Annotated in this window: 44 protein-coding genes and 2 pseudogenes (2 of these 46 running past the window's edge); 37 read left to right on the top strand and 9 right to left on the bottom strand. The window is 72.4% G+C overall.

Annotation, left to right across the window (positions count from 1 at the left end):
* From ACFYTE_RS16440 to ACFYTE_RS16430, 3 genes are all read left to right on the top strand, one after another.
* Positions 1 to 375 carry the 3' portion of a cytochrome P450 gene (locus ACFYTE_RS16440; RefSeq protein WP_388710089.1) on the top strand. 768 nt of this gene lie to the left of the window's left edge, so only the last 375 of its 1143 coding nucleotides appear in the window; its start codon lies beyond the left edge, outside the window; its stop codon occupies positions 373 to 375.
* Positions 376 to 496: 121 nt separating this feature from the next.
* A complete protein-coding gene (locus ACFYTE_RS16435; protein WP_388710087.1) occupies positions 497 to 1096 on the top strand; it encodes a cysteine hydrolase family protein in 600 nt (199 codons plus the stop codon).
* A gap of 10 nt (positions 1097 to 1106) precedes the next feature.
* Positions 1107 to 2015 carry a GlxA family transcriptional regulator gene (locus ACFYTE_RS16430; protein ID WP_388710085.1) on the top strand — a complete coding sequence of 303 codons (909 nt, stop codon included), beginning with the start codon at positions 1107 to 1109 and terminating at the stop codon, positions 2013 to 2015.
* Between the two features lie 128 nt (positions 2016 to 2143).
* On the opposite strand, the pseudogene ACFYTE_RS16425 reads toward ACFYTE_RS16430, so the two are convergent.
* Positions 2144 to 2717, bottom strand: a pseudogene (locus ACFYTE_RS16425) (malic enzyme-like NAD(P)-binding protein).
* An 11-nt stretch (positions 2718 to 2728) separates the two neighbouring features.
* Positions 2729 to 2848, bottom strand: a pseudogene (locus tag ACFYTE_RS16420) (SAM-dependent methyltransferase); the annotation flags it as partial.
* Between the two features lie 161 nt (positions 2849 to 3009).
* Here ACFYTE_RS16420 and ACFYTE_RS16415 point away from each other — a divergent pair.
* Both ACFYTE_RS16415 and ACFYTE_RS16410 read left to right on the top strand, forming a co-directional pair.
* Positions 3010 to 3333: a hypothetical protein gene (locus ACFYTE_RS16415; protein ID WP_388710083.1), complete on the top strand. Its 324-nt coding sequence runs from the start codon at positions 3010 to 3012 to the stop codon at positions 3331 to 3333.
* A gap of 116 nt (positions 3334 to 3449) precedes the next feature.
* The gene (locus ACFYTE_RS16410) at positions 3450 to 4400 is read left to right on the top strand and encodes an NAD-dependent epimerase/dehydratase family protein (RefSeq protein WP_388710081.1); all 951 of its coding nucleotides are present in this window, start codon (positions 3450 to 3452) and stop codon (positions 4398 to 4400) included.
* A gap of 175 nt (positions 4401 to 4575) precedes the next feature.
* On the opposite strand, the gene ACFYTE_RS16405 is transcribed toward ACFYTE_RS16410, so the two are convergent.
* The 3 genes from ACFYTE_RS16405 to ACFYTE_RS16395 are packed head-to-tail and all read right to left on the bottom strand — an operon-like array spanning position 4576 to position 8554.
* Positions 4576 to 5910, bottom strand: a complete 1335-nt coding sequence (locus ACFYTE_RS16405; RefSeq protein WP_388710079.1) for an NAD-dependent succinate-semialdehyde dehydrogenase — start codon at positions 5908 to 5910, stop codon at positions 4576 to 4578.
* A gap of 53 nt (positions 5911 to 5963) precedes the next feature.
* A complete protein-coding gene (locus tag ACFYTE_RS16400) occupies positions 5964 to 7064 on the bottom strand; it encodes an alcohol dehydrogenase catalytic domain-containing protein (RefSeq protein ID WP_388710078.1) in 1101 nt (366 codons plus the stop codon).
* Entirely contained in the window at positions 7064 to 8554 is a 1491-nt protein-coding gene (locus ACFYTE_RS16395; RefSeq protein WP_388710076.1) for an APC family permease, read from the bottom strand. The genes ACFYTE_RS16400 and ACFYTE_RS16395 overlap by 1 nt, the downstream gene beginning before the upstream one ends.
* Positions 8555 to 8756: 202 nt before the next feature.
* Here ACFYTE_RS16395 and ACFYTE_RS16390 point away from each other — a divergent pair, with 202 nt between their 5' ends.
* The 7 genes from ACFYTE_RS16390 to ACFYTE_RS16360 all read left to right on the top strand — a co-directional run bounded on the left by ACFYTE_RS16390 (position 8757) and on the right by ACFYTE_RS16360 (position 15817).
* A complete protein-coding gene (locus ACFYTE_RS16390; protein ID WP_388710074.1) occupies positions 8757 to 9395 on the top strand; it encodes a TetR/AcrR family transcriptional regulator in 639 nt (212 codons plus the stop codon).
* Between the two features lie 427 nt (positions 9396 to 9822).
* Positions 9823 to 10521: a TMEM175 family protein gene (locus tag ACFYTE_RS16385; RefSeq protein ID WP_388710073.1), complete on the top strand. Its 699-nt coding sequence runs from the start codon at positions 9823 to 9825 to the stop codon at positions 10519 to 10521.
* A gap of 344 nt (positions 10522 to 10865) precedes the next feature.
* Positions 10866 to 11585, top strand: a complete 720-nt coding sequence (locus tag ACFYTE_RS16380; protein ID WP_388710071.1) for a GntR family transcriptional regulator — start codon at positions 10866 to 10868, stop codon at positions 11583 to 11585.
* Complete coding sequence (locus ACFYTE_RS16375) at positions 11582 to 12574, top strand: ADP-ribosylglycohydrolase family protein (RefSeq protein ID WP_388710069.1); 993 nt, start codon at positions 11582 to 11584, stop codon at positions 12572 to 12574. The genes ACFYTE_RS16380 and ACFYTE_RS16375 overlap by 4 nt, the downstream gene beginning before the upstream one ends.
* A 128-nt stretch (positions 12575 to 12702) precedes the next feature.
* Positions 12703 to 14181, top strand: coding sequence for a purine-cytosine permease family protein (locus tag ACFYTE_RS16370; protein ID WP_388710067.1), 1479 nt, complete (start codon positions 12703 to 12705; stop codon positions 14179 to 14181).
* Positions 14178 to 15146 carry a PfkB family carbohydrate kinase gene (locus ACFYTE_RS16365; RefSeq protein WP_388710065.1) on the top strand — a complete coding sequence of 323 codons (969 nt, stop codon included), beginning with the start codon at positions 14178 to 14180 and terminating at the stop codon, positions 15144 to 15146. The genes ACFYTE_RS16370 and ACFYTE_RS16365 overlap by 4 nt, the downstream gene beginning before the upstream one ends.
* A 365-nt stretch (positions 15147 to 15511) precedes the next feature.
* Positions 15512 to 15817 carry a PadR family transcriptional regulator gene (locus tag ACFYTE_RS16360; protein WP_388710063.1) on the top strand — a complete coding sequence of 102 codons (306 nt, stop codon included), beginning with the start codon at positions 15512 to 15514 and terminating at the stop codon, positions 15815 to 15817.
* Between the two features lie 14 nt (positions 15818 to 15831).
* On the opposite strand, the gene ACFYTE_RS16355 is transcribed toward ACFYTE_RS16360, so the two are convergent.
* Positions 15832 to 17109 carry an APC family permease gene (locus tag ACFYTE_RS16355; RefSeq protein WP_388710061.1) on the bottom strand — a complete coding sequence of 426 codons (1278 nt, stop codon included), beginning with the start codon at positions 17107 to 17109 and terminating at the stop codon, positions 15832 to 15834.
* Positions 17110 to 17332: 223 nt separating this feature from the next.
* Here ACFYTE_RS16355 and ACFYTE_RS16350 point away from each other — a divergent pair, with 223 nt between their 5' ends.
* The 6 genes from ACFYTE_RS16350 (at position 17333) to ACFYTE_RS16325 (ending at position 24159) form a co-directional block, all read left to right on the top strand.
* Entirely contained in the window at positions 17333 to 18403 is a 1071-nt protein-coding gene (locus ACFYTE_RS16350; RefSeq protein WP_388710059.1) for a glycoside hydrolase family 43 protein, read from the top strand.
* Between the two features lie 27 nt (positions 18404 to 18430).
* The gene (locus ACFYTE_RS16345) at positions 18431 to 19480 is read left to right on the top strand and encodes an aldo/keto reductase (RefSeq protein WP_388710057.1); all 1050 of its coding nucleotides are present in this window, start codon (positions 18431 to 18433) and stop codon (positions 19478 to 19480) included.
* Positions 19477 to 20076 carry a DinB family protein gene (locus tag ACFYTE_RS16340; protein WP_388710056.1) on the top strand — a complete coding sequence of 200 codons (600 nt, stop codon included), beginning with the start codon at positions 19477 to 19479 and terminating at the stop codon, positions 20074 to 20076. The genes ACFYTE_RS16345 and ACFYTE_RS16340 overlap by 4 nt, the downstream gene beginning before the upstream one ends.
* A gap of 622 nt (positions 20077 to 20698) precedes the next feature.
* Entirely contained in the window at positions 20699 to 21889 is a 1191-nt protein-coding gene (locus tag ACFYTE_RS16335) for a hypothetical protein (protein WP_388710054.1), read from the top strand.
* A 91-nt stretch (positions 21890 to 21980) separates the two neighbouring features.
* Positions 21981 to 23501, top strand: a complete 1521-nt coding sequence (locus tag ACFYTE_RS16330; protein ID WP_388710053.1) for a sensor histidine kinase — start codon at positions 21981 to 21983, stop codon at positions 23499 to 23501.
* A 4-nt stretch (positions 23502 to 23505) separates the two neighbouring features.
* Positions 23506 to 24159 carry a response regulator gene (locus ACFYTE_RS16325; RefSeq protein WP_388710051.1) on the top strand — a complete coding sequence of 218 codons (654 nt, stop codon included), beginning with the start codon at positions 23506 to 23508 and terminating at the stop codon, positions 24157 to 24159.
* A gap of 101 nt (positions 24160 to 24260) precedes the next feature.
* Here the strand turns inward: ACFYTE_RS16325 and ACFYTE_RS16320 are convergent, their stop codons facing one another.
* The gene (locus tag ACFYTE_RS16320; protein ID WP_388710049.1) at positions 24261 to 24788 is read right to left on the bottom strand and encodes a GNAT family N-acetyltransferase; all 528 of its coding nucleotides are present in this window, start codon (positions 24786 to 24788) and stop codon (positions 24261 to 24263) included.
* A 143-nt stretch (positions 24789 to 24931) separates the two neighbouring features.
* On the opposite strand from ACFYTE_RS16320, the gene ACFYTE_RS16315 reads away from it, so the two are divergent.
* Positions 24932 to 25444, top strand: coding sequence for a DinB family protein (locus tag ACFYTE_RS16315; RefSeq protein ID WP_388710170.1), 513 nt, complete (start codon positions 24932 to 24934; stop codon positions 25442 to 25444).
* 23 nt (positions 25445 to 25467) lie between these two features.
* Here ACFYTE_RS16315 and ACFYTE_RS16310 read toward each other — a convergent pair whose 3' ends face one another.
* Positions 25468 to 26337 carry an SDR family NAD(P)-dependent oxidoreductase gene (locus tag ACFYTE_RS16310; RefSeq protein WP_388710047.1) on the bottom strand — a complete coding sequence of 290 codons (870 nt, stop codon included), beginning with the start codon at positions 26335 to 26337 and terminating at the stop codon, positions 25468 to 25470.
* Positions 26338 to 26398: 61 nt separating this feature from the next.
* On the opposite strand from ACFYTE_RS16310, the gene ACFYTE_RS16305 reads away from it, so the two are divergent.
* Positions 26399 to 26854: a MarR family winged helix-turn-helix transcriptional regulator gene (locus ACFYTE_RS16305; RefSeq protein WP_388710045.1), complete on the top strand. Its 456-nt coding sequence runs from the start codon at positions 26399 to 26401 to the stop codon at positions 26852 to 26854.
* A 165-nt stretch (positions 26855 to 27019) separates the two neighbouring features.
* On the opposite strand, the gene ACFYTE_RS16300 is transcribed toward ACFYTE_RS16305, so the two are convergent.
* Positions 27020 to 27211 (bottom strand): MbtH family protein, encoded by a 192-nt coding sequence (locus ACFYTE_RS16300; RefSeq protein ID WP_388710044.1) that lies wholly within the window; start codon positions 27209 to 27211, stop codon positions 27020 to 27022.
* A gap of 182 nt (positions 27212 to 27393) precedes the next feature.
* Here ACFYTE_RS16300 and ACFYTE_RS16295 point away from each other — a divergent pair, with 182 nt between their 5' ends.
* The 17 genes from ACFYTE_RS16295 to ACFYTE_RS16215 form a co-directional block, all read left to right on the top strand.
* Positions 27394 to 28170: a thioesterase II family protein gene (locus tag ACFYTE_RS16295; RefSeq protein WP_388710042.1), complete on the top strand. Its 777-nt coding sequence runs from the start codon at positions 27394 to 27396 to the stop codon at positions 28168 to 28170.
* A gap of 234 nt (positions 28171 to 28404) precedes the next feature.
* Entirely contained in the window at positions 28405 to 30102 is a 1698-nt protein-coding gene (locus ACFYTE_RS16290) for a condensation domain-containing protein (protein WP_388710041.1), read from the top strand.
* Entirely contained in the window at positions 30092 to 31933 is a 1842-nt protein-coding gene (locus ACFYTE_RS16285; RefSeq protein WP_388710039.1) for an amino acid adenylation domain-containing protein, read from the top strand. Before ACFYTE_RS16290 ends, ACFYTE_RS16285 begins: the two co-directional genes overlap by 11 nt.
* Positions 31930 to 36537: a beta-ketoacyl synthase N-terminal-like domain-containing protein gene (locus ACFYTE_RS16280; protein WP_388710037.1), complete on the top strand. Its 4608-nt coding sequence runs from the start codon at positions 31930 to 31932 to the stop codon at positions 36535 to 36537. The genes ACFYTE_RS16285 and ACFYTE_RS16280 overlap by 4 nt, the downstream gene beginning before the upstream one ends.
* Positions 36530 to 37783: a MupA/Atu3671 family FMN-dependent luciferase-like monooxygenase gene (locus tag ACFYTE_RS16275; RefSeq protein ID WP_388710036.1), complete on the top strand. Its 1254-nt coding sequence runs from the start codon at positions 36530 to 36532 to the stop codon at positions 37781 to 37783. The genes ACFYTE_RS16280 and ACFYTE_RS16275 overlap by 8 nt, the downstream gene beginning before the upstream one ends.
* Complete coding sequence (locus ACFYTE_RS16270; protein ID WP_388710034.1) at positions 37780 to 42207, top strand: amino acid adenylation domain-containing protein; 4428 nt, start codon at positions 37780 to 37782, stop codon at positions 42205 to 42207. The genes ACFYTE_RS16275 and ACFYTE_RS16270 overlap by 4 nt, the downstream gene beginning before the upstream one ends.
* Complete coding sequence (locus ACFYTE_RS16265) at positions 42200 to 43453, top strand: MFS transporter (protein WP_388710032.1); 1254 nt, start codon at positions 42200 to 42202, stop codon at positions 43451 to 43453. The genes ACFYTE_RS16270 and ACFYTE_RS16265 overlap by 8 nt, the downstream gene beginning before the upstream one ends.
* Positions 43450 to 46638, top strand: a complete 3189-nt coding sequence (locus tag ACFYTE_RS16260; RefSeq protein ID WP_388710030.1) for a condensation domain-containing protein — start codon at positions 43450 to 43452, stop codon at positions 46636 to 46638. Before ACFYTE_RS16265 ends, ACFYTE_RS16260 begins: the two co-directional genes overlap by 4 nt.
* 74 nt (positions 46639 to 46712) lie before the next feature.
* Complete coding sequence (locus ACFYTE_RS16255; protein ID WP_388710028.1) at positions 46713 to 48053, top strand: enoyl-CoA hydratase/isomerase family protein; 1341 nt, start codon at positions 46713 to 46715, stop codon at positions 48051 to 48053.
* Positions 48032 to 49636, top strand: a complete 1605-nt coding sequence (locus ACFYTE_RS16250; RefSeq protein WP_388710026.1) for an AMP-binding protein — start codon at positions 48032 to 48034, stop codon at positions 49634 to 49636. Before ACFYTE_RS16255 ends, ACFYTE_RS16250 begins: the two co-directional genes overlap by 22 nt.
* Positions 49633 to 52116, top strand: a complete 2484-nt coding sequence (locus ACFYTE_RS16245) for an amino acid adenylation domain-containing protein (protein ID WP_388710024.1) — start codon at positions 49633 to 49635, stop codon at positions 52114 to 52116. Before ACFYTE_RS16250 ends, ACFYTE_RS16245 begins: the two co-directional genes overlap by 4 nt.
* 144 nt (positions 52117 to 52260) lie before the next feature.
* Complete coding sequence (locus tag ACFYTE_RS16240) at positions 52261 to 53520, top strand: acetyl-CoA carboxylase biotin carboxylase subunit family protein (RefSeq protein ID WP_388710022.1); 1260 nt, start codon at positions 52261 to 52263, stop codon at positions 53518 to 53520.
* Entirely contained in the window at positions 53510 to 54295 is a 786-nt protein-coding gene (locus ACFYTE_RS16235) for an HAD family hydrolase (RefSeq protein ID WP_388710020.1), read from the top strand. Before ACFYTE_RS16240 ends, ACFYTE_RS16235 begins: the two co-directional genes overlap by 11 nt.
* Positions 54292 to 55428, top strand: coding sequence for a hypothetical protein (locus ACFYTE_RS16230; RefSeq protein WP_388710018.1), 1137 nt, complete (start codon positions 54292 to 54294; stop codon positions 55426 to 55428). Before ACFYTE_RS16235 ends, ACFYTE_RS16230 begins: the two co-directional genes overlap by 4 nt.
* Positions 55425 to 56540 carry a pyruvate dehydrogenase (acetyl-transferring) E1 component subunit alpha gene (gene pdhA, locus ACFYTE_RS16225; protein WP_388710016.1) on the top strand — a complete coding sequence of 372 codons (1116 nt, stop codon included), beginning with the start codon at positions 55425 to 55427 and terminating at the stop codon, positions 56538 to 56540. The genes ACFYTE_RS16230 and pdhA overlap by 4 nt, the downstream gene beginning before the upstream one ends.
* 50 nt (positions 56541 to 56590) lie before the next feature.
* Positions 56591 to 57574, top strand: coding sequence for an alpha-ketoacid dehydrogenase subunit beta (locus ACFYTE_RS16220; RefSeq protein ID WP_388710168.1), 984 nt, complete (start codon positions 56591 to 56593; stop codon positions 57572 to 57574).
* A protein-coding gene (locus tag ACFYTE_RS16215) for a dihydrolipoamide acetyltransferase family protein (RefSeq protein WP_388710014.1) crosses the window boundary here: on the top strand, positions 57571 to 57671 show its 5' portion. Its footprint extends 1117 nt past the window's final position; 101 of the gene's 1218 nt are visible here — the first part of the coding sequence; its start codon is at positions 57571 to 57573; its stop codon lies beyond the right edge, outside the window. The genes ACFYTE_RS16220 and ACFYTE_RS16215 overlap by 4 nt, the downstream gene beginning before the upstream one ends.

The following is a 57671-nucleotide window of genomic DNA, read 5'->3' as shown; positions in this document are numbered from 1 at the left end:
CTGCGGCTGGAACCGGCCGCCGCCGTGGTCGACCGGTACGCCACCCGGGACGTGCGGCTGGCCGGCGCGGACATTCACCGGGGCGACCTGGTCACCGTGTCGCTGGCGGCCGCCAACCGGGACCCGGACGTGTTTCCCGACCCCGACCGCTTCGATCTTCGCCGCCCCAACTCCCGGCAGCACCTCGCCTTCGCGCACGGTCCGCACTACTGCCTGGGCGCCCATCTGGCCCGTCTGGAGACCCGGACGGCCCTGCGCGCCTGCCTCGACCGCCTCGACGGCCTGCGCCCCGACCCCGACCGCCCGTCCACCGTCCGCGGCCTGGTCTTCCGTAAACCGCCCGCCCTGTGGGTTCGTTGGGACCGCCGGCACTGAGGGGCCCGCCCCGGCCCGCCGGCCCGCCGTACCGCAGCGCAGCCACGGGTGACCGGATCGGTCCGCTGCCGGACCTGATGCGGTCTGTCGCCGGCCTCCTCGGACACCGGACGCTTGAGGCATGACCCGAGCACTGATCGTCATCGACGTCCAGGAGTCCTTCCGCGCCCGCCCGCTGTGGGAGACCATCTCCGACCCTAAGATCGCCGACAAGGTGAACCGTCTGGTCCGGCTGTCCCGGCAACAAGGGGACCTGGTCGTGTGGGTCCTGCACGCCGAGCCCGGCAGCGGCGATGTCTTCGACCCGGCACTCGGCCACGTCCGGCTCATGGAAGGACTCGAACGAGCCGACGGCGAGCCGCTGATCCACAAGACCTCGCACAACGCCTTCACCACCACCAACCTGCAGCAACTCCTCACCGAGCACGGCATCCGCGACCTGACCGTGTGCGGCATCCGCACCGAGCAGTGCGTGGAGACCACCACCCGCGTGGCGAGCGACCTCGGCTACCGGGTCACCTTCGTCACCGACGCGACCGCGACCAACCCCATCGCACACCCCGATGCCCCCGCCGACCGGAGCGTCGCCGAACTGCTCGCCGACCCACGGACCCTGCCCGCCGAAGAGGTCGTACGACGCACGGAATACGCCCTCGCCGGACGCTTCGCCACCCTCGCCACGATCGACCGACTGGAAGCGGCGGCAGCACGTCGGGCATGATGACCGGATCGTGACCCATGTCGTCTTCTTCCTGGTGCCCGAAGTCCATGTGCTCGACCTGGCCGGCCCGGCGCAGGTGTTCTCCACGGCCGCCGACCTCGGGCACCCCTACACACTTGCCTACGTCGCCGAACAGCCCCAGATCCCGACCGCGCAGGGCCTGCCGCTAGTGGCCCGGCTCGACTGGCCCGACCTGGGGCCGGACGACCTGATCGTGGTGCCCGGCTGGCGGGCGACGACCCTGGCCCGAAGCCCCGCCATCGCCGACGCCTCCCTGCGGGTGCTGCGCGACCATCATGCCGGGGGCGGGACGGTGGCCAGCGTCTGCGCCGGAGCCGAGGCTCTGGGCCGGGCCGGTCTGCTCGACGGCCGACGCTGCACCACCCACCACGACGTGCAGGACGAACTGGCCCTGCGCCACCCCCGGGCGACCGTCGTCCGCGACGTCCTGTTCACCGCCGACGACCGGGTGATCACCTCGGCGGGCATCGCCAGCGGCATCGATCTGGCCCTGCACCTGGTGGCGACCCGGCACGGCCCGGCCGCCGCGGCCCGGGTGGCCCGGGACATGGTCGTCTACGCCCGCCGCAACGGGCACGAGCAGCAGTCCAGCGCGATGTTCCGGCACCGCTCCCATCTCGACGACACCGTGCACCGCGCCCAGGACATCATCGACGCCGGCTTCGACCGACCGCTTCCGCTGCACGCCCTGGCCGCGGCCGTCGGCGTGAGCGAGCGCACCCTCACCCGGCTCTTCGGCCGCGCCACCGGCCTCACCCCACTGCGCTACCAGCAGACCCTCCGCCTCGAACGCGCCGAACACCTCATCGGCCAGGGCACGACGGTCGATGCCGCGGCCCGCACCGTCGGCTTCCAGGACGCCCGCATGCTGCGCCGCCTGCGCTCCCGCACCGTCTGAACGCCCCCGTGACCGGCCGCCGTTGCCCGGCCCGGTTCATCCGTGCCACCGGACCGAACCGACGGGGAGGTCGAGGACCTTCGGGGCCTGGTCCTCCTCGGTCCGGTCCGGGCCGGAGCGCCGCGCGGTCACGATGTCACCCCGTCGCCGTAGACCGGCTCCCACATGGCCTCCCGGACGGCCCGGCCCGGGTCGGCGGGCTTGGCGGTCGCCCCGCCCCCGTCGATCGCGGCCTGGACCACGGCGGTCGCGGTGATCGCCGACGACCGCCGGAGGTCTTCCACCGGCGGCAGCAGGCAGCCGCCCGCTCCGGTCGGATCGACCTGGTCCGCGACCGCCTGCGCGGCGGCGAGCAGCATGCCCGCGGTCACATGGGAGGCACCGGAGACGATGGTGCCGAGGCCCACCCCCGGCGGGCATGGCCTCGATGCGGGAGGTGGGGTTGGAGATCGGGAAGACGATCGGCCGCTCGGTGACCGCCGTCATGGTCTCGACGACCTCGCGGGTGAACGCCCCGTGCACGGTGGAGGTGCCCAGCAGGATGGTCGGCCGGGCCCGCCGGACGGTTTCCAGCAGCGAGATACCGCGGTCGTCCCTCGTCCAGTCCGCGATGTCCGCGGGGTCGCGTGCGTAGGGCCGCTGGAAGTCGCGCAGCTCGGTCATGTCACGGGTGAGCAGCCCCTGTTTGTCGATCAGCCACACCTGTGCGGTGCGTCGACGGGGTAGTTGTCCTTGCCGCCGAGCCAGTAGTTCCAGATCCGGGCGGAGTGCGGCACGGACGTGTCGATCGTGGAGCGCGCCGCCGGGCCGGGTGTCGTCGCGGGGTCGGTCATGAGTCGTGTCCGTCTTTCAGCCGGGGCGTGGACCGTTCCCGCCCAACCTACGTCCGAACGCTCCCGCCCCACCAGCCAGTTCGGGATGATCGCCGGACGACGGCACCGACTCGTGCCCGCCCGCGGGAACTTGATCGCGGCCCGGCGCGTCCCAGACGACTGTGAAGGAACAAGGCAAGGGATGCGTCGGCCTGCTGGTGGCGGCTTTCGGTGCCGCTGTGGCGGTGGTCAGCTGGGCACCGATGGCTCGGGTCAACATAGAGGGCGGATTCGAGCAGGCGCGGCGTGACCTGAGAGTCCTCTACATCGACCTCCCTCTCATCGCGGTGGGCGGCGCCGTCGTACCGCTGGCCGCCTGGCTCCTGACGCTGCGCTGGTGCCGGCGACCGTGGCCGGCGGCGGTCGCAGCGGCCGGCGCGCTGGCCCTCGGGATATGGGGGCTGACCAGCTGGTGGGAGCCTTACGGGCGCCCCGAGTCCTGGTAGCAGGACGCGGGGGTCAAAAGACCGTTGTGCCGTCGTTGACAAAGCGGAACGACGCTCCGTATCATTTTTTCCGGAACAAGGATCCGCTTAGAGTCGGACGTCAGGAGAGTACAGAGATGATCTTGGTCACCGGAGGTCTCGGTTTCATCGGCTCCCACACCGTGCGGGCGCTCCTGGACAGGGGCGAGGACTGCGTGCTGCTCCAGCGCCGGAAGGCCGAGGTGCCGGCCTTCCTCGACGCCGCACACGTGACGGTGGAGCAAGGCGACATCACCGACCTGCCGGCGCTGCTCGACATCGGCGCACGTCACAAGATCACGGGCATCGTGCACCTCGCGACGGGTTCCATGCCCTGGCCCCCCAGCTCCGATCAGCCCGTCGAAGCGGCACGCAAGGCGCTGGGCGGCCTGTTCAACGTGCTGCAAGCCGCCCGGGACTGGGAGGTACGGCGCGTGGGCGTCGCGAGCACGATCGGCGTGTACGGCGGCGTATCCGACGAGGGCCCTCTCGCTGAGGACCTGCCCCTGCCGATGAGTTCCTTCCATGTGATTCCCACGTTCAAGAAGATCGGCGAGCTTCTCAACGCCCATCTGGCCGACGCCACCGGCATCGATGTCGTCAACTACCGCATCTCCGGCGTCTGGGGACCACGAGACCCCCACGGCGCGTTGTTCTTCGCCGCCCCCGAACTCGTCCATGCCGCGGCCCGCGGAACCGAGCCGGACCTCTCCGCCCTTCCCGGGCCCGCGTACGCGGAGGACGCGATCGACCTGTGCTACGCCAAGGACACGGGCCGGGCGATCGCGCTCCTCCAGCTCTCCGAACACCTCAACCACCGCACCTACAACGTCGGGTCAGGCCGCGCGACGACCAACGCCGAGGTCATCGCCGCGATCAAGAAGGTCGTCCCCGACGCCCGGGTCGAGCTGCCGACCGGCGGATCCGGCCGCAGGAGCTACCTCGACATCACCCGTATCCGGCAGGACACCGGGTACCAGCCCGACTACGACGCCGAACGCGCCGTGGCCGAGTACATCGACTGGCTGCGCGCGGGCCACACATACTGAGCACCCGACGCGCACCGCGGTCACCCACCCCGGCTCGCACGCCGAGGTACCGGCGTCGGCCGATGTGTGGGTCCGGGCGGCCGTCGGCCCTTTGGACCCACGAACCCGCAGGCGGCAGCCCTTCATGCGAGCCGCCCGCCCTGCACACCCCGGCGGTGCGGGCGCGCGGCGTTTTTCAGCCCACCGTGCGGATGAGCTTCCTGTTGACGAACTCCTCGATGCCGAGGCGGCCGAGTTCGCGGCCGAAACCGGACCGCTTGACACCGCCGAAGGGCAGTTCGGCACCCTCCGCGCCCACCCCGTTCACAAAGACCATGCCGGCCTCGATACGGTCGGCGACGCGCGCGGCCTGCGCGGGATCGGTGGTGAAGACGTAGGAGCCGAGGCCGTACGGGGTGTCGTTGGCGATGCGGACGGCGTCGTCCTCGTCGGTGGCGGAGAAGACCATCGCGACCGGCCCGAAGAGTTCCTGGCGGGCCGCGGCGTCGCGGGTGGTGAGTCCGGTGAGGACGCCCGCGGGGAAGTAGGCCCCGTGCCGCTCGCCGGCACTGTGCAGCGTGGCGCCCTCCGCGACGGCGCCGTCGACCTGCCGGGCCAGGGTCTCGGCCGCGGCGACCGAGGCGAGCGGGGCCCCCGTGGCGCAGGCCGACAGCCGGAGGGTGAACTTCTCCACGAACGCGTCGTACAGGTCCTCGACCACCACGAACCGCTTGGCGGCGTTGCACGCCTGGCCGGTGTTGTCGAGGCGGGCGGCCACCGCGGCCTCGACGACGGCGTCCAGGTCGTCGGTGGACAGCACGACGAACGGGTCGGAACCGCCGAGTTCGAGGACGACCTTCTTCAGGTGCCGTCCGGCGATCTCGGCGACGGCGGCCCCGGCCCGTTCGGAGCCCGTGAGGGACACACCCTGGACCCTCGGGTCGGCGATGACGTCGGCGATCTGCTCGTTGCCGGCGTACACGTTGACGTACGCCCCGGGCGGGAAGCCGGCCTCGGCGAACAGGCGCTCCAGCAGCGCGGCCGTGGCGGGGCACTGCGGGGCGTGCTTGAGGACGAGGGTGTTGCCGACGGCGAGGTTCGGGGCGGCGAAGCGGGCCACCTGGTAGGCGGGGAAGTTCCACGGCATGATGCCGAGCAGGACCCCCACCGGGCCACGCCGGACGACGGCGGTGCCGGGTCCCGAGGTGACGTCGACCGGCTCGTCGGCGAGGAACTCCTCGGCGTGGTCGGCGTAGTAGTGGTAGATCTCGGTGCAGAAACCTATCTCGCTCTCCGCCTCCGCGAGGGGCTTGCCCATCTCGCGCACGATGCTCGCGGCGAGGGCGTCGCGGTGCTGTGTGTGCAGGTCGCCGACGCGCCGAAGGAGCGCGGCACGTTCGGCCACGGTGCCGGCACGGCCCCAGGCGGTGGCGGCGTGGGCGGCGTCGACGGCCGCCGCGACCTCGGCGTCGGTGGCGGTCGGGTAGGTCTCGACGACTTTCCCGGTGGTCGGGTCGGTGACGGCGTACATGGAGTTCTCCAGGAAGGGAATGCGGGGGCAGCGGGGCAGGCGCCGGGCGGCGGTCAGGGTTCGAGGACCGTCCTGACACCGGTGGTGGACCTGAGGTCGTCGAAGGCGGCCGCCGCCTCGCTCAACGGGCGTCTCGCGCCGATCAGTTCGTCCAGCGGCAGCAGGCCGGCGAGATGGAGCCGGGCCAGCTTCGGGATGTCGATCTCCCCGACGCTGGAACCGTAGTTGCAGCCGAGGATGCGCTTGCCCTGGTCGGCGAGGTCGAAGAGGTTGAACGAGCCGGTGGCGTCGGTGGCGGCCATACCGACCAGGACGGCGGCGCCGCCGGAGGCGAGCATCCCGGGAAGCGTCTCCACGACCTTGGGGCTGCCGATGGCCTCGAACGCGTAGTCCACCCCGCCGAGTTCCCGCCGGCACCAGGCGGCGACGTCGTCGTGCGCCCCGTCGAGGGTGTGGGTGGCGCCGAACCGCTCGGCGACGGCGAGGCGTTCGGGGGAGAGGTCCACGGCGACGACGGGGTCGGCGCCGACCAGACGCAGGCCCATCACCACGGACAGGCCGACTCCGCCGGTGCCGATGACGACCGCGGACTCGCCGGGGCGTACGCCGGCGGTGTTGACGACCGCGCCGACACCGGTGGTGACGGAACAGCCGAGCAGCGCGCCGACGTCGAACGGCAGTTCCCGGGGAACCTTCACGGCGGCCGACTCGGGGACGACCAGACGGTCCGTGAACGCGCCGAGACCGAGGTAGGGCCAGATCTCCTCGCCGTCGGCGCCGGAGAACGGGGTGCTCCCGTCGGGGAGGGTGTTGCCCACGGCCTTGGTGCCGGTGCACAGCCAGGCCTGGCCCGCCGCGCACCGGCGGCAGCGGCGGCACGGTGCGAACCAGGACAGCACGACGTGGTCGCCGGGCCGTACGGATGTGACGCCGGTGCCGGTGCCGGTGACCACGCCCGCCGCCTCGTGCCCGAGGACGAGCGGACGGTCCGTCGGCCAGTCACCGGCGACGACATGCAGGTCGGAGTGGCAGACACCCGCGGCACGGACCTCGATCTCGGCCTCGCCGGGTCCGGCGGGCCGCCGGGAGACCTCGCGGATGTGCAGGCCACGCTCGGGGTCGAAGACGACGGCGGGGGAGAGTGGGGACGGCATCAGGACGTTTTCACCTCTTCGGAGTTCGGGCTCGGCACGGCTTCGGCGAGCTTGGTGTGGGGTCGGGCGGCCAGGACATAACCGAGGCCGAGGAGAAAGAGGACCGAGAAGACCAGGACCACGGCCCAGACCTGGATCCAGCTGCCGCCGACGGGGGCGAGTTCGGTGCGCGGCCAGGCGATGTTGACCGCCTCGAACAGCAGCCACACCACCGCGAGGACGTTGACGACGAGACCGGTGCGGCCGAGCCTGACCTGTCCGGCGCCCGGGTTCCAGCGGCCGGTCAGCCGTGCGACGAGCGCCACGACGGCGACGGCGAGAAAGATGAAGTAGAAACCGCCGGAGCCGAACGCGATCAGGGTGGCCGCCGCGTTGCCGTTCAGGCCGAGCAGCAGACCAAGACCGGCGAGGACGGCGGTGGCGATGAGCGAGACATACGGGATCTGCCGGTCGCCGACGGTCGCCAGCGTCGCCGAGAACGGCAGTTGGCGGTCGCGGGCGAAGGCGTACACGGCGCGGCCGATGTAGGTCTGGATGGAGATGGCGCACGCGAAGAACGCGATCAGTACGACGACGATGAACGGTTTCTCGCTCCAGCCGCCGAGCCCCGCGGTGACGGCCTCGAAGACGGGGTCGGTGACGGAGCCGGACACGGCGTCCTCGGGAGTGTTCAGCGCGAGCGTCACGGCGAGCCCGGTCAGCAGGACGGTGAAGGCGACGAAGAGGTAGGCACGCAGGAGGGCGCGTGGCACGCTGCGGCGCGGCTGTTCGGTCTCCTCGGCGACCTGCGTGGTGGCGTCGAAGCCGAGGAACGCCCAGCCGGCCACGGCGAGGCAGGTCAGGAAGCCGGCCGTCACGGAACCGCCCGAGGCGCCCTGCGCGCCGAGCGTGTCGAACAGCATGCCGAAGCCGTTGTGGCGGGCGAACACCAGGAGGATCAGGCTGACCGCGATCGAGGCGACACCCTCGGCGATGATGCCCGCGTTGAGGAAGTGCTTGACCGGGTCGACCCCGAGGAGGTTGATGCCCAGCGCCACGACGACGAAGACCACACCGAGCAGCACATGGACGGTGGCCGACGGAGTGCCGCCCGCGAACAGCAGGTACAGCCAACTGGCCCCCAGATAGGCCACCGTGGTGAGCGAGGCGACCGCCGAGGCTAGGTAGATCCAGCCGACCAGCCAGCCCAGTCGCGGCCCGGCCAGCCGGCGCACCCACTGGTAGACACCGCCGGTGATCGGGAACTGGGACGACAGTTCCGCGTAGACCACGGCGACGAGCAGTTGGCCGAGGAAGGCGACGACGACCGCCCAGATCCAGGCCGGGCCTGCGAAGACGAAGCCCAGCTGGACGACGGCGTAGATGCCGACCACGGGCGAGATGGTCGCGAACCCGATCGCGAAGACGGCCCACGCCGACAGGGTTCGTCTCAGTTCCTGCTGATATCCGTACTCGGCCAGCTCGCCGGCATCGGTGCGAGTGTCGTCCACCTTGGTCTCCTGACAGTGATGCGCGTCGGTCCGCCGCGCACTGCGACCCTGCCGGGTGTGGTGCCGGTGCCCTGGGCGCGGCCGGTGCGGAGGTTCGCGAGCCGTCCGGGGCACGCCCGTGAGCGGCGGTTTTCGGCCGATCCCGCTTATTGGGCGCACGACCAATTGCTTTATTGGTCACGTACTCAATAGCATTCACCGCATGACGTCAAGAGGTCCGGGCAAGCGCGTTCGCAAGGCACCCGCCGAGCGCCGCAACGAGATCGTCGCCACGGCGGCACGGATCGGGCTCACCGAGGGCCTGGAGTGCATCACCCTGCGCCGGGTGGCCGACGAACTGGGCGTGCAGCCCGGACTGGTCGGCCACTACTTCCCGGCCGCCGACCACCTGGTGGCCGAGGCCTTCACCAGCGCCACCATGGCCGAACTGGACGGGCTGCTCCCCGAGGAGGCCGCCGGGCCCGGACCCGACGGCCCGCTGCACACCTTCCGGGCCTTCTTCGGACTGACCGCCAGCGCCGAGTTCGACAACGTCAGCAGGCTCTGGCTGAACGCGCGGCACCTGTCGCGCTACCGCCCCGTGCTGCGCGACCACGTCGTGGCACAGGAACTGCTGTGGTGCGAGCGCATCGAGCGGATCGTCATCGCGGGAACGCAGGCCGGCGCCTTCTCCTGCGCGGATCCCTGGGCGGCCGCCACCCGCATCCTCGTGGCGATCGACGGTGCCAGCGCGTACATCAACACCAGCGCCGAGCACCGCCGGGCACCGACGGCCGACATGGCGCGCACCGTCGCGGAGGGCGAACTCGGACTGCCGCCGGGCACACTCGCACCCCCCTGACCGACGCGACTCACCCCGGCCGCACACGTGTCCGCCCGACCACCCACTGCCGACCCGGGCGCGCCGCCCTGCGGTGGTGGCCGACACATCGGCGCGTCGGGAGGTGGACAGTGATCACTGGGTGCGTCGGCGGAGAGAGTCTGCGACCGGGTGCCGTGCTGGAGCTGACGGGACTGCGAGTGTGCCGGGTCACGCGCATGGATGTCGCGGGTTCGGCACGCGGAAGCCGGCCTCCGGTGTGGACGGTCCTGGGAGTTCGGGAGCGACGCCGCCGGTGCCGACGACCCCCGCCGTGCGGTGGCGGTGGCCCATGGGTTCGGCGGCGCCGGTCGGGCATGCTGGGCGTGACCTACGCAGTGTGCCGTGCGGTCCCGTCGAAGGCCATGACGGTCGAAGGCCATGAACGTAGGAGGAAAGGAGCCCTCCCTTGCCCGCCCACCCCTCTGTGTCCCCTGCGCGGTTCTACCGTTCGGAGACGGCACGCGCCGAGGCCTTCAGCGACGGCGTCTTCGCGATCGCGGCCACCATCCTGGTACTCGGCCTGGCCAGCCCCCCGCACCGGCCCGGGGGCCTGGGGCATGCGCTCCTACGGCAGTGGCCCGCCTATCTGGGCTACGTGGCGTCCTTCAGCTACATCGCGGTGATCTGGCTCAACCACCATCAGGCCTTCGTACGGATCCGCATGATGGACCGGGGCCTGCACGCCGCGAACCTGTTCGTCCTGTTCATGACGGCGGCGCTCGCGTTTCCCACCGAGGTGGTCGCCGACGCGGTGCAGAGCGACGTCTCGGGCGCGGACGCGAGGGTGGCCGTCGCGATCTACGCAGGCGTGGCCGCGGCGTTGTGCCTGAGCTGGGTGGCCTTGTACTGCCGATTGCGCCACACTCCCGTACTCCTGGAGAGCACGGTCGAGCCCGCCTACGTGCGCCACGGCATCATCCGATCGGCGACGGGAGCGCTGGTCTACGGCGTGGTCGGCGTCCTGGGTGTGCTGATCACACCGCTGATCGCCCTCGTCGCGTTCGCCCTGCTGCCCGCGTTCTACTTCCTCACCAGCGAGGGGCTGCCGGGCGGCGGCCGTGACGCCTACGGCCCGCCCTCCGGCGGACAGCGGTCCGGGGGATGACGGGCTTTGTGGGCGAGGGGCAGCGTGGTGTCGACGTCGGCGCGCAGCGCGCCTGATCGGGCCATGGCGGCGATCGCCGCATACCGGCCCGGTCAAAGTGCACCTGGATGGTGAGGTAGCGCAGCTCCCGCTCCGCGGCGACGCGTGGTGCCTCCCGTGCGGTCGGCTTCGGTGCGCAGCAGGGTGACGAAGGTGCCACGGCCAGATGTCCCGCGCCGCCCTGGATCAGCACGCGCTGCCCCGCATCAAGCAGTCGTGCGCATTCGGAGCCGGTCCTGTCGCCGAGGAACTTGTTTTTTCTGTCGGCTATGGACCGGAACGACTTGTTCATTTACTGTCTAGACATGCCTGGACAGGTACACAAGCATCATCGCATCGCCCGCGTCCTCGCCGACGAGATCCGCGCAGGGGTCCATACCGACGGCAGCAGACTCCCGGGGGAGCACGCGCTCACCCAGCGCTTCGGCGTCAGCCGCACCACCCTGCGGCAGGCGCTTCAGGTCCTCGGGGAGGAAGGGCTCATCTCCACCCACGCCGGGATCGGCTCCTTCGTCACCTTCGAGGGAACGCCGCTCGACAACCGCCTCGGCTGGACCCGGGCCCTGGCCGAGCAGGGCACCGAACTGACCACCGAGACCCTGCGCTTCGAGGAGGTCACCGACCCCGGACTGGCCGCCGAGCTGGGCCTCGCATCGAGCGCGTTCATCGCCCTCGACCGGGTCAGACGGCTCTTCGACGGACGGGGCGTATCCCTCGAACACAGCAGAGTCCCGGCCACCGGGGAACTGGCCGGGCTGCCCGAACGCGGCCTCGACGGCGGCTCGCTCAACCGGGCGCTGATCGCCGCCGGCCGCATCACCGACTCCGGCGAGGGCGTGGTGTCGGTACGCGGGCTCGACGCCGCGGAGGCGGCCGTACTGCACCGCTCGCCCGGCGAGTCCTTCCTGCGGCTCGCCCAGGTGTACCGGGCCGCCGACGGCTCGGTCGTCGAGCAGGTCACCAGCCTGCTCGACCCCACCAGATTCGAACTGCACGTCAGCTCGGGCCGAGGAGGCCGACTGTGACCGACCGACTCGACCACGCCCTCGGCGCCTACTACGGACTCGCCCTCGGCGACGCCCTCGGCATGCCCACACAGGTGATGTCCCGCGAGGAGATCGTCCGCGTCTACGGCACCCTCACCGGCTTCGAACCCGCCCGCCCCGACAACCCGGTCAGCGCGGGCATGCCCGCCGGGTCCGTCACCGACGACACCGACCAGGCCGTCATCGTCGGCCGGCTGATCGACGAGGGCCGCGGCCGGATCGACCCGCTGCGGCTCGCGCACGAATTGCTGGACTGGGAGAAGGAGATGAAGGCCAAGGGTTCCTTCGACCTCCTCGGCCCGTCCACCAAGGCCGCGCTGGACGCGGTGGCCCGTGGCGTCCCGACCGAGGAGGCGGGCAGGCACGGCACGACGAACGGCGCCGCCATGCGGGTCACCCCCGTCGGGATCGCCTTCGCCGCACAGCCGCTGGACACCTTCCTGGACCACGTCGTGGAATCCTGCCAGGTCACACACGACACAAGCATCGGGATCGCGGGCGCGGCCGCCGTCGCCGCCGCCGTCAGCACGGGCGTCGACGGCGGCTCGCTGGACGACGCCGTGACCGCCGCGGTGACCGCGGCCCGGGCCGGCGCGCGGCGCGGGCACTGGATCGCCGGAGCCGACATCGCGTCCCGGATCGAGTGGGCGTGGAACCTGGTGCGGGATCTCCCTCAGGCCGAGGCCCTGGACCGGATCGTCGCGCTCGTCGGCACCAGCGTCGCAAGCCAGGAATCGGTGCCCGCCGCGTTCGCGGTGCTCGCCGTGGCCGACGGCGATCCCTGGCACGCCTGCCTGCTCGCCGCCAACCTCGGCGGCGACAGTGACACCATCGGTGCGATCGCCGGTGCGGTCGCCGGTTCGGTCGCCGGGCTCTCGGGGCTGCCCGCCGCGGCCGTCGAGACGCTGCGCACCGTCAACTCCCTCGACCTGGAACCTCTGACCGCCCGGCTGCTCACCCTCCGCTGAGCGGCCCGCACACCCGGAGCCCGGCGGGAACCCCGCGTCCCCGCCGCTCGGCCCCCCTCCACCCCCTTGTTCTTCCTTGTTCTTCGTTCCACCACCCGCCCTTCCGCATCCAGCAAGGAGGTTCCGTCATGGCCGTTTCGAAGACGAACGATCGCGTCGGTGCCATCGAGACCCGAGGGATCGAACCGGTCCCCGACAACGAGCGGCACGGCCAGGCCGGCCAGATGTTCTGGACCTGGTTCGCCGCCAACATCAGCATCCTCGGGCTCCCGCTCGGTGCGACCCTCGTCGCCTTCCGGGGGCTGAACATCTGGCAGGCGGCACTCGTCGCCGTCATCGGTTCCTTCGGCTCGTTCGCGCTGGTGGGAGCCCTGAGCCTGGCGGGCAAGAAGGGCGGCGCGCCCGCGCTCACCCTGTCCCGCGCGGTCTTCGGACAGCGGGGCAACGCGGGTCCGACCCTGATCACCTGGCTCAGCCGGGTCGGCTGGGAGACGATCACCACCACCACCGCGGCCTATGCGCTGCTGGCCATGCTGGACACCGCGTTCGGGGTCGGCCAGAACACCGTGCTCACCCTCGTCTGCCTGCTGGTCTTCATCGGCTGCACGCTGCTGATCAGCGGGCTCGGCCATGCCACCATCATGTGGATCAACAAGTGGGCCACGATCGTCTTCGGGATCCTCAACCTGGTCGTGATGGGTTTCCTCGTCGCCACCGTCGACTGGGCCAAGGTCCTCGACGCCCCCGCGGGACCGTCCAGCGGGGTGATCGCGGGTGTCGGGTTCATCGCCGCGGGCACCGGTATCGGCTGGGCCAACGCCGGGGCGGACTACGCCCGCTACCTGCCCCGCGAGATCCCGGGCCGTCGGCTGATCGGGGCCTCCGCGTTCGGCGCGGGCATCCCCCTCGTACTGCTGATCTCGCTCGGCTCGCTGCTCTCGGCGGGCGACCCGACGCTCGCCACCTCCTCCGACCCGGTCGCCGCCATCAACGCCATGCTGCCCTCCTGGATGGCGATCCCCTATCTCGTCGCGGCCTTCGGCGGGCTGCTGATGTCGAACCACCTCTCCACCTACTCCGCCGGGCTGACGATGATCACCCTGGGGCTGCGGGTGCCGCGCGCCGCCGCCGTCGCCCTGGACGTGGTGCTGATGTTCGCCGGCGGCATCTACCTCATGCTGATCGCCGACGACTTCTACGGGCCCTTCTCGACCTTCCTGACCCTGCTGGCCGTACCCATCTCGGCGTGGATCGGGGTGATCGCGGTGGACTCGATGCGCGGGCGTACCTACGACTCCGGGGCGCTGATGGACACCACCCGCACCAGCCGGTACTGGTACTCGGGCGGGTTCCGGCTGCCCGCCGTCGCCGGCTGGGCCGCAGCCATCGTGGTCGGCCTGCTGTTCACCAAGGCATCGACGAGCGAGACCGACGTCTGGTTCGCGGGACCGCTCTCCAGCACCTGGTTCGGCGTGAACGGCCTCGGCTGGGCGATCTCCATGGTCGTCGGCGGTGTGGTGTACGCGCTGTTCGGCCGCCCCACCGGCGCCGGTGCGGGCAGCGCGCACGGATCCGCTTCCCCCGCCCTTCAGGAGACGGGACGATGAACGGCCGTCTCGTCCTCGCCGGGAACGTCATCGCCGATCTGGTGATCGAGATCCCCGCACTGCCCGAACGCGGCGGCGACGTCATCGGCACCCGCACCGAAACGGCCGCAGGCGGCGGTTTCAACACCCTGGTCGCGGCCCGGCGCCTCGGCACCGAAGCGGTCTTCGCCGGGCTGCACGGCACGGGGCCGTACGGCGATCTCGTCCGCACGGCGCTCGCCGCCGAACGCATCGACACGCTGCTGCCGGTCCGCACGGACGGCGACACCGGCTTCACCGTGGCCCTGATCGACGGCGGTGGCGAACGCACCTTCGTCACCAGCTTCGGGGTCGAGGCCACGCTGACGCAGGCGGACATCGACACGGTCGCCGCCCGGCTGCGCCCCGGTGATCTGGTGCAGCTGTCCGGGTACGGGCTGGTGCTGCCGGGCAACGGCCCGCTGCTGTCCGGCTTCACGGCCGGGCTCCCGGCGGACATCACCGTCTGCTTCGACCCGGCGCCCCTGGTCGCCGACATCCCCGAAGCCGTGCTCGCGCCGGTCCTCGCCCGAACCGACTGGCTCAGCGCCAATGCCCGCGAGGCCCGCCTGATGTCCGGGCACGAGGATCCGCGGGCCGCGGCGGCGGCCCTGCGGGAGCGGCTGGCCCCCGGCGCGGGCGTGCTCGTCCGGGCCGACAAGGACGGCTGCTGGCTGGCCGCGCCCGGCCAGGCACCGACCCATGTGCCGGGGTTCCCGGTCGAAGCGGTGGACAGCAACGGCGCGGGCGACGCCCATGTCGGTTCGTTCCTGGCCCTGCTCGGCCAGGGCCACGACCCGCTGACGGCGGCCCGCGGCGCCAACGCGGCGGCGGCGTACGCGGTGGGCCGTCGCGGTCCCGCGACTGCGCCGGGCCGGGCGGCGCTCGCGGCGTTTCTGGGCGCGGACCCTCTCGCGGAGCGGCTGTTCGGAGCGGAAGGCCGCTGAGCTACGGTTCCGGCCGTGTTCGGAGCCGAAGGCCGCTGAGCCACGGTTCCGGCCGTGTTCGGAGTCGAAGGTCACTGAGCTGCGGTTCCGGTCGTGTTCGGTGTCGGAATTCGCTGAGCCATGGCTCTGGTCGTCGCCCCTGTCCCTGGTCCCCGCGCGGTGTGCCCTGACAGGGCCGAGCGGCCCGCGGCGGCGGCCTACGCGGTGGGCCGCTCGGCCCCGCCACCGCGCCGGGCCGGGGGGCGCTCGCGGCGTTCTTGGGTGCGGACCCTCTTGCGGAGCGGGCGGCCCGCGGCGGCGGCGTAGGATCGGGAACCGATATCGGTTTCGTCACTGCCGGTCGGGCGGCGTGGAGGTGGGAACGGGTGCGGGAGTTCCAGCGGGGCGCGGTGCGGTTGCATATCCTGCACCACGCGGCCGAGGAGGAGATCCACGGCGCGTGGATGACCGAGGAACTGGCCCGGCACGGTTACGAGATCAGCCCGGGCACGCTGTATCCCACGCTGCACCGGCTGGAGGCCGACGGGCTGCTCACCTCCGAGCAGCGTGTGGTCGACGGCCGTGCCAGGAGGGTCTACCGGGCGACGGAGGCCGGGAAGCGGGCGCTGGCCGCGGACCGGCGGGCGCTGCGCGAACTGGCCCGCGAAGTCCTCGGTGACGACGCCCCGTAGGGCCGCGGCGGGACTCAGACGGCCGACCGTCCGGTGAGCGTGCGGCGGATGCCGTAGGCCGCGGCTCCGACGGCCAGGACCGCGGCTCCCGAGACCACCGAGTCGAGGGGCAGGGCGAACGCGAGGACGAGGCACCCGGCCAGGCCGACGACGGGGATGATCCGCGCCGGGCGGCCCTCCTGCGAGGTGAGGGTCCAGGCGGAGGCGTTGGCGACGGCGTAGTACACCAGCACTCCGAACGAGGAGAACCCGATCGCCCCCCGCACGTCCGCCATCGCCGCAACGACGGCCACCACGGCGCCCACCAGCAACTCGGACCGGTGCGGCACCTTGAACCGGGGGTGGACGGCGGACAGGACGTGCGGCAGATGCCGGTCCCGGGCCATGGCCAGCGTGGTGCGCGAGACACCCAGGATGAGCGCGAGCAACGAGCCGAGCGCCGCCACCGCGGCGCCCACCCGGACCACCGGTGCCAGCCAGTCGACGCCCGCGGCCCGCACCGCCTCCGACAGCGGCGCGGCGGCCCCCGCCAGACGGCTCGGGCCGAGCACCGTCAGGACGGAGACGGCCACCAGGGCGTAGACGACCAGGGTGATGCCCAGCGCGAGCGGGATGGCGCGGGGAATGGTCTGTGCCGGGTCCCGCACCTCCTCGCCCAGTGTGGCGATCCGGGCGTAACCGGCGAAGGCGAAGAACAGCAGGCCACCGGCCTGAAGCACCCCGCCGAAGGACGCGTCGGCGCCCAGGCTCAGACGGGTGGTCACCGCGACGTCGGAGGTGAGGGAGGCGACCACGACGGCGGCGAGTACCGCCAGGACGATCGCGACGATCACTCGGGTCAGCCACGCCGACTTCTGCACTCCCGCGTAGTTCACCGCGGTCAGCGCCACCACCGCCGCCACCGCGACGGCGTGCGCCTGTCCGGGCCACACATACGCGCCGACGGTGAGCGCCATCGCCGCACACGAGGCGGTCTTGCCGACGACGAAGGCCCACCCGGCCAGGTATCCCCAGAATTCACCCAGCCGTTCCCGCCCGTAGACATAGGTGCCGCCCGAGGCCGGGTACCGTGCGGCCAGCCGCGCCGAGGAGGTCGCGTTGCAGTACGCCACCACGGCCGCCGCGGCCAGCCCCAGCAGCAGACCCGAACCCGCCGCGTGCGCGGCCGGGGCGAGCGCGGCGAAGACGCCGGCGCCGATCATCGACCCCAGGCCGATCAGCACCGCGTCCGGCACTCCCAGCCGCCGCTCCAGCTCGTCCGGCACCACGGCCGCCGTCGAAGCCCTGCCCATGGCCCACTCCCTCACCGCAGTGCACTTACGGATCCCGATATCGGATGACGATATATGACCCCCACGGGACGGCTCCAGGGGCCCCGTCAGCGGCCCCGGCCGACGCCCTCGGTCGGCAGGCGCCCGCAGGCTTGACATGAGCAGGACTGGTCAGGATCCTGCCAGAGTGGCTTTCATCGATGTAAAGGCCCGGTTCCGCGGAGCCCGACCATGGAGCGTGACCATGAGGATTCTCCGAGGTCTCTACGGCGCCGTCAGCTTCGCCCTGGCCGCGGTCCTGGCGGCCGCGCTCACACTGGCCTCCGGCGGACCGGCCCACGCGGGCCGGACGACGCTGCGGGCCGCGGACCCGAGCGTGATCCGGGTCGGGGGCACCTACATCGCCGTGCAGTCGACCGGCGGGGGCATCTCGGTACGGCAGGCGGCGTCGACGGACGGACTCGCAGCCGCGCCCGCCCGGCAGGTCTGGTCGGACACCCGCGGCCGTGGTGAGGTGTGGGCTCCGGAGCTGGTGAGGGACGGCGGCCGCTACTACATCTACTTCACGGCAGGCGTCGGGGCGAACCACCGCATGTTCGTGATCAGCTCCGCCTCCGCGGACAGCGGGTACACCGCCGAGACGCAGCTTGCCCTGCCGGACGACAAGTGGGCGATCGACGGGACCATGTTCACCTTCTCCGGGCAGCGCTGGTTCGTCTGGTCGGGTTGGGCCGGTGACACGAACGTCGAGCAGAACCTGTACATCGCCCGGATGAGCAGCCCGACCACGCCCACGGGGGCGCGGCACATCATCTCGCAGCCGCGGGAGAGCTGGGAACGGGTGGTCGGCAACCCCTTCATCAACGAGGCACCGGAGGCCGTCAAGGACCCGAGCGGCCAACTGCACATCGTGTACTCCGCCAACGGCAGTTGGAGCGACCAGTACTGCCTGGCCGACCTGAGGCTGCGGCCCGGCGGCGACCCGACGTACGTGTGGGACTGGTACAAGTCGAACGGCTGCCTCTTCGGCTCCAACGCCACGACGATGATGCGGGGTTGGGATCCCACCCTGTACGTCAACGGTCCGGGGCACCACAGTTTCGTCCTGCTCGACGGGGACATCGCCACCAGCCCGCCCGCCGGCCCGAGGTTTCCCCTGATGTTCCACGCGGTGCCGAAGGGAACGCCGTACTCCTGGTCGAACCGCTACTGGTACACGGGCACCTTCTGCTGGTGGGGCGGGGTCACCTACAGCCGCGCCAACGTCCCCGGTCCGAACACCGACACCGGCTGGGGCCTGAAGTTCTTCGAGTGACCCAGGCCGGCCCCGGTGAGGAGCGGCATGCGCGCGGACGACTCGGTTCCCCTCGGGCGGACCGGACTGACGGTCAGCAGGCTCGGTCTCGGGCTCGCCTCCATCGGGGGGCTCTTCCGGCCCGTGCCGCAGCGACAGGCACTGGACACCGTCCGCCGCGCCCGCGATCTCGGCATACGCCTCTTCGACACCGCGCCCGTCTACGGGTACGGGCTGTCCGAGACCCGTACCGGCACCGCCCTGCGTGACGAGCCGAGGGACGCCTATGTGCTGTGCACCAAGGTGGGGCGGCTCATCGAACCGGGAGGGCCGGACACCCAGCCGATCTGGGCCGATCCGCCCCCGGGCCTCGGAGCACGCCTGGACTACTCCCGTGACGGCGTCCTCCGGTCGCTTGAGGAGAGCCTGGACCGGCTGGGCCTGGACAGCGTCGACGTGCTGCACATCCACGATCCCGAGCAGGACTTCTCCAGCTCCGTCGGCGACGCCTACCGCGCGCTCGACGACCTGCGCCGCGCCGGTGTCGTCCGTGCCGTCTCGCTCGGTGTGAACCATGCTGACGTCGCCGTGCGCTTTCTCCGCGAGGTTCCCGAGCCCGGCCCGGACTGCGTGATGCCGGCCGGACGCTGGAACCTTCTCGACCAGTCGGCGCTCACGGAGTTGCTGCCGCTGTGCCGGGAGCGCGGCGTGGCGGTCCTGGCCGCCGGAGTCCTTCAGTCGGGACTGCTCGCCGACCCCCGTCCAGGCGCGCCGCACGGATACGAGCGAATCCCGCCGGCGTTGGCGGCCCGGGTGCGGACGGTGCATGAGGTGTGCGCACGCCATGGCGTCCCGTCGGCGGCCGCCGCGCTGCAGTTCCCGTTCGGCCACCCCGCCGTGACCGCCGTCGTCGTAGGAGCCCGCTCACCGCGGGAGATCGAGGAGTCGGCCGCCCTGCTCGCACGCCCGCTCCCCGGCCGGCTGTGGTCGGACCTGCGAGACGTGGGCATACTCCCGCCCTCCTGGCACCCGCCCGCCCCCTCGCCCTGTTCTCGGGAGCCCGGCTGTCAGTGCCGGATGGAAGACTCCCCGGCGTGATCGAACCGAACCCGAAAGCGAACCTCCTCCGCTATCTGCAAGAAGGGCGTGACGCCCTCCTGTGGAAGCTCGATGGACTTTCCGAGTACGACATCCGCCGCCCGCTGACGCCCACGGGCACAAACCTGCTGGGGCTGGTCAAACACATCGCCGGCGTGGAGCTGGGGTATTTCGGCGACACGTTCGGGCGGCCGTTCTTCGACGGGGAGCCGCCGCCCTGGTGGTACACGGAGGACGCGGCACCCAACACGGACATGTGGGCCACGGCGGACGAGTCGCGTGAAGACATCGTCGGGCTGTATCGGCAGGCGTGGGAACACTCCGACACCACGATCGCGACGCTGGACCTCGACGCGATCGGTCACGTCCCATGGTGGCCGGAGGACCGGCGAGAGGTGACACTGCACCACATCCTGGTGCGCGTGATCTCCGACACTCAGCGGCACGCCGGGCATGCCGACATCGTGCGCGAGCTGATCGACGGGAGCGTCGGGTACTTGACGGGCAAGGACAACCTGCCGGCGGGGGATCGGGCGTGGTGGGAGAGGCATCGGGGTCGACTGGAGCGGGTGGCACGGGGATTCGCAGGCGGCTGATCCTTTCCCGTCGTCGCCAAACCGCAGGCGCCGAGATCGGCTGAGCCGCGCCGTTCAGCCGGCCTCGGCCCTCGGCACCCACCATGCCTGCGGCCTTACCCGCCTCGTCGCTCAGCGCCAGGAGGACGCCTCGGCGGTGGTCTTGAGGTCGCTCAGCCTCGTCGATGCGCAGCCCCTCACCGACCGCGGGACCGGTCCACCGGATGCAGGAGTTCGGTCGGATCTGCTGGACGGTGGAGGTGATGCGGAGCGTGGTGCCGACGGCGGCGAGTGCGGCCGTGAGCGCGGCGGCGCGTACCCCGGTCCGGGGGCGGCCCGTCGGTGAACTCTCGCTCGGCGGCAGCTGGTTGGAGTGCTGCTCGGACGACATGTGCGGGCGAGCACTGCTCATGGTGTTCCCGGCCGAACGCAACGACCGTCGGCCACTCGACGCTCTGGCGGGGGGCGTGGAGGGTGCCGGGCAGAGGGACCACGGCGCCGATCGGACCGGAAGGGTGGACGGTCGGCCGATGTGGTGCCGCAGCGGGTGCGCCTAGCGTTCTTCTCGTCAGGCCACCGCACTTCGAGGGGAATGTCGATGGGTCAGCGAGCAACGACCGGTGCACATGCCGACGGTACGGCCATGGCCGGGGCGACCACGGAGTTCGAACCGGACGTCATGGACCTGCTCGTGGAGACACTGCGCCGTGCGGTCAGGCGCGAGTTGCCGGTGGTGGGGACGGACACCCTGCTGGGGGAGCTGGTGTCGGGGGACACGGACGCCGGTGCGGCGATCGCCCCGGGAATGCGGAAGTCCGGCTCGCTCAGCGGTCTGATCTCCGGTCGGGCGGGCCGCGGTTGGGTGAGCGACGACGAGGCGGACGGCGCGCCGGTCCCGGCAGGACCCGACGTGGAAGCCGATCGGGAGGCCGATGAGAGGGAGGTCGAGGCCGCCTGGCGCGAGGCGTGGTGGCGCCTCGGTCTCGCGTCCGGCCGGTCCGCCCCGAAGAGCGGTCGGGTGCAGCCGGCGATAACCGGGGCGCTGCGCGGGTGCCTGCTGCTCGCGCTCGGGTCGGCCCGCGCCGAGGGCACGATCTCGGTCCGCTGCCGCCATGTGGCCCGTGCCCTCCTGGCAGTTCCGGACACCAGGGCACGGGAAGCCCTGCTGCTGGAGAGGCTGGACACGGCCGCCGCGGCCACCGCGCTCGACCGGGTGGACGCGGCAGAGAGCGAGGGGGTGGAATCCCGCGGAGTCACCCTTCTCCGGCGGGCTGGAACGGTGGGCAAGAGCGGTAACCGCCTGAGCCGCGCGCTGACTTCCTGGACCTCTCTGAGCACGGTGAACGGCTCACCCGTTCTGTTCGCGGTGTCCGTCGAGGCGGTACGCCAGGCGGTACGGTGCGGGCGTGCCGCGGTGGAGCCGGCGGACCTTGTGCTGGGGATGCTGGCGCTGGACCGGGCGCTGTTCGTCGCCGGACGCTCGCTTCCCGCAAGTCTGGCGGACGTCAACTCGGCCGTGGACCTGATGCGTCGGCACGGCGCACGGCAGGCCGCCCTCGTTTCTTCGGCCGCGGAGTCCCGGCCCGCTGCTGACGTCGACAGCGACAAGGTGTGGCTGTCGGCCGCCGCCGACCGGATCATGGCGGTGGCGCGGCTGTCGGCCGCCGAGCACGGTTCGCCCACGGTCGGCACGGTCCACCTGCTGCTCGCCCTGCTCGACGCGTCGGAGAAAGACGCGGGCGCGGCGGCGGGCAGCGCCGTCGTACGGCTGCTGGCCGCCGAGCGGGTGGACGTGGATGCGTTGCGGTCACAGCTGAGCCTCCGGCTCGCATGACCCCGAGGGCCCGCCGTGCGGCCACCGCCGCCGCGGCTACCGTTACCCCGGGGTGTGCCGAGGCGGCGGAGCGGGAGCGATGAGGAGTCGGGTGCGCGCAGGAACAAGACCGTCGCGGCTGTCCAAGCGGCTGGCACACACGGTGGTCGGTGGGCAGCGGCGGTTGCGCCGCGCGGCGGCCGAGAGCCGGGCCGCGCTGCGTGCCGCCCGGCCCCGTACGGTCGTCGTCGAGACCCTGCTCTTCGCCCTGGCGGCGGCCTTCGGTCTGGTGCCCCTGCTACTGGTGCCCCCGGACCGGCTGGTGTGGGCGGTGCTGGAAGGGGTGTGGGCGGCACTGCTCGTCCCCGTTCGGCGCGCCCGCCCGGCCGCCGCGGTCCTGGGGTCCGCCCCGCTGGTCGTGGGCGACAACGTATGGACGCTGGCGGTGGCGCCGCTGGTCGTGCTGTCCGCCACCCGTCGTCTCGCACCGCCGCGGCGTGCCTGGGTGGTGGTCGGGGTGGCCTGCGCCGTCGTCGGTGTCCTGACCGTCGCCCGTGGCCTGGTACTGCCCGAGGAACCGCCGCCGGCAGCGCCGCTGGCACTGATCGGCAACGCGGTCTCCGTGGTGCTGCTTCTGCTGCTGCCCGCCCTGGCCGGGACCCTGCTGGGCCGGCGCCGGCTGCTGGTCAACCTGCTCCGGGAACGCAACGCCTATCTGGAGCAGGCCCGCACGCTGACCGCCGTCGCGGCCAGGATGGAGGAACGCAACCGGATCGCGGGCGAGATGCACGATCTCCTGGGCCACCGGCTGAGCCTGGTATCGGTGCACGCCGGGGCACTCGAACTCGCCGTCGCGCGGAAGGCACCCGCCCTGGCCGAACAGGCCGAGCTGCTGCGTACGACCGCCGGTACGGCGATGGAGGAACTGCGGGACATCCTCGACGTCCTGCGGCACGAGGACATGCCGGACCCGACGGACGGCACCGGGGACGAAAGGGGAACACGGGACGACATCACCGCCCTGGTGAAGGAATCCCAGCGGACCGGCAGCACCGTCGAGTTGGAATGGTCCGTTCCCGACCAGGCCGAGGTGGGGCCCCGCACGCGACAGGCGATCCACCGCGTGGTCCGCGAAGGGCTGACGAACGTGCTGAAACACGCGTCCGGCGCGCCCACCCGGGTGGCGGTGAAGGGCGGGGACACCTGGATCGAGGTGTCCGTCACCAACGAGGCACCGTACGCGGCGAACCCCTCCCGCGGCGGAAACCGCAGCGGTCTGGCCGGCTGCCAGGAGCGGATCTCGTTGCTCGGCGGCACATTCCAGGCGGGCGCCCTGACGAACGGCGGCTTCCGCGTGGCGGCTTGGCTGCCCGCCCACGGGACCGGTTCCCCGGAAGCCGCCGCGCGGCCCAGGAGCGCCGCCGCACCTCTTGTGGACACGGCGCGCCTCCGCTCCGACGGCAGCGCACACGAGCAGTCCGACGGCAACGAACGGAAAGGGGCGCGCGCCCCGCTGCCGGACGAGATCCTGACCTGGCCGCGAGTCCTCGGGTCGGGCTGTGTGGCGCTGCTCGTGGTCCTGCCGACGGTCGCCTTCCTCGTCATCCTGCTCGCGGAAGCGGCCCTAAGATGAGCTGATGATCCGAGTCCTGATCGCCGACGACGAGGCGCTGATGCGCGCGGGAATCCGGCTGATCCTGGAGAACGCCGAGGACATCGACGTGGTCGCCGAGGCGGGCGACGGCCGGGAGGCCGCCGCGGCATGCCGCACCCAGGACATCGACGTCGCCCTGCTCGACATCCAGATGCCGAACGCGGACGGAATCGCCGCCGCCGAGGAGATCGCCCGTCTCTCACCCCACACCCGCGTGGTGATGCTGACGGCGTTCGGCGAGGAAGCGAGTGTGACGCGCGCGCTGCGGGCCGGGGCCGGCGGTTTCCTCCTCAAGGACACCGGCCCCGCCGAGCTGATACGGGCCGTGCAACTCGCCGCGAAGGGCGAACCCGTACTGGCGCCCAGGATCACCCGGCGGATGATGGAACGGCATGTCCGGTCCGGCCGGGAGACCGAGGCCGCGCTGCGCAAGACCGAAGAGCTGACCCCGACCGAACGGGATGTGCTGCGGCTGCTCGGCACCGGGCTGTCCAACGCGGAGATCGCCGATCAGCTGTACCTGAGCGCCGGCACGGTCAAGGCGCACATCAGCCGGATCCTGACCCGCACGGGGTGCGCCAACCGCGTACAGGCGGCCGTCCTCGCACACGACGCGGGGCTGCTCGAAGGCCGCTGACGTCGCAGGGGCGTTCGGGGGACAGCGAGGCCACGGACACCGTTGAGTTGCGCCCGGCACCGCCGACCGACAGCGAGTTCTTGGCCGCGGCGGGCGGCGTGTCAGTCGCGGGGCGCTTCGGCGATCTCTGTCGCGTAGATCCGGACCGGACGTCCGCACGTGGGGTCCACCGACGCACGCTCCAGCCGCATCCCCAGCTTCGTCATGACGCGCTCGGAGGCCCCGTTCCCCACTTGAGTGATGCCCACGATCCGCTCCAGCCCGCACTCACGGAACCCGAACCGCACTGCGGCGGCGGCAGCCTCGCTCGCAAACCCCTGGCCCCAGGAACGGCGCCCCAGACGCCACCCCACTTCGACCGCCGGCATCACCTCGGGCAGGTACTCGGGAACCGACAGGCCGGTGAAGCCGGCCAGCTCACCGGTGGAGCGGACCTCGACGGCGAACAGGCCGAAGCCGTTGGCCTCCCACTGCCGCTCCATGGCCTCGATACCGGCCAGAGTCTGGGCCGTATCACGAGTCGACCCGTCACCGATCCAGCGCATCACCTCCGGATCGGCGTTGACGGCAGCCAGCGGTTCAAGATCCTCATCGCGCCAGCGACGCAGGACCAAGCGGGCCGTCTCCATCCTGATCACCCGCCGATCGTATCCACAACCCGGCGGGCCGGCATACGCCTCGATACCCGGTTGCCCGCCGGTCCGCCGCCCGGCATAGTCGGCACGTGAGCGATGTGCCCGAGCGGTGGAGCCAGGCCAGTGTGTACCCGGACATGTGGGCGGATCCGGACGAGGATCCCCGTAACCGTGACGGGGCCTGCGCGGTCGGCGAGTTGGCGACGTTGCAGGAGTTCCTGAGGGACTATCGGCTGACCCTGCGGATGAAGTGCGAGGGCTTGGATCCGGAGCAACTGGCGCGCCGATCGGTGCCGCCGTCGACCATGTCCCTGCTGGGGCTGGTCCGTCATCTTGCCGAGGTGGAGCGGGACTGGCGCAACTGGGTCGTGCCGGGGGACCCGGCGCCGAAGCTCTACGGAGCGCGTGATGCCGACTTCGAGGGTGCCGTTGCCGAGCAGGCCGTGGTCGAGGGCGCATTCGCGGATCTCGCTCGCGAACAGGCGGCGACCGATGCGGTGCTGGCCGGGTATCCGGATCCGGGTGCGCGGGTGGGCAAGGACGCGATCGCCGTCCGAGAGCTGTGGGTGCACCGGGTCGAGGAGTACGCCCGCCACTGCGGACACGCCGATCTGCTGCGCGAATGCGTCGACGGCCGGGTGGGGCAGTAGTACCCCGGCCGGCCGACCCGGCATCACGGAGCCGTGAGGTCGGCGAGCAGGGCCACCGTTTCCGCCCACAGCTCGCCCTGAACGCTCTCGTCACGGCCGGGCTCGGGACATTCGAGGGGCTTGGCGTCGCGTACGGAGAAGTAGCCGCCGTCGGCGTGTGCGAACGCCGGATCGGTCGCCAGCCGCACGATGATGCCGGCGCCCTTGCGCGGGTCACCCACCCCGAGGGTGTTCAGTACGCGCCGCAGCAGCGCGGAACCGGGCAGGTCGCGCCCCAGGCCGGTGGCGTTGAACCCGGGGTCGCAACAGTTCACCGTGACCTTCCCGGGATCCAGGCGCCGGGCGAGTTCCTGGGTCCACATGATGGTCATGAGCTTGGTCCGGCCGTACAGCGCCATCGACTCACGCCGCGTGTAGGGGGCGGTGCGGCGCAGATCCTGCCGCGGCGAGATCGTCTTGGCCTGCCGGGCCGCCTCCGAGGCGACATTGACGATACGTGCCGGGCCGGACGCCGACAGGGTGTGCGTCAGAGCCTGCGTCAGCGCGAACGGGCCGAGGTAGTTGACCGCCGTCATCTCCGCCGTCCCCTCCGCCGTGATGCGCTGCGAGAACGCATGGAGGCCGGCATTGTTGACCAGCACGTCGAGTCGTGGATATCGCGCAGCGATCTCCTCGCCCACCCGACGGGCCTGGGACGTGACACCGAGGTCCGCGTGGAAGACGTCGGCCTGCGCTTCGCCGACCGTGCTCCTCAGCTCACCGAGAAGCGCCTCGGCCTTGGGCCGGGACCGTGCCACGACGCCGATGCGGTAGCCGCGGCGAGCCAGTTCGAGGGCGGTGATCCGGCCCAGTCCCGAGGTGGCGCCGGTGATCACTGCGACAGGACGGTTCATCGACTCGTCTCCCTAATCATGAGGTACCTCATTAATTCCTTGTGGGAAGATACCCGACACGATGAGTGAACACGAAGCGGAGCACACCGGCCCCGACCCGGCCCGCGTGGGGCTGCATTTCCTTTCCGTCGCCCACCAGGTGCGTCAGGAGGTCGACCGGCACATGGCCGCGGCGGGACTGTCGTTGGCCCGCACCAAGATGCTCCGGCTGCTGGCCGAGCGCGGCACCCTGCACCAGGCCGAACTGGCCGACGGCCTCGGTCAGGCGCCGCGTTCCGTCACCCAGGCGCTGGAGGCACTGGAACGGCTCGGCCTCGTCACCCGGACCGGCGATGAGAGGGACCGCCGCCGCAAGGTCGTGACCCTGACCGGCCGGGGACGGGCCGCCCTCGCGGCGGGAGAGCGGGCGGGAACGGAGCGGCTGCGGCAGCTTTTCGGTTCCCTCGACGGCCGCCGGCTGGTCGGCTTGGAGACGTTGCTCACTGCCCTCGACGCGGCGGGCACCGGCACGGACTGAACTGCGCGCGCCCACGCGAGGGCGCCCCCGGCATCGGCGACGGACCGGAGCGTGTGCGCCGTCCGGTCGCAGGTGGTCATGCACGTCACGGCCGGGTCGGCCACGTAGCGTGGTGTCGCGGCTTCGGGGCGGGGCCGGGCCCTGGCGGCAGACGCCTCTTCGGGATCAGGCCGTCGGCCCGCCGCGAACGCTCAGCGGGCGCATGTCCGTCCAGATCTCACTGATGTGGTCGAGGCATTCGCTCTTGGCGCCTGTCTTTCCGCAGTCGGTCCAGCCGAGCGGTATTTCCCGTTCCGCGGGCCAGATCGAATACTGCTCCTCGTGGTTCATGACCACTCGGTAGATGGTGTCGTCCATGGCGCCATGCCCCCGATCCGTGAACTTCCCCCGTGGCCTGCCGCGATGAGCTTGCGGGACGCCGGTCCCCTCTCGCGTGGCTTCTCTACAATGATCCGCCCGGCGGTCGTAGTCAACCTCTGCCCATGAACGGGCAATGTGCCGAGGCCGGTTGCCGAATCGTCGTGTGACAGGCTTGGCATTTGGTAAAGCCGCTGGAGGAGGATCACATGGGGGAGCCACATCAAGATCGGAACGATTGGGTCCGGATTTTTCATCCGGCGCCGGATGCGACGCGGCAGCTCGTCTGCTTTCCGCACGCGGGTGGTGCGGCCAGTTACTACCATGCGCTGTCGGCGGCGCTGAGCCCCGGCACCGAGGTGCTGGTGGTGCAGTACCCGGGACGCGAGAACCGGCTGTTCGACGAGCCGATCGAGGCGATGGACGCGTTGGCGGACGCGGCCCATCGGGCGCTGCGGCCCGAACTGGCCGGCCGGCCGGTCCTCTTCGGACACAGCATGGGCGCGATCGTCGCCTTCGAGGTCGCCCGGCGCATGGAGCAAGCGGACGGCCCGGGACCCGGGTTGCTGGTGGTGTCCGCCTGCCCGGCGCCTTCGCGGCGGGTCGACACGGGCGTACGGCTGCTGGGCGATGACGCCATACTGGCTGAAATCATGGGGCTCGGGGGCACCGACCAAGGGGTGGGCGGCCACCCGGAGCTGGCGCGGCTGATCATGCCCGCCATCCGTGCCGACCTGCACGCGATCGAGACGTACCGGGCCGAAGCCGATGCCACCGTGCACTGCCCGATCTCGGTCTTTGTGCCGGACAGCGACCCGAAGGTGACGTTCGCCGCGGCCGAATCGTGGCGCATGCACACCACCGCGGGAGTCGACCTACAGGTCTTCGTGGGCGGGCACTTCTACCTCGGCGCCCGGCCCGACGAATTCCTTGATCGGCTCCTCGGAGTGCTGGCGTGAAACCCCCGGTTTGAATCGAGCGAATCGGTCATGTCGGACGTGCGATGATCGCTTTCCTCTTGCGCGTGCAACGTCGGCTGAACAAGACTGTGGGCGGATCGAGCGGACGGCGCCGTGGCCGAGTGCAATCCCCTGTCGGATTGCCGCCATTGACGCTGCCCGCGCTACGGGGGATATGAACGCAACGGGGGATTCTTTGCGTGTCATGCGTCGTGCCGACGGGTCCTGAATTCCATGGGATTCGTCGAGGAACAACTCATTGAACTGTGGTGCGCGCTATTCGGCATGACCGATGTGCCACCCGACACGGGCTTCGTCGCTCTCGGCGGCGACAAGGAAACGGCGTCAGTTCTGGCGTCCCGGATCGACGACGAACTCGGCGTGAACGTCACGCCGGAGGAACTTTTACAGGCGGACGGCCTCGGGGCCATGACCCGGCTGGTGCGCACGGCGATGGACGCGCGCCGGGCGTCGGCACCCGGACAGCCCACGGCACCGGCACCCGGACAACTCGCGGCCTCGGCACCCGGACGGCCCGCGGTGCCGTCCGGCCCGCGCCAGGGAGCACGCGAGGACCGGCCGTTGCTGTCCTTCGGGCAGCAACGCCTGTGGTTCATGCAGCAGATCGACCCGGCGACCACGCTGTACAACGTCCCGACCGTGCTGCGCCTGCGGGGCCCGCTGGACCGGGCCGCGCTCGGCCGGGCACTGGACCGACTGGTCGCCCGGCACGAAGTGCTCCGTACGACATACACGGCGCCCGGCGGCAAACCCTGCCAGGTGATCGCGCCCGCCGTGCCGCAGCCCCTGCCGTACACCGATCTGACCGGCCGCGCCGACGCGGCCGACGAAGCCAGGCGCCTCGCCGCCGAAGAGGCCGCGTCGGTCTTCGACCTGGCCGCGCGGCCACCCGTGCGGGCACGGCTGCTGCGACTGGCGCCCGACGACCACCACCTTATGATGACGTTCCATCACATCGCCGTGGACGGCTGGTCCTTGGAGATCTTCTACCGGGAACTCGGCGAACTGTACGGGGCACAGGCCGCGGTCGGCCCGGCCCCGCCCGACGGGCCCCGGCTGCAGTACGCGGACTACGCCGCCTGGCAGCGCGCGTGGCTGCGGGGCGAGGAGCTGGACGCGCTGATCGGGCACTGGCGCGCTGTCCTCGGCGACGACCCGCAGGCCCTCCTCGTGCCCACCGACCACCCGCGACCCGGCACCCAACGCTTCGACGGCGCCGTCGCAACCCACGAGATCGGCCCCGAACTCACCAATCTTGTATGGGAGTTCAGTCGCACGGAGCGCGTCACGCCGTACATGACCGCGCTCGCCGGCTTCGATGCGCTGCTCGCCGGCTGGTCGGGCGCCACCGACGTCACCGTCGGCACGCCGGCCGCCGGGCGGACCCGTCCGGAACTCCAGGACCTGGTCGGGTGTCTGATCAACATGTTGCCGGTCCGTGTCGGCCTGGACGGCGCCCCCGGCTTCCGGACACTGCTGTCGCGGGTGCGTGCGGCCGTGCTCGACGCCTTCACCCACCAGGACCTCCCCTTCGACAAGCTGGTGGAGGCCCTGGTGAACCGGCGCAGGCGGGACTTCCTGCCGGTCTTCCGCGTGATGTTCAGCTACCTCAAGGAGCGGCAGAACCCCGTCTTCAGGGGTCTCGACGAGTGTGTCCTGGATCTGACCGGGCCCCAGGACACCGCCAAGTACGACCTGAGCCTGTATGTCGAGGAACGCGGTGAACGCCTCGCGCTGACCCTCGAATACGACACCGACCTGTTCGGACCGGACACGCCCGCGGCCCTGCTCACCGCCTACGAACGGACGTTGGACGAAGCGATCACCTTCCCCGAGACGCCGGTGCCGAAGCTGTCCGCGACCCGGTTCGGCAGGCCCGGCACCGAGAGGAGCACCCATCGTGACCGTTGACCGACCGGATGACGTCGGTTCGGGCACGCTGCACGCATGGTTCGAGCGGCAGGCGGCCACGCGCCGCGACGCCGTCGCCGTGACCAGCGGTGGCGAACGGCTGACCTACCGGCAACTGGAGCGCGACGCCAACCGGCTCGCCCACCATCTGACAACGCTCGGGGTCGGCCCGGAGGTCCCGGTCGCCGTCTGCCTGGAGCGGACCGTGCACCTGGTGACCGCGCTGCTCGCGGTCCTCAAGGCGGGCGGCGCGTATGTGCCGCTCGACCCGTCGAGCCCGGACGAGCGCCTGACGCTCACCCTCACCGATGCCGGGGCAGCCGTGCTGCTCACGGACTCGCCCGGACGCGGTCTCGGCGCCCCGCACACCGTCCTGACCGGCCCCGGCGGCGTCGATCTGGCCGGCTACCCGGACACCCCGCCGCCGGACGGCGGCGCCGGACCGGCGAACCTCGCGTACGTCATCTACACGAGCGGTTCGACCGGCGCTCCCAAGGGCGTCATGGTCGAGCACCGCAATGTGACGGGCCTGCTGACCGGCACCCGCGACCGATTCGGCTTCACACCCGACGACGTGTGGTCCCTGTTCGCCTCCGCGGCGTTCGACGTCTGTGTGTGGGAGATGTGGGGCGCGCTGCTGACCGGAGGCCGCCTGGTCGTCGTGTCCGACCAGGTGCGCCGGTCCCCGGAGGACTTCCATGCGCTGCTGCACCGCGAGCGGGTGTCCGTGCTCAACCAGACCCCGGCGGCCTTCCGCCAACTCGCCCGGTACGAGGACGAACACCCGCACACCCCGGGGCTCACCCCGCGCCTGGTGATCTTCGCCGGTGAGGCGCTGCCACCGGGGATGCTGCGCTCGTGGATCGCCCGCCACGGCGACCGCGCTCCCGTCCTGGTGAACATGTACGGAATCACCGAGACGACCGTCCACTCCACCTACCGTCGCATGACCGCCGACGACCTCGACACCGCGCCCGGCGGCATGATCGGCGAGGCCATCGACGGCTGGACGATGCGCGTGCTGGACGAGAACGGTGAGCCGGCCCGAACCGGGGAGCCGGGCGAACTGCACGTGGGCGGAGCGGGGGTGGCCCGCGGCTATCTGGGCAGGCCCGCGCTGACCGCCGAACGCTTCCTGCCCGACCCGGACGCGGGGGAGCCCGGCGCCCGCCGCTACCGGTCCGGGGACGCCGCCCGGCGCACGACCGACGGCGACCACGAGTATCTGGGCCGGCTCGACCACCAGGTCAAGATCCGCGGATACCGGGTGGAACCGGGCGAGATCGAAACCGCCCTGACCCGGCATCCCGCGGTCCGGGAAGCCGTCGTGACCGTCGGCGCGGACCAGACGGGCGCCCCCCGCCTGGTGGCGTACTGGGCGGGCGACCCGGCCGGGCCCTCCGAGCTGCGCGAACACCTGCAACGGACGCTGCCCGACTACATGCTGCCGAACGTGTACGTGCCCCTCGACCGACTGCCGTTGACGATCAACGGCAAGGTGGACCGGCGGGCGCTGCCCGCCCCGGACGCGGCCCGCCCCGAGCTTGACGCGGCCTTCGCCGCCCCCGTGACCCCCGTCGAGAAGGCACTCACGGACATCTGGACGGATGTCCTGTGCGTGGACCGTGTCGGACTCGACGACGACTTCTTCGAGCTGGGCGGCCACTCCATGCTCGCCACGCAGGTCGTGGCGCTCGCCCGCGAACGCCTCGGTCCCGCCGCGACGCTGCGGCTGCTCTTCGACCGGCCGACGGTACGGGAGTTCGCCGCCGCACTCGACGCATCGCAGGCCACCGAGGCCCCTTCCACCGCGCACGGGGAGAACGCATGACGAGCGAAGCGGAACCGCCCGAGCAGTCCATCGCCATCATCGGCATGAGCGGACGCTTTCCCGGCGCCGCGAGCGTCGACGAGCTGTGGCGCCTGGTCGTGGCCGGGCAGGAGGGCGGCACACGCCACTCCGACGCGGAGCTTGCCGCGGCCGGGGTGCCCGAGCGGCTGCTCGACGACCCGGCCTATGTGAAGTCGGGCTTCCCGCTGGAGGGCTTCGACCTCTTCGACGCGGACTTCTTCGGCGTCACCGCGGCGGAGGCCGAACTCATGGACCCGCAGGCCCGGTTGCTCCTCGAAACCGCCTGGGACGCCCTGGAACGGGCCGGGCACCCGCCGCGGTCCGCCGAGGGGCGCACCGGGGTGTTCGCCGGCACCTCCGGGACCGCATATCTGCTGGACCGGATCGCGGCAGGCGGCCGGAGCGGAGCGGTCTCCGACGAACTCCAGGTGGCCATCGGCAACGACCCCGGCATGCCGGCCCTGCGCATCTCGTACAAGCTCGGCCTGACCGGGCCGAGTCTCACCGTGCAGAGCGCCTGCTCCTCGTCCCTGGTGGCGGTCCACCTCGCCGTGCAGTCGCTGCTCACCCGCGAGTGCGACCTGGCCCTCGCGGGCGGCGTGGCGGTGCGCGCGCTGGAGCCGCGCGGCTACCGCTACGAGGAGGGCGCCATCCTGTCGGCGGACGGCCACTGCCGCCCGTTCGACGCCGCCGCCACCGGCACCGTCTCCGGCGACGGCGTCGCCCTCGTGGTCCTCAAGCGGCTGGCGGACGCCATCGCGGACGGCGACCACATCCACGCCGTCATCCGCGGCTGCGCCGTGAACAACGACGGTTCGGCGAAGGTCGGATTCACCGCCCCGTCGCCGCGCGGCCAGGCCGAGGTCATCGCCGAGGCGCTGGCGGTCGCCGGGATCGAACCCGGCACGGTCGACTACGTCGAGGCGCACGGCACCGCCACCCCGCTCGGCGACCCCATCGAGGTCCAGGCGCTCACCGAGGCGTTCGGCCCCGGCCTGCCGGCCGGCTCGGTGCACCTGGGATCCGTGAAGTCGAACGTCGGACACCTCGACGCGGCGGCGGGCGTCACCGGACTCATCAAGGCCGCCCTGGCCCTGGAACACCGCTTCATCCCCCCGACGGCCCACTACCGCAGCCCCAACCCGCGGCTCCGGCTGGACACCTCACCGTTCCGGGTCGACGCCGAGGGAACCGGCTGGCCCGCCCGCGACCACCCGCCGCGGGCCGGCGTGAGCGCCTTCGGCATCGGCGGCACCAACGCGCACGTGGTGCTCGAAGCCGCCCCGTCCACGCGGCCGGTGACCGCCGACCGCGCGGGCGACTGGCATGTCCTGCCGCTGTCGGCCCGTACCCCCGGCGCCCTCGACGAGGCGGCGGCACGGCTGGCCGGCGCCCTGCGCTCCGCGGACGGCACCGCCCCCCTCGCCGACATCGCGTACACCCTGCAACACGGCCGGGACGCCTTCCCGTACCGCCGTGCCGTGGTGGCCGACAGCCTGCGGGGCGCGGTCGCCGCGCTGGAACGGCCGGCCCGGGACGGCGCGCCCGTCCCGGCGGCCGGCGCGGCCCCGGCCGTGGTGTTCCTGTTCCCCGGACAGGGCAGCCAGTACGCCGGCATGGGCGCCGGCCTCTACCGCACCGAGCCGGTGTTCCGCGCCGCCCTGGACCGCTGCGCCGAACTGCTGCGGCCCGACCTCGGATGGGACGTGCGGGACGTGGCGTTCGGCGCCGGCGAGGAGGGCGGCGAGCGGCTGCGGCAGACCCTGTACACCCAACCGGCCGTCTTCAGCGTCGACTACGCACTGGCCCAGCTGCTGCTCTCCTGGGGTGTGCGCCCCTCGGCGATGACCGGACACAGCCTCGGCGAACTCGTCGCGGCCTGCCTCGCCGAGGTGTTCACCCTGGAGGACGCCCTCCGCGTGGTGGCACGGCGCGCCCGGCTGATGCAGGACCTGGCGCCGGGCCGGATGCTGTCCGTGCCGCTCGACGCGGCAGAGCTGGAGAAGCTGCTGGACGGCCGCGCCACCGTCGCCGCCGTCAACGCGCCCGGCTCCTGCGTGGTCGGGGGCACGGCCGAGGAGATCGCCGACGTGCGCGGGCTGCTGACGGCGCGGGGCGTGCACGTACGGGAACTGGCGACCTCCCACGCCTTCCACACCGCGCTGGTCGAGCCCGCGCTGCCGGCCCTCGCCGCGGCCCTTCGCGAGATACGGCTGGAGGAGCCCAAGGTCCCCTTCCTGTCCAATGTGACGGGTACCTGGATCACCGACGCGCAGGCCACCGACCCGGACTACTGGGTGGCCCACACCCGCCGCCCGGTGCGCTTCTCGCACGGCGTCGGCGCCCTCGCGACGCTGGGGCACGCCGTGCTCGTCGAGGTCGGACCCGGGAGCCAGCTGAGCGGCCTGGTGCGCGCGCACCCGGAGCCCGCCCCCGTGGTGACGCTGCTCGGCCGTCCGCGCGGCGAGGACCGGACGCCGGAGAGCCGGACCGTACGCGAAGGGCTCGGGGAGCTGTGGCGGCACGGCGTGCCCGTCGCCTGGGCGGGGCAGCACCGGGGCGAACCGCGCCACCGGGTCCCGCTGCCCGGCTACCCGTTCCAGCGGCGAAGCCATCTGCTGCCCCGGCCGACGGCGGCGCCCGGCACCGTACGCCGGGACCCGGCCCGCTGGACCTACACCCCGGTCTGGCACCGCGCACCCCTGCCGCGCACCGCCCCCGCCGACGAACCGCGCGACTGGCTGGTACTCGCCGACGACCAGGGCCTGGCCGACGGGGTGACCGACCGGCTGCGCGCGCGGGGCCATGCCGTGACGACCGTGCGCATGGCGCAGACGTACGCCAGGACGACGGACGACTCCTTCGACGCCGACCCGGCGGACCCGGACCACCTCGGGCAGGTCGTCAAGGAACTGCGGCGGTCCGGCCGGCCACCGCACCGGGTGCTGCACGCCTGGAGCGTCACCGGCGCCGAGGAGCAGTCCGACACCGTCGCCCGCTACACCCGCGCCCTGGACACCGGTTTCCACACCCTGGTCACCCTCGCGCAGGCCCTGGGCGAGGCGGGCGAGGACCGCCCGGTACGCATCGACGTGCTCACCGACGGCCTTCAGGACGCGCACGGCTCCCCGGTGACGGCGCCCGAGCGGGCCACCCTTCACGGCGCGGTCACCGTGCTGCCCCAGGAGTACGCCTGGCTGAGCTGCCGCAGCATCGACGTGACCCCGCCCCAGGACGCCGCGGACCGCGCGCGGCTCGTCACACACCTGCTGGCGGAGCTGACGGGACCGGGCGGCGACGCCCTGGTCGCCTACCGCGGCACACAGCGGCTGCGCCGGGCCTTCGCACCCGTCGCGCTCGATGCGGCACCCGTCGCCGTGACGTGGCGCGAGGGCGCCGGATACCTCGTCACGGGCGCCTCCGGCGAGGCCGGGCTGACCTTCGCCGAACAACTCGCCCAGGCGGGCGCCCGGCTCCACCTGATCGGCGACCCGGACTTCCCCGCCGAGGACGCCTGGCAGGACTGGCTGTCCGGCGCGATGGGCGACGACGACCGGGTGCGCGCCAGGATCGCCCGCCTGGCGGCGCTGCGCGCCGGCCGGCCGGACGACATCGCCTACCGCGCCGCCGATCTCGGCGACCTCGGCGAGGCGGCCCGCGCCGTCACCGAGGCACGGACGCGACTGGGCTCGCTGCGCGGCGTCCTGCACTGCGTGGACACCCGGGGCTCCGGCCTGGTGGCGCTGAAGACCCGGAAGGACTTCGCCGCCGTCCTCGACGCCCGGGTCAGGTCCACCCTGCTGCTGGACGAACTGCTGCGCGCCGAGCAGCTGGACTTCTTCCTGCTCGGCTCGGCCACCACGGGCATCGTGGGCGGGTTCGGCCAGGCGGACAACACCGCGGTGGCCGCGTTCCTGGACGCCTTCGCCCAGGCGGGGGCCGCGGCCGGACGGCCCACGGTGGCCGTCGACTGGTCGCAGTGGGAGTGGGACGACTGGTTCGAGCAGCAGATGGCCGGCCTGCCCGAGGTGCGGGACCGGTACGAACGGCTCCGCCGCGAACAGGGCATACCGGTCGAGGAGGGCCTGGCCCTCGCGCGCGCGGCACTCGCCGCGGGACTGCCCCAGATCGTGGTCAGCACGGCCGACTTCCAGGACGTCCTCGCCGACCAGTCCGGGCTGACCGCCTCGGCGTTCACCGACTCGCTCGGGGCGTCCCGGGACCGCTCCGCGGACGGCTGGGACCCGGCCACGGTGTGGCCGGACGACGAAGTCGCCCAGTCCGTGGCCCGGGTATGGCACGACATGCTGGGTGTGTCACCCATCGGCCCGGACGACGACTTCTACGACCTGGGCGGCAACTCGCTGTTCGCCATCCAGATCGTCGGCCGGCTGCGGCAGACCCACGGCGACTTCCCCATGAGCGCCGTCTTCGAGGCGCCGACGGTCGACAGCCTGGCCGCGGCCATCCGCGCGCACCAGGCGGAGTCGATCGGCCTCGACGAGTTCGAGGCGCTGCTGAGAGAAGTGGAGGGCCTTTCCGCCGCGGAGGCCGAAGCCAGGCTGAGGGGTGAAGATGTCTGACGCGACCGACGTCGAGAAGCAGCTCAAGGAGCGCCTGTCCTCGCTGACACCCGGCCAGCGTGCCGTACTGGAGGCGTCGCTGCGCAAGCGGAACGCCAAGGCACCCGAGGGCCTGGACGGCGGCCCGCGGCCCGCGCCCCGGCCGGCCGGCGCACCGCGCCGGACCCGTCGGCCGGACAGCGCCATGGACTTCAGCCTGTTCTTCTTCTCGGGGGACGGCACCGCCGACGGCCCCGGGAAGTACCGGCTGCTGCTGGACAGCGCACAGTACGCCGACCGGCACGGCTTCACGGGCATCTGGGTTCCCGAGCGCCACTTCGTGGACTTCGGCGGCCTCTACCCCAACCCGTCGGTGCCGGCGTCCGCGATCGCCGTGCTGACCGAACGCGTCCAGATCCGCGCGGGCAGCGTGGTCCTGCCGCTGCACCACCCGGTGCGGGTGGCCGAGGAGTGGGCGGTCGTCGACAACCTCTCCGGCGGCCGGGCGGCCGTCTCGGCCGCGTCCGGATGGCACCCCGACGACTTCCTGCTGGCCCCCGGGGACGGGCAGCGGCGCTACCGGCGGCGCAAGGACGAGATGTTCGAGGCGATCGACGTCATCCAGCGGCTGTGGGCCGGGGAGACGGTCGAACTGCCCCGCGCCGACGGCTCCTTGCAGGCCGTACGCACCCTGCCCAGGCCCCTTCAGCCGAAGCTCCCGATGTGGATCTCGGCCCAGGGCAGCGTCGAGACGTTCGAACGCGCCGGGGAGATCGGCGCGAACCTCCTCACCGGACTCGTGGCACAGCGGCCGGCGGACCTGAAGGACAAGATCGCCGTCTACCGGGAGGCGCGGCGCGGATCCGGCCACGACCCCGCCACGGGCCGGGTCACCGCGATGGTGCACACCTTCCTGGGCACCGACGAGGACACCGTCAAGGAGATCGTCCGCGCGCCGCTCACCGGCTACCTGAAGACGTTCCTCGCCCAACAGGACAACACGGGCGGCGAGTTCTCCAAGCTGGACGAGGCCGGACGCCAGGCCATGCTCACCGCCACCTTCGAGCGCTACTTCGACACGCTCGCGCTGCTCGGCACGCCGGACTCGTGCGAGTCCCTGATCGAGGACCTGGTGGACATCGGCGTCGACGAGGTCGCCTGCCTCATCGACTTCGGTCTCGACCCCGAGCAGGTGATGACGGGGCTCGGTCACCTCACCGAACTCAAGGACCGGTACCGGCGTGCGCCGGAAGGAGAGCAGTCGTGACCGATCTGTCAGCCCGACTGGCCGGCCTCACCCCGGCCCAGCGCGCCCTGCTGGACCGCCGGATGCGGGAGCGCAACCGGTCCCCGGCGGCGCTGACCCGGATACCGCGGCGGCGACGCGGCGACCGCATCCCGCTCACCGTCGACCAGGAACGCATCTGGCTCATCCACCAGTTCGACCCCGAAGACCCCGTCTACAACGTCTACTTCGCCTCGCGGCTGCGCGGCGAACTCGACACCGGCGCCCTGCAGCGCGCCGTGGACGCCTTCGTACAGCGCCACGAGGCGATGCGCACCACCTTCGAACGCGACGGCCTCACCCCCGTGCAGGTGGTGCACGACGCACTGGCCGTGCCCGTCAACCACCGGGACCTGCGTTCCCTGCCGGCCGGGCGCCGCGAGCAGGAGATGCGACGGCTCGCCACCGAGCAGCTGCGCACCGCCTTCGACCTCGTCGAAGGGCCGCTGCTGCGGATCGATCTGCTGCGCATGGACGAGCGCGAGCACGTCCTCGTCGGCACGGTCGACCACCTGGTCTGGGACCGCCAGTCGATGGGCGTGTTCAACTCCGAGTTCGCCGAGCTGTACAGCGCGTTCGCCACCGGCCGCGAGCCCGAACTGCCCCCGTTGGAGGTGCACTACCCGGACTACGCCGAGTGGCAGCCCGAATGGCTGCGCGAGGAGGTCCGGCGCAAGCACCTGCCGTACTGGAAGAACCAACTCGCGGGCGCCGACCTCGTCCTGGAGCTGCCCACCGACCGGCCCCGCCCGCCGGTGCAGACCTTCAACGGCGCGCGGTACCAGTTCCGGCTGTCCGCGGACCTCACCCAGGCGGTCAGGGACCTCGCCCGGCGCGAGGAGGTCACGGTCAACATCGCGCTGCTCGCCGCCTGGCAACTGCTGCTGCACCGGCTCACCGGGCAGCGGGACATCGTGGTCGGCACCACGTCGTCGACCCGCAGCCGGCCGGAGACCGAGCCGATGATCGGCTACTTCCTGACGATGCTGCCGCTGCGCACCCGGGTCCGGCCGGAGATGACCGTCCGTGAGCTGCTTCAGGCGACCCGGACGACCATGATGGGCGCCTTCGACCACCACGACATCCCGTTCGGCACGCTGCTCGACGAACTCGACGTCGCACGGGACCCCAGCCGCACACCCGTCTACCAGACGTCCTTCATCCTCGTGGACTTCCACCACGAGGCGGAGACCGCCATGGCCGGGCTGACCGTCGAGGAGCTGATGCTCGACAACCGCACCGCCAAGGACGATGTGACCCTCGGTTTCTTCGACGACCCGGCCCTCGGGGAGGACCACTTCCTCGGCCTGTTCGAGTACAACTCCGATCTGTTCTCCGAGGGCACGATGATCCGGATGAGCGGGCAGGTCGAGCGGATCCTGGAGCAGATCACCGCCGATCCCGGCCGGGCCGTGCGCGATGTGTCGCTCATCGGCCCGGACGAGGCCCACACCCTGCTGGTCGAGTGGAACAGGACCGACACTCCACGCGAGGCGGGTCTGCGTCTGGAGGACCTGATCCGCCGCCGGGCCGAGGCGTCGCCGAACGCGGTCGCCGTCTCCTGCGGGGAGGAACGGCTCACCTACGCCGGGCTCGTCGAGCGCGCGGGCCGGCTCTCCGGCCGTCTGCGGCGCCGGGGCGTGATGGAGGAGACCGTGGTCGGGGTCTGCCTGGAACGCTCCGTCGACCTGGTGGTGGCCCTGCTCGGCGTCCTGATGTCCGGCGGCGCGTATCTGCCGCTGGATCCGCAGCACCCGCGGGAGCGGCTTGTTGCCATGACGTCCGACGCGGGCGCGGCGTGCCTCGTGACCCGGTCGGAGCTGAGCGACACGCTGGCCGGCTGCCCGGGCGTACGGATCCTGGTCGATGCCACCGACGCGCAGCCCGCCGACGCGCAGGCCGCCGACGGGCAGGCCGCCGACGGGCAGGCCGCCGACGGGCAGGCCGCCGACGGGCGGGTCGCCGAGGGGCGGGTCGTCGACGGGCGGGTCGTCGACGGGCGGGCCACCGACGAGCAGCCTGCCGACGCGCAGGCCGCCGACGGGCGGGCCACCGACGAGCAGCCTGCCGACGCGCAGGCCGCTGACGGGCAGGCCGCCGACGCGCAGGCCGTCAACGGGCAGGCCGCCGAAGGGCAGGCCGTCAACGGGCAGGCCGCCGAAGGGCAGGCCACCGACGAGCAGGCCATCAACGGGCAGGCCATCAACGGGCAGGCCATCGACGGGCAGGCCGTTGTGACGGAGCCGGGCGGGGGGTGGCGCCCGGCGGCACGCGACGGGTGCCTCGCCTACGTGATCTACACCTCGGGTTCCACCGGCCGCCCCAAGGGGGTCGAGGTCACCCACCGCAACCTGGTCAACCTGCTGCTGGCGATGGCCGACGAGACAGGCCTCGGCCCGGACGACGTCCTCGCCGCCGTCACCCCCGTCACCTTCGACATCGCCGGCCTGGAGCTGTACGCGCCGCTGATCAGCGGCGCGCGGGTGCACATCGTGCGCAAGGACGAGGCGGTGGACGGCCGTCGGCTCGCCCCCCTGCTGGCCGAGACCGGCGCCACCGTGATGCAGGCCACCCCCGCGACCTGGCATCTGCTGGTCGAGACCGGCTGGCGCACCACCGGCCTGCGCGTCCTCGTCGGCGGCGAGGCGCTGCCCGCGTCCCTGGCCGAACAGCTCGTCGACCGGCCCGGCCGCACCTGGAACGTGTACGGCCCGACCGAGACGACCATCTGGTCCACGGCGCACCGCATGGACAGCGGCGCCGAGCCCGTCTCCATCGGGCGGCCCCTGGCCAACACCCAGGTGTATGTGCTGGACGAGCTGATGCGGCCGGTGCCGGTCGGCGTGCCAGGCGACCTGTACATCGGCGGCGACGGCGTGGCCCGCGGCTACCGCGGCCGCCCCGCACTGACCGCCGAGCGGTTCGTCCCCGACCCGTTCGGCACCCGGATCGGCGGGCGGCTGTATGCGACCGGCGACAAGGTCAGGCTGCGCGAGGACGGCACCCTGATCTTCCTCGGCCGCGACGACGGCCAGATCAAGCTCCGCGGCTTCCGTATCGAACTCGGAGAGATCCAGGCCCGGTTGGAGTCGCACCCCGCGGTCGGCCGGGCGGTGGCGCTCGTCCGCGAGGACCGGCCGGGCGACCGACGCCTCGTCGGATACGTCGAGAGCGCACACGGTGACGAGCCGCGCGTCGAGGAACTGCGCGAGCACCTGCGGGCGTTCCTGCCCGACTACATGATCCCCACCGCCTACGTGGTGCTGGACACCTTCCCGCTCAACACCAGCGGGAAGATCGACCGCAAGGCCCTGCCGGCCCCCTCCGCCGACCGGGACGGCACCGACTACGTGCCGCCGCGCGACGCCGTCGAACTGGAAGTCGCCCACATCTGGGAGGACGTGCTCGGCGTCCGCCCGGTCGGCCTGCACGACCGGTTCTTCGAACTGGGCGGGCACTCCCTGCTGGTGCTGCGGCTGATGGCCGAGATCGAGAGGCGGTTCGGCCGGCAGCTGCCCATGGCGGCCATCTTCCAGGGCGCCACCGTCGAACGCTTCGCGCGCATGCTGCGCGAGGGCTACCGGGAGGAGACCGGAGTCCACCTGGTGGAGCTGGCCCCGGGCGGCAACGGCAGCCCGCTGTTCTTCGCCCACCCGGCGGGCAGCGAGGTCGTCTGCTACATGCCGTTCTCAGGACTCGTCGAGCCCGCGGAGCGCCCGCTGTACGCGCTCGCGTCCCCGCCGCCGGTCGACGGGGCACTGCCCTTCGCCGGCTTCGCGGCACGCGCCGCCGCGTACGCGGGGCTGATCCGGGAGGTCCAGCCGCAGGGGCCGTACACGCTGGTCGGCTGGTGCTACGGCGGCTGCAACGCGTACGCCGTCGCCCACGAGCTGGAGAAGTCGGGACAGGACGTACACGTCATCATGATCGACAGTCATGCTCCGGCCCAGGTCCCGGCCGGCTCCGAGCCCGACCGCGCCGAGATCGTCGAGGCCATCGCCGCCAATCTGCGGTGGAGTTACGGCGACGACCTGAAGCCGGTCGGCGAACTGCGCGGGATGACCCCCGACGAGCACCTCGACTACCTCCTGGCCATCGCGCGCGCCGCCGACTACCTGCCGCCCGACGCCGGGCGGGAACAGATCCGCGACGTGGTCGACATGTGGCTCGCCAACCTGCGGCTGCTGTGGAACTACCGGCCCGAGCCGCTGCGGGGCAGGGTCGCGCTCATCCGCGCCGCGGACGACGAGCACGACGTGACGGAGTCCTGGCGTGAACTCGCCGGTCCCCGGCTGGACGTCCGCGCCGTTCCCGGCAACCACTACACGGTGATGCGCGCCCCCCTGATCGCAGGTGTCGCGGCCGTCGTCAACGACATGCTCGGCGAGGGAGCCGGCGGTGCTTGAACTCCTCAAGGACGGAACGTACATCCGCTACTGGCTGGCCGTGGTCGCGTCGTTCCTCGGTGACGCCATCACGAAGATCACGCTGCTCTACGTGGTGGCCACCCAGACCGACGACCCCGTGCTGTTCGTCTCGCTCGTCGTCATCGCCCAGTTGCTGCCGTCCGGGGTGCTCGGCGCGTTCGTGGGCCCGCTCGCCGACCGGATGCCGGCCCGGCTGCTGCTCGTCGGCTCGGACCTGGCCCGGGTGGTGATCGCGCTGGGCATGATCGCCGTGCGCGACTCGCCCTGGCTGCTGATCCTGCTCACCCTGCTGAGCGGCGTCGGCAAGGCGTTCTTCGAGACCGCCCGGATCACCGCCATCCCGAAGATCGTCGGGAGTCACAGCATCCCGTCGGCGGTGGCCCTGTTCCAGAGCACCAACCACACCCTCAACCTGGTGGGCCCCGCTCTGGGCGGCGTCCTGCTCGCCCTCGGCGATGTGTCCGTGATCTTCGTCATCGACGCCGCGACCTTCGCGCTCTCGGCGCTGCTGCTGGGCAGCATGGCCGTCCTGCGCGAAGTGCCGGGGCGCGGTCCCGCGGGGGGCGGCGAGCCGTACCTCAGGGCCCTGCGCACGGGCGTCAGCGGTGTGCTGAAGGTGCCCTCCCTGCGGTTCCTCGCCGTGTTCCTGGTGCCGGTGATGCTGGTGCTGGGACTGTTCACCACCAACATCAACACCCAGCTGCTGAACGTCTTCGACCTGTCCGCCTTCGACTACGGTCTCGCGCAGGCATGCTTCGGCGGCGGCGCGATCCTCGGAGCGCTGCTCGGGCCGGTGCTGGTGCGGCGGTACTCCGACCACGGGCTGCTGGTCGGCTCGATCCTGCTGTTCGGGATGTCGCTGATCCTGCTGGCGCCCACCTCGGGCACGCGCGACCACCTCGGACTGACCGTCGTGGCCGCCTGGTGCCTGCTGTCCGGACTGGGCTCGGGGCTCTTCCAGGTGCCCGTCGCCAACACGCTGCTGCGCGACCTGCCGGAAGACCTGCGCGGCAGGGGAGTCGGACTGCTCAACGCCCTGATGGTCAACTTCATGGTGCTCGGCGTCCTCGCGGGCGGCCTGACGGCCGAACTGCTGGGCACGGCGGAGTCGATCATCGCCGCCGGTGTCGTGCTCGTCGCGGCCGGAGCCGTCCTCGCGGTCCCGGCACTGCACCCGGCCCCGGCCGCCGCGCCCGACCCCGCCGAATCGAGGACCACCCGATGACGACTCATCCTCCCTTCCCGCTGACCCCGGCCCAGCGGCGGCTGTGGGCGCTGGCCCGGATGCGGCCCGGCGATCCGTTCTTCAGCATCCCCTTCGCCGTCACGATCGACGGTCCGCTGCACGGGCCGGCGCTGGCACAGGCCCTCGACCACCTCCTGCGGCGGCACCCGGCGCTGCGGACCCGGATCACCCGGAACCCGGCGGGTGAACCCGTGCAGGCCGTCGCCGCACCGGAGCCCGTCCGCCCGGCCCTCGTCGACTGCGCCGAAGCGGACCCGGCGGGGCGCGAGAAGCGCGCGGCCGAACATACCGCCCGGTTCGCGCGGACGCCCTTCGCCCTGGAGGACGGACCGCTGTTCCGCACGGAGCTGCTGCGGCTCGACGAGAACACCCACCGACTGCTCGTCGCCGTGCACCACATCGTCTTCGACGGCGCATCACTCGACGTGTTCACCTCCGAACTGGCCACGCTCTACGACGCGTTCGCCCTGGGCCGCCCCGCACCGCTGCCCGAACCCACCGTCTCCTACACCGACTTCCTGACCCGCCGGGCCGAGCTGGACGAGCGGAACCGGGCCGCGCATCTGCGCTACTGGACCCGGCGGCTGGCCGGCGCGCCCGATGTGCTCGAACTGCCCGTCCTGCGTCCACGCCCCGTCCACAGCGACCACGCGGGCGGGCGCCGCACCACCGTCATCCCGTCCTCGGTGGTCGAACCGCTGCGCCGGCTCGCCCGCGGCAGACGCGCGACGCTCTTCATGGTCCTCAAGGCCGCCTGCGACGTGGTGCTCGGCCGGTTCGGCGGCACCGCCGTGCTCACCGGCATGGCGGTCTCCGGACGCGACAGCGCCGACAGCGCCGGGATCGTCGGCTATCTCGCCCGGCCCGTCGTGCTGCGCAGCGACCTGTCCGACGACCTGGCGTTCGGCGAACTGGTCACCCGGGTGCGCGACGACGTGCTGGACGCGCACGACCACGCAGATCTCCCCTTCGACGAGGTCATCGACGCGCTCGGCGTGACCCGCGACATGAGCCGCCACCCCCTGTACCAGGTGATGTACACCCACCAGTCGGCCGCGCCCGTCCACCTGGCGGCCGGTGCCCGCCTGACCGTGGGCGAGCTGCGCCTGCCCACCATGAAGGTCGACCTGGCCGTCGACACCGTCGAGACCGACGACGGCCTGCTCGCCCTGGTCGACTACCGCACCGACCTGTTCGACGCCGCCACCGCCGACCGGATACTGGGCCGGCTGCGCACCGTCCTGGAACGCGTCGGCGCCGACCCGGGCCGCACCGTCTTTGCCCTGGGGCTGCCCGGTGAGGGCGAACGCGTCGCGCTCCTCGACGCATGGAACCCCGCCCGCGACGAGCCCGCCGAGGAACGCTGCCTCCACGACCTGGTCGAGGAGCAGGCCCTGCGCACCCCCGACGCGGTGGCCGTCGAGACCGCCCGGCAGTCCTGGACGTACCGGGAACTCGACACCGCGGCCGACCGCGTGGCGCACCGGCTCCACGCGCACGGGACCGCTCCCGAGACCCGCGTCGGTATCTGCGTCACCGAGACGCCCGAACGGGTGGCCGCGCTGCTCGGCGTCCTGAAGGCGGGCGGCGTCTGCGTGCCGCTCGATCCCGCCCTCCCCGCGTTCCGGCTGCGTCTGGCCGTCGACGAGATCGGCATCGACACGGTCGTCGCCGACGCCCGCTCGGCCTCGCTGTTCGACCACACACGGCTGCACGTCCTTCAGGTGGCGCCTGCCGCCGGCGGCGGCACCCCGCGCGTGCGCGCCCGGGTGAGCGCCCGCAACGCGGCGTGGATCCTGCACACCTCCGGCACCACCAGCGAACCCCGGGCCGTCGTCGCGGAGCACCGCAATCTGGTGAGCCGGCTGCGCTGGGCCGGGCGGAACCTGCCCGAAGGCGCCCTGGACTCGGTGGCGTCGTGCGGTCCGGTGGACAGTCACCGAGCGGTCTTCGAGGTGTTCGCCCCGCTGATCCACGGGGGGCGCGTGAGCACGTCCGAGGCGAGCGGGGCCTCCGCTCGGTACGTCGTTCCCCCGGTGCCGGTGCCGGTGCCGGTGCCGGTGGCGGTGGCGCCCGCGGCCCCACAGAGCCACCCGCACACCCTCATCACCGGCGGCGACCTGCTCATCCCCGAGGCCGTCCAGGAGGCCCACGAGGCCGGCGCCCGGCACCTGCACCACCTGTACACCTGCGCCGAGACCGCGGGCCCCGCGCTCGGCGGGCCCCTCGCACCCGGCGAGCCCGTCACCCTCGGGCTCCCCGCCGGCTGTACGGCCTACGTCCTGGATCCGTCGGGCCGGCTGGTCCCGCCGGGCGTGATCGGCGAACTCCACATCGGCGGCGCGGCCGTCACCCGGGGCTACGCCGAGCAACCCCGGCTCACCGCCGAGCGGTACCTGCCCGATCCGTTCGCGACGCGGCCGGGCAGCCGCCTGTACGCCACCGGCGACCTGGTGCGGCACACCTGCGACGGGCGGCTGGTGTTCGCCGGGCGCGCCGGGCAGCAGGCCGTCGTCCGCGGCACCCGGGTGGCCTTCGCCGACGTCGAGGCCGCACTGCTCGCCCATCCCGAGGTCGCCCGCGCCGTGGTGACCCGCGCCGGCGACGAAGACGGTGCGGGGGCCGGGGACCGGTTGGTCGCAGCCGTCACCGCCCGGCCGGGGGCGAGCCCCACCGAGGAGGCGCTGCGCGCCTACCTGCTGGAGCGGTTGCCCGGCCCGATGCGACCCGCCCGGATCGCGGTCCTCGACCGGCTGCCGCTGCTGCCCGGCGGCGCCCCCGACCGCGCCCGGATCGCGACGGCCCTTCACGGAGCTGCGCCGCCGAGCACCGAGGAGCAGCCGCTGAACGAGACCGAGCGGCTGGTCGCGCGGGCCTGGCAGACGGTACTCGGCCGCCCGGTCGCCACCGGCGAGAACTTCTTCGACGCCGGCGGCAACTCACTCCTGCTGATCCGGCTGCAGGAGCGGCTGCACACCGCGCTGGGACGGCGGGTCGACGTCGTCGACTTGTTCCGGCACTCCACCGTGCGGGCCATGGCGGCCTTCCTCGCGGGCGGCGCAGCCGGGAAGGAACGGGCCGCCGGCGCCGACCGACGGGCGCAGGCCCGCCTGGAGGCGCTGCGCGCACGCGGCAGGGGACGCGGCCACGACCGACGGCGATGACGAACCATCCACGGGGGACGGCACGACGGAGTGCTGCCTCGCCCCCGGCAGCCACTTCAGCGCTGGGAGACGACATGGGGAACCACGACCACGACCGGCCGGCCGACGCCGCGCCCGCACCGGAGAAGGGATACGCCGACGACAGCACCGACACCACCGCCTTCCTCGCCCGCGCCGCCGAGGCCCTGCGCGCCCTGCCCGCCAAGGGTGAGCGCAGCGGCGCGCAGCAGGCCACGGCCGAGCGCATCCACACGGGCGCCCGCCGCGCCCGCCGCCGCTTCCTCGAACGGCACGCGGACACCGTCTACGCCGAACTGACGGACGACCGCAGGGCGTCGCTGCGCCTGGGCGACCTCGCCGACCAGGCGTCCGAGCTGCACCCCGGCCTCGTCCCCACCAAGGAGGAGATCGAGGAAGAGCGGGTCCTGCCGCAGCGGGACAAGGAGGGGCGGGAGATCGACCAGGGCATCTTCTTCTGGAGCCTGCTGAACTCCCGGGCCGCCGGACCCCACCTGATGGACGCCATGCGCCGGCCGACCGGTCAGGCACTCGCGGCGCTGCCCGGCTTCCGCGCCGCCGGCAGCGTCGACCTCGGCATCGTCACGGTCCGCCGGCACGGCGAGATCGGCGAAGTGACCGTGAACAACGCACGGTTCCTCAACGCCGAGGACGACCTCCTCGTGACGGCCCTTGAGGTCGCCGTCGACCTCGTCCTGCTCGACGAGTCGATCCGGGTCGGGGTGATGCGGGGCGCCGAGATGACCCACCCCCGCCACGCGGGCCGCCGCGTCTTCAGCGCGGGCATCAACCTCACCCACCTCTACCGGGGCGAGATCTCGTTCATCGACTTCTTCCTCGGCCGTGAACTCGGCTACATCAACAAGATCTTCCGCGGTCTGAGCGCACCGGACGACAGCGGCGCATGGCTGCCCGAGCCCGTCGAGAAGCCCTGGATCGGGGCCGTGGACGGCTTCGCGATCGGCGGCGGCGCCCAGATCCTGCTCGTCTTCGACCGGGTGATCGCCGCGGACGGCGCCTACTTCAGCCTGCCGGCACTCCGCGAGGGCATCATTCCCGGCGCGGCCAATCTGCGGATGCCGCGGGTCGCGGGCAACCGGCTCGCCCGCCAGGCCGTCTTCGCCGACCGCCGCATCGACGCCGCCACCCCCGAGGGACGGCTGCTGTGCGACGAGACCGTTCCCGGGGACCGGCTGGACGAGGCGGTGCGGGCAGCGGCCGACGAACTGGCCAACCCCGCCGTCGTCAACAACCGGCGCATCCTCCATCAGCACGAGGAACCCGAGGACGTCTTCCGCCGCTACATGGCGTCGTACGCCGTCGAGCAGTGCAAGCGCCTGTACAGCCCCGACCTCGTGGAGACCCTGGACCGCACATGGATATCGAGGAACCGGTGACCGCCGTGTCCGAGCGCACCTATCACGACCGGACCTTCTACCAGAGGTTCGAGGAGTCGGCCCTGCTGTACCCGGACCGGCCTGCGCTGGAGATCCGCGACGAGGTGCTGACCTACGCCCAGCTGCGCCGCCTCGCCCTCACCCTGGCCGTCCGCATCGTGGAGAAGCACGGCGCCCCGCCCCGACGGGTGGCGCTCGTCGGCTCCCGCTCGGTGGCCACATACGCCGGCTACCTCGCGATCCAGCGGCTCGGAGCCGGAGTGCTGCCGCTCAACCCGGACCACCCCGAGGAACGCAACCTGGACATCGCCCAGCGGGCCGGAGCCGAGACCGCCGTGGTGGTACCGAGGGCCGCCGGGCTGTTCCTGGCGCTCCCGGAGCGCCACCGGCCGACGCTGCTGGAACTCGACGAGGCCGAACGCGCCACGGCCGAGCCGTCCGACGGCCTGCTCCCGCCCCTGCCCACGGACCTGGACCGCGAGGCGTATCTGCTGTTCACCTCCGGCTCCACCGGCCAGCCCAAGGGCGTACCGATCAAACAGCGGCACTTCTCGCCCTTCCTCCAGCACAACATCCCCCGCTACGAGATCGGCCCCGGCAGCCGGCTCTCCCAGGTGTTCGGGCTCACCTTCGACGCCCACGCCTACGACCTGTTCGCCACCTGGGGCGGCGGCGGCACCCTCGTCGTCCCGACCGCCGACGAGCTGTACCGGCCGGTCGACTTCATCGTGGAGCGGAAGCTGACCCACTGGTTCTCGGTGCCGTCGGTGGTGCGCGAGGCACAGCGGCTCGGCAACCTCCCGCTGGGCCGGGCCGTCACCCTGCGGCACAGCATCTTCGGCGCCGAACCCGTCACCCTGCAACACGCCAGGCTGTGGCGCGAGGTCGCCCCGCACACCCAGATCCACAACGTCTACGGTCCGACCGAACTCGCCCTGTGCGTCACCGACCACCGTCTGACGGGCGACGGTTCCCACTGGCCGGAGCCGCGGGGCGGCACGGTGCCGATCGGCACCATGTACCCGCGCATGGAGGGCGTCCTGCTCGATCAGGACGGCAGGACCGCCGACGAGGGCGAACTGTGTGTGCGCGGGCCGCAGCGTTTCGACGGCTACCTCGACCCGCGCGAGAACACCGGCCGCTTCGTCGCCTACGAGAGGGGCGGCACGGCCGTGGCCTACGACGGCAGCGGCCCGCTCACCGACCGCCACTGGTACCGCACCGGCGACCGGGTCCGCTGGGAGGGCGATGTCATGGTGCACTGCGGCCGGCTCGACCAGCAGGTCAAACTCCGCGGCCACCGGGTGGAGATCGGCGAGGTGGAGGCGGTCATCCACCGCCATCCGGACATCGTCGACACCGCCGTCGTCGCCGTGTCCAGGGACGGCGAGACGGAGCTGGCCGCCGGCTACGCGGGCAGGGAGATCCCCGCGGCGGAATTCGACGCATGGCTGCGCGAGCGCCTTCCGCTGCACATGGTGCCGACGCGGATCGTCCGTCTGGACCGGCTCCCGCTGAACGACAACGGCAAGACGGACCGCAGGGAACTGGCGCGGATCCTCGACACGGGGGAGGGCACATGAGGGACGTGCTGGACTTCTGGCGCGACGAACTGTCCGGCCTGGAACCACTGGAGCCGCCCACCGACCGACCGCGCCCGGCGGCACGCGCCGGCACAACGGCGAGGCACGCGTTCACCGTGCCGGCTGTGACCGCCGACGCGCTGCGCAAGGCCGCGGCCCAGCACGGCACGACGCCGGACGTCCTGCTGCTCGCCGCCTACCAGGCGCTCCTCGGGCTGTACAGCAGGCGGCGCGACATCGCCGTGGGCGTGCCGGCGCACGGCACCACCGTGGTCGTCCGCACGGATCTGGACGGCGACCCGACGTTCGGCGCGCTGGCCGTGCGGGTCGCGGCCGGCGTCGAGCGCGCACGGGCCCACGCCCGGCTGCCCTTCGAACGGCTCGTCGCCGCGCTCGCTCCGGAACCCGACACCGGCCACCACCCCCTGGTGCAGGCCCTGTTCAACGCCGCTCCCGCCGCCGGCGCCTGCCCGCCCGACCTGGCGCTCGATGTCGCGGACGGCGGCGAACCGGAACCGGTCGCCCATCTGACGTACCGCACCGAGCTGTTCGACCGGGAGAGCGCCGAGCGGCTGGCCGGGACGTACCTCACGCTGCTCGCCGCCGCCACGGCCGAGCCGGGCGCGCCCCTGAGCGCCCTCGACCCGCTCACCGCCGGCGAGCGGCGGCGCCTGCTGACCGAATGGGCGGTCAACCCGGTGGCATGCCCCACCGACCGGGGCGTGCCGGACCTGGTCGCCGAGCAGGCCGCGCGGCGGCCCGACGCGGTCGCCGTGGTCTTCGCCGGGGGGCAGCTGACGTACCGTCAACTAGTGGCGCGTTCCGAAGCGCTGGCGGGACGGCTGCATGCCCTGGGAGTCGGGCGTGACGTCCCCGTCGGGGTCTGTCTGGAGCGCGGGCCCGAGTTGATCGTCGCGCTGCTCGCGGTGCTCAGGGCCGGCGGCGCCTATGTGCCGCTTGACCCCGAACACCCCGCGCAGCGACTGGAGTTCGTCCTGCGGGACACCGGCGCACCGGTGCTGATCGCACCCGAGTCACTGCGCGGACGCCTCGCGCGGGGTCGCACCCTGGTGCTGCCGGACGAGGCCGACGATGCCGCCGAGGCCCCCCGCGACACCCCGGCCGGCCGGCCCGGCGACCTGGCGTATGTGCTGTACACCTCCGGATCCACCGGGACCCCCAAGGGCGTGGCGGTCACGGTCGGTTCGCTGGTCAACCTGCTCTTCGCGATGCGGACCGCCTTCCCGCCGCCCGCGAGCGAGACCGTGCTCTTCGCCACGTCGCCGACCTTCGACATCGCCAACGTCGAGATGTTCCTGCCGCTCGTCACGGGCGGACGGCTGGTGGTGGCCGACAAGGACCAGGCGCGCACACCCCGGGCCCTGGCCGCGCTGATCGACACCCACCGCGTCACGCTCGTCCAGGCGACCCCGTCGGCCTGGCGGGCGCTGGTGGCCGCCCTGTCCGAGCGGCCCGCGGCGCGCGGACTGACCGTCCTGAGCGCCGGGGAGCCGCTGCCGGCCGACCTGGCGGCGACGATGCTCACGGTGGGCGACCGGGTCGTCAACGGCTACGGCCCGACCGAGGCCACCATCTACGCGACCCTCGCCGAGATCCGCGATCCGGCCCGCGGTGTGCCGATCGGCAGGCCGACCGCGAACACCGAGGTGTACGTCGTCGACGAGCACGACCGCCCGGTGCCCGTGGGCGTGCCCGGCGAACTGCTCATCGGCGGGGCCGGGGTGGCCCGCGGCTACCTGGGCCGGCCGGAGCTGACCGCCGAGCGGTTCACGGTCCACCCGTTCCGCGACGACCCCGCGCCGCGCGTGTACCGCACCGGGGACCTGGCGCGCTGGCGGCCGGACGGCACCCTGGAGTTCCTGGGCCGGCTCGATCACCAGGTCAAGGTCCGCGGGTTCCGCATCGAACTCGGGGAGGTCGAGTCGGTGCTGACCGCCCACGCGGACGTCGCCTCCTGCGCGGTGACGGTCCGTGAGGACGTACCCGGCGACAAGGCGCTGGTGGCCTACTGCGTGCCCGCCGCGGGCCGCACGCTGTCCGTCACCGCACTGCGCGAGTGGTGCGGCCGCACCCTGCCCGGCTACATGATCCCCTCCGCGTTCGTCTTCCTGACGGGACTGCCGCTCTCCTCCAGCGGCAAGACCGACCGCGCGGCGCTGCCCGCACCCGACGGCGACCGCGGCGGCCTCGACGCCGCCTATGTGGCACCGCGCACCCCCGCCGAACGCGCCGTCGCCCGCATCTGGTCGGCCGCACTGTGGGCCGACGAGGTCGGCGCCCACGACGACTTCTTCGAACTGGGCGGCGACTCGCTGATCGCGACCCGGGTGGCGCTACGCCTTCAGGAGGAGTTCGCCCTTGAGGTGCCGGTGCAGGCCCTGTTCACCCACACCACCGTCCAGGCACTGGCCCGGGCACTGACCGCGGCGCGCAGGAGCGGCGGCGGCGTGGTCGTATAGCCGCCCCGCCCTGCATCGCCCTGCCCCGCCCCGCCCTGCCCCGCATCGCCCCCACCCACCCGACGTGACCGCCCGTGGCACAGGCGCCGTGCCCGGACACCGCACCCCTGCGCCGAAACCGCCCGGAACACCAGAGGTTGACCCATGAGCCACACACCTGTGCTCCTCGTCGTCTACGACACCGGGAGCCTCGCACCGACCCGGCTCGCGGAGGCCGCGCTGCGCAACGACTGCGCGCTCGTCTTCGTGACGGCAAAGACCGAACACGCCCAGGAAATGATCCCGACCCTGGAGATGGTCGGCTCCGTGGTGAACACGGCGGGCCGCACCGAGGAGGAGACCCTGCGCCGCCTGCGTGAGCTGCGGCCCGCCGGCATCCTCACCTTCAGCGAGTTCCAGATCGCCACCACGGTGCGGCTCGCCGACGCGCTCGGCCTGCCCTACCACCGGTCCGCCGACCTCGCCGCGATCACCCACAAGGACCGGCAGCGGGAGCGCTTCGCCGAGACCGGCGTCGACAGCATCCGGATGCGCACGATCACCCGTCCCGACCAGGCCGCCGACGCGATGGCCCACGTCGGGCTGCCCGCGATCATCAAGCCGGTCGTGGGCGCCTCCAGCCGCAACACGGTCGCCGTGACGACCGCCGAGGAGTGCGAGGCGGCGCTCGCGGCGATGTTCGGCCCGTCGGCGACGGAATCCGCCGGGCCCGCCGAGACCACCGTCATGATGGAGGAACTTCTCATCGGCCGCGCCGCGCCGAGCCCCTGGGGCGACTACATCGCCGTGGACTGCGTCGCGAACGGCGACGACGTCCGGCCCGTCTTCGTCACCAGCAAGTTCGCCCTCGCCGAGCCGTTTCGCGAACGCGGCGGCTACGGCGGCCACTCCGTGGTGCCCGAGGACGAGGTCCGCCAGGTGCGGGACCTGGCGTGCCGCGCCGTGCGGGCGCTCAACATCCACGGCATCGCCGACGTCGAGATCAAGCTCACCGCCTCGGGACCCCGGGTCATCGAGGTCAACGGCCGGCTCGGCGCCTGGGTCGACGACCTCGCCGTACGCTCCGGCACCAGCGACCCCGCCGATGTCGCGGTCCGCGCGGCCCTCGGCCGGCCCTACGAGACCCCGGACGTGAAGAAGGACGGCCCGCTCGCCTTCCACTACCTGATCGTGCCGCCCAAGGGGGCACGGCGGGTGCGGGCGATCCGCACCGTGGGCGCGCTGCGGCGGCTGCCGCACGTGGACCGGGTCTCCGTCCTGACCGAACCCGGGGCCGGGGTGGACTGGCGGATCGGCGCGCGGGCCAACGTGGCCGCCGTCACCGGCTCCACCGCGACCCACCAGGAGCTGGCCGAGACCGTGGCCGCGATCGAGAGCGCCGACTGGATCGACTATGAGTACTGAATCCTCCCGGGCGGTGCCCGATCCGTCGTTCCGGGACACGGCCCTCGACCCCGACCGCGACCGGCCGTCCCCCGACCCCGTCCTCGTGATCTTCGACCTGGACGGTGTCCTGGTCGACACCCAGGACGCCGAGAACGGCGCACTCGCCCACATCGGCGAGCTGATGGGGCTCACCCTCGGCACACAGCAGCGGGACGACCTCTTCTCCGGCAAGAAGATGCAGGAGTGCATCGACCTCATGGAGGCGATGACCCGGACCGCGCCGCCCCCCGACGCCATGGCCCTCGCGCGCGCCAAGTGCGAGCAGCTCATCGGCGAGCGGATGGACCCGATCGACGGTGTCGCCGACACCCTGGAACGGCTGTCCGCGCGCGGCCTCGGCATGTGCGTGGCCTCCAACAGCCCGCGGGAGATCATCGAGCGCCGGCTGGCCAAGGCCGGTGTGCTCCACCACTTCGGCGACCGCCTCTTCTCCGCCTACGACGTCTCGGCCTGGAAGCCCGACCCCAAGCTGTTCCTGTGGGCCGCGGCCGAGTGCGGCGCCGCCGTCGACGACTGCGTCGTCGTCGAGGACAGCCCGGTCGGCGTCGACGCCGCGCTCGGCGCCGGCATGCGGGTGCTCCAGTACGCCGCCGACCCCGCCGTCGGCCCGCACCGCGGGGGCGCCCAGGTCTTCACCTCGATGCGGGAGCTGCCCGGACTGCTCCGCGGCCGGCGGCCGCACACGCCCACCCCGCCTTCCCCTTCCACCGCTCGCCCCGGAGGCACCTCATGAGCAACGACGCACGCAGGGTCATGGTCCTGGGCGCCGGTGACATCGGCCGCCGTGTGTTCCACGAACTGGCGCAGAGCGCACACGACCGCCGGGTGCACCTCGCCGGCAGGGACGAGGAGACGATCCTGCGGGCCGCCAACCTGGCACGGTACTGCGGCCTGCAGCGCGGCTTCTCACCCGCCGTCAGCCACTCGGTGACCGACCTGAGCGATGTCGCCCGCACCGCGGAGCGCATCACCGCGTTCGCCCCGGACGTCATCTTCCTCGCCGCCAGTTACCAGTCGTGGTGGGTGATCTCCACCCTGCCCAAGGACATGTTCCAGCGGTTGTACGCGGCCAACTACGGCCCCTGGCTCCCCATGCACCTCGTCCCCGTGATGAAGGCGATGGAGGCCGTCCGGCTCTCCGGCAGCCAGGCGGTCGTCGTGAACGCCGCCTACCCCGACGCCGTCCACCCGGCGCTGGCCGCCGTGGGTCTCTCACCGGACATCGGCATCGGCAACGTCGCCAACAACGTCCCCGGCATCCAGGCGGTCGTCACGGACACACTCGGCTGCGCCACCGAGGAGGTCGAGGTCAGGCTCGTCGCCCACCACTACGTCTCGCACCGGCTGTCGCGCAGCGGCGACAGCGGCCCCGCCCGGATGGGCCTGGCCGTGCTCCGCGAGGGCCGCGACATCACGGCCGAACTGGACATCCCCGCCCTCCTCGGCCGTCTCCCGCAGGAGTACCGGCGCACCGGCGGCCTCGCCGGGCACACGATGACCGCGGCATCCGCGCTCAGCGTGCTCGAACCCCTCGTGGACGGGCGTGACGCCCTCGTCCACGCGCCGGGCCCGGACGGTGTCCCGGGCGGCTACCCGGTGGCCATCGAGGACGGCAAACTCCGGCTGCGGCTGCCCGAGGGCATGACGACGGAAGAGGCCCTCGCCATCAACGTCTCCGGCCAGGCGGCGGACGGCATCCGCGCCATACGTCCGGACGGCACCGTGGTTTTCGAGCCGGACGCGATGAACATCCTCACCGGCGAACTCGGCTACGCCTGCGACGAGATGCCCCTGTCCGAGGCCGAGGGGCGAGCCCGGGAGATCGCCGAACGGTTCACCGCCTACCGGACGCGAGCGGCACGATGACCGCGCCCGAAACGGCGGGCGGCAGGGCCACGGACCTGCTGCCCGCGGCAGAGCCGCTCAGCCTCATCGACACCGCGGACGGCACCCGACACCTCGACGACCGCGTGCTGCTGACGCTCCACCGGCACCTGGTGTCCGGCCGCCGCTACAACCAGCAGGCCACCGCCCTCACCAAACAGGGCAGGCTGGCCGTCTACCCGTCCACCACCGGACAGGAGGCCGCCGAGGTCGGCGCCGTCCTCGCGCTGCGGGAGCGGGACTGGCTGTTTCCCACCTACCGCGACACCCTCGCGCTGCTGGTGCGCGGCGTCGATCCGGTGCGGGCACTGACCCTGCTGCGCGGCGACTGGCACAGCGGCCACGATCCGCTCGCCCACCGCGTCGCACCGCTGTGCACCCCGCTGGCCACCCAGCTTCCGCACGCGGTGGGACTCGCCCGGGCCGCCAAGCTGCGGGGCGAGCCCCTGGCGGTGCTGGCGATGGCCGGGGACGGCGCCACCAGCGAGGGCGACTTCCACGAGGCCCTCAACTTCGCCGCCGTATGGCAGGCACCGGTGGTCTTCCTCGTGCAGAACAACGGGTACGCCATCTCCGTGCCGCTCGCCAAGCAGACCGCCGCGCCCACACTCGCCCACAAGGCCATCGGGTACGGCATGCCGGGCGTCCTGGTCGACGGCAATGACGCGGCGGCCGTCTTCGACGTGGTCCGCGAGGCCACGGACCGGGCACGCGACGGGGCAGGGCCCACCCTCGTGGAGGCCCGGACCTATCGCATCGACGCGCACACCAACGCCGACGACGCCACCCGCTACCGGACGGCCGACGAGGTCGAAGCCTGGCGGCGCCGCGACCCCGTCGAACGGATGGAGCGGCACCTGCGGGCGCGCAACCTGCTGGACGACACGCTGGCGAAGGAGATCGCCGAGGAGGCCGAGGCCATGGCGCACACGCTGCGCACCGCACTCACGGGTGACGCGCGGCCCGACCCGCTGAGCCTGTTCGACCATGTCTACCGGCGGCCCACGCCCCAGCTGCGCGAGCAACGCGCCCTGCTGGAACGGGAGATCCGGGCCGCCGCCGAGCCGGCCTCGGCCGGGGAGGTGACCCCGTGACCACCGTGACCGAGCACCGGCGGAGTACCGGGACGACGAGCGAACTGACCATGGCGCGGGCGCTCAACCAGGCCCTGCATGACGCCCTTCAGGCGGACGACAGGGTTCATCTCACCGGCGAGGACATCGGCGCGCTCGGCGGGGTGTTCCGTATCACCGACGGCCTCGTCGCGCGGTTCGGCGAGGACCGGGTCAGCGACACCCCGCTCGCCGAGGCCGGCATCCTCGGCACCGCCGTGGGCATGGCGATGTACGGGCTGCGGCCCGTCGTGGAGATGCAGTTCGACGCGTTCGCCCACCCCGCCTTCGAACAACTCGTCGGCCACGTCGCCAAGATGCGCAACCGCACCCGGGGCGCGTTGCCGATGCCGCTGACCATCCGGATCCCCTACGGCGGAGGCATCGGAGGCGTCGAGCACCACAGCGACGCCTCCGAGGCGTACTACGTCCACACACCGGGCCTGCACGTGGTGGCCCCGGCCACCCCGGCCGACGCCTACGGGCTGCTGCGCACCGCGATCGCCTCGGACGACCCCGTGGTGTTCCTGGAGCCCAAGCGCCTGTACTGGTCCAAGGGCCCGGTCGACCCGGCGGCGCCGCTGCCCGAGCTGGGCGCCGCCACGGTCCGGCGCTGCGGCACCACCGCCACACTGATCTCGTACGGATCCGGTGTGGCGGTCTGCCTGGAGGCCGCCGAAGCCGCGCGGGCCGAGGGCTGGGACCTCGAAGTGGTCGACCTGCGCTCCCTCGTGCCCTTCGACGACGACACGGTGTGCGCGTCGGTGCGGCGCACCGGGCGGGCCGTCGTCGTCCATGAGGCACCGGGCTTCGGCGGATTCGGCGCCGAGATCGCGGCCCGGACCACCGAGCGGTGCTTCCACCATCTGGAAGCGCCGGTCCTGCGCGTCACCGGCCTCGACATCCCGTATCCGCCGCCCATGCTGGAGCGTCACCACCTGCCGGACACCGACCGGATCCTCGACGCCGTGGCACGGTTGCAGTGGGAGGCCGACTGGCGGGAGGGCACCGTATGAGCGCGCCGAAGGCGGGGGTGGGGGACACGAACGTGCGGGAGTTCGCCCTTCCGGACCTCGGGGAGGGCCTGACCGAGGCGCAGATCGTACGGTGGCT

This window comes from Streptomyces sp. NPDC004629 (genome assembly GCF_042873595.1).
Lineage (GTDB): Bacteria > Actinomycetota > Actinomycetes > Streptomycetales > Streptomycetaceae > Streptomyces.
This window is presented reverse-complemented; position numbering and strand designations above follow the sequence as displayed.

Excerpts from the sequence above, each read along its gene's own strand:
- ACFYTE_RS16435 (WP_388710087.1), top strand. The coding sequence starts at position 497 with ATGACCCGAGCACTGATCGTCATCGACGTCCAGGAGTCCTTCCGCGCC.
- ACFYTE_RS16410 (WP_388710081.1), top strand. The coding sequence starts at position 3,450 with ATGATCTTGGTCACCGGAGGTCTCGGTTTCATCGGCTCCCACACCGTG.
- ACFYTE_RS16405 (WP_388710079.1), bottom strand. The coding sequence starts at position 5,910 with ATGTACGCCGTCACCGACCCGACCACCGGGAAAGTCGTCGAGACCTAC.
- ACFYTE_RS16400 (WP_388710078.1), bottom strand. The coding sequence starts at position 7,064 with ATGCCGTCCCCACTCTCCCCCGCCGTCGTCTTCGACCCCGAGCGTGGC.
- ACFYTE_RS16390 (WP_388710074.1), top strand. The coding sequence starts at position 8,757 with ATGACGTCAAGAGGTCCGGGCAAGCGCGTTCGCAAGGCACCCGCCGAG.
- ACFYTE_RS16380 (WP_388710071.1), top strand. The coding sequence starts at position 10,866 with ATGCCTGGACAGGTACACAAGCATCATCGCATCGCCCGCGTCCTCGCC.
- ACFYTE_RS16370 (WP_388710067.1), top strand. The coding sequence starts at position 12,703 with ATGGCCGTTTCGAAGACGAACGATCGCGTCGGTGCCATCGAGACCCGA.
- ACFYTE_RS16365 (WP_388710065.1), top strand. The coding sequence starts at position 14,178 with ATGAACGGCCGTCTCGTCCTCGCCGGGAACGTCATCGCCGATCTGGTG.
- ACFYTE_RS16355 (WP_388710061.1), bottom strand. The coding sequence starts at position 17,109 with ATGGGCAGGGCTTCGACGGCGGCCGTGGTGCCGGACGAGCTGGAGCGG.
- ACFYTE_RS16350 (WP_388710059.1), top strand. The coding sequence starts at position 17,333 with ATGAGGATTCTCCGAGGTCTCTACGGCGCCGTCAGCTTCGCCCTGGCC.
- ACFYTE_RS16345 (WP_388710057.1), top strand. The coding sequence starts at position 18,431 with ATGCGCGCGGACGACTCGGTTCCCCTCGGGCGGACCGGACTGACGGTC.
- ACFYTE_RS16335 (WP_388710054.1), top strand. The coding sequence starts at position 20,699 with ATGGCCGGGGCGACCACGGAGTTCGAACCGGACGTCATGGACCTGCTC.
- ACFYTE_RS16325 (WP_388710051.1), top strand. The coding sequence starts at position 23,506 with ATGATCCGAGTCCTGATCGCCGACGACGAGGCGCTGATGCGCGCGGGA.
- ACFYTE_RS16320 (WP_388710049.1), bottom strand. The coding sequence starts at position 24,788 with ATGGAGACGGCCCGCTTGGTCCTGCGTCGCTGGCGCGATGAGGATCTT.
- ACFYTE_RS16315 (WP_388710170.1), top strand. The coding sequence starts at position 24,932 with ATGTGGGCGGATCCGGACGAGGATCCCCGTAACCGTGACGGGGCCTGC.
- ACFYTE_RS16310 (WP_388710047.1), bottom strand. The coding sequence starts at position 26,337 with ATGAACCGTCCTGTCGCAGTGATCACCGGCGCCACCTCGGGACTGGGC.
- ACFYTE_RS16305 (WP_388710045.1), top strand. The coding sequence starts at position 26,399 with ATGAGTGAACACGAAGCGGAGCACACCGGCCCCGACCCGGCCCGCGTG.
- ACFYTE_RS16300 (WP_388710044.1), bottom strand. The coding sequence starts at position 27,211 with ATGGACGACACCATCTACCGAGTGGTCATGAACCACGAGGAGCAGTAT.
- ACFYTE_RS16290 (WP_388710041.1), top strand. The coding sequence starts at position 28,405 with ATGGGATTCGTCGAGGAACAACTCATTGAACTGTGGTGCGCGCTATTC.
- ACFYTE_RS16280 (WP_388710037.1), top strand. The coding sequence starts at position 31,930 with ATGACGAGCGAAGCGGAACCGCCCGAGCAGTCCATCGCCATCATCGGC.
- ACFYTE_RS16275 (WP_388710036.1), top strand. The coding sequence starts at position 36,530 with ATGTCTGACGCGACCGACGTCGAGAAGCAGCTCAAGGAGCGCCTGTCC.
- ACFYTE_RS16260 (WP_388710030.1), top strand. The coding sequence starts at position 43,450 with ATGACGACTCATCCTCCCTTCCCGCTGACCCCGGCCCAGCGGCGGCTG.
- ACFYTE_RS16255 (WP_388710028.1), top strand. The coding sequence starts at position 46,713 with ATGGGGAACCACGACCACGACCGGCCGGCCGACGCCGCGCCCGCACCG.
- ACFYTE_RS16250 (WP_388710026.1), top strand. The coding sequence starts at position 48,032 with ATGGATATCGAGGAACCGGTGACCGCCGTGTCCGAGCGCACCTATCAC.
- ACFYTE_RS16245 (WP_388710024.1), top strand. The coding sequence starts at position 49,633 with ATGAGGGACGTGCTGGACTTCTGGCGCGACGAACTGTCCGGCCTGGAA.
- ACFYTE_RS16240 (WP_388710022.1), top strand. The coding sequence starts at position 52,261 with ATGAGCCACACACCTGTGCTCCTCGTCGTCTACGACACCGGGAGCCTC.
- ACFYTE_RS16235 (WP_388710020.1), top strand. The coding sequence starts at position 53,510 with ATGAGTACTGAATCCTCCCGGGCGGTGCCCGATCCGTCGTTCCGGGAC.
- ACFYTE_RS16230 (WP_388710018.1), top strand. The coding sequence starts at position 54,292 with ATGAGCAACGACGCACGCAGGGTCATGGTCCTGGGCGCCGGTGACATC.
- pdhA (WP_388710016.1), top strand. The coding sequence starts at position 55,425 with ATGACCGCGCCCGAAACGGCGGGCGGCAGGGCCACGGACCTGCTGCCC.
- ACFYTE_RS16220 (WP_388710168.1), top strand. The coding sequence starts at position 56,591 with ATGGCGCGGGCGCTCAACCAGGCCCTGCATGACGCCCTTCAGGCGGAC.